Origin of the sequence: Pontibacter populi (assembly GCF_019336435.1) — a bacterium.
Classification (GTDB): Bacteria; Bacteroidota; Bacteroidia; order Cytophagales; family Hymenobacteraceae; genus Pontibacter; species Pontibacter humidus.
Genome location: NZ_JAHWXQ010000005.1, coordinates 115,343 through 173,013, shown reverse-complemented (window position 1 = coordinate 173,013; position 57,671 = coordinate 115,343). Strand labels below are relative to the sequence as shown.

Sequence of the window (57,671 nt, the reverse complement as noted above, 5' to 3'; positions counted from 1 at the left end):
TCTGTTAAAAACAAGCTACACCCACAGCCATAATATTCTTCTGGAATATAAGTGAATGTCTCCATTCTTAGTTTTTTACCTTGTAATGTTTTGGATTCATCCTTTTCCTTAATACCAGCAACTGACCTTTCTTTAGCAATTTCCATGGCACTAGAAGGTATAACTGATGTTGCTTCTTGAGTGGTATTTATTTCTATCTCTGAGCAGGAGAAAATAGTAAAGATTAAGACAAAGGGTATCGCACGCTTTATATACTTGATCTATCAATTTTCTATATAGTTTTACCTATTGGATATACGAAACGCTATTCAGCTTATCTGCACCGTATATGTAGAATAGATAGTAAAATCAGCACGAAACTTTCTGCCTACATCACTCACTTACTACATCGTATAACACCAATATAGTTTATTCTCCGGAATTCATAGCGGGAACTATAGGCATAAAAATAAAAAGGGTTACATCCGTCTGATGTAACCCTTTTTATAACTAACTGCGTGAGCAATTAGGTAATCTTCCAACCTTTTTATGATAATCCTTTTACGCCTCGTTTTACAGGAAGGTTATAGTTTGAAGAAAATTATCGGCAAATATTACCAGAACCCTATAAAACAAATAAGCCGACGTTTCAAGTCGGCTTATTCTAACAGTTAAATGAAGTTTTTAAGCTTCTAAAGCTGTATAGTTATGTATACGCCTGTAGCAGGCAAAGGTTATTAAGAATTAAAATCTTTTTCTACGGAAACCACCTCTGTCACCTCCACGGTCACGATCTCCGCCTCTTTCTCCACCAAAACGGCTTCCACCGCGGTCACCGCCTCTGTCACGGTCTCCACCACCAAAGCGGCTACCACCTCTGTCGCCTCCGCGGTCACGGTCTCCGCCACCACGTGGGCCACCAAAACGGCTGCCACCACGGTCGCCACGATCACGGTCTCTGTCACCACCGCCGAAACGGCTGCCACCTCTTCCGCCGCGATCTTCACGCTCACCGCCTTCTTTGCCGCCGCCTTTTTTATCAGACTTCTCAACAACCACCATGCGTCCGTCCACTTCAATACGGCCTACTTTCTCAAGTATATTGGCAGTATATTCTGAAGGCACTTCAACAAAGCTGAATTTGTCGTACAGGTCAATATCACCCACTTTAGCAGCAGGAATATCAGAGTTTGCAGCTAACAGGTCGATAAGGTCCTTTGGATGAACGCGGTCTTTTTTACCGATCGTAATGAACAGACGGTCGAAACCTTCCTTAGAGAAACCTAGTCCTTTTTCAGCTTCTTTACCAGCTTCCTTAACTTTAGCTTCTTTCAAAGTCATTTTAAGTAAGGCAGCTGCAATTTCAAGCGAAGTATAGTCTTCGGTTACAAGTTTCTCGATGTTTGCGATATGCTTGGTCAGGTTACCTTTCTCCAGTACTTCACGCACTTTATCCAGGAACATGCTGGTGCGCAGTTCGTTCACATCTTCAAAAGTAGGTACCTGCTGTAGCTGGATATTGGCTTTAGTATAGCGCATGATATCCTTCAGCTTATACATATCAGAACGGCCAGACACGAAAGAGAAAGCTTTACCTGATTTACCGGCACGACCTGTACGGCCAATACGGTGCACGTAAGCTTCTTCGTCCTGCGGAAGGTCGTAGTTAAATACGGCTTCCACGTTCTCTACATCCAGTCCACGGGCTGCTACGTCAGTAGCTACCAGTATCTCCAGCTGTGCGTTACGGAATTTACCCATCACGTTAGAACGCTGGTTCTGGTTAAGGTCACCGTGCAGGGCATCGGCTAAATAACCACGGCTCTGCAGACTTGTTACCAGTTCATCCACCATGCGCTTCGTATTACAGAAGATCACAACAGACTTCATGTTGAACATATCCAGCACGCGCGAAAGTACTTCCTGCTTCATGCTGTTACGCACCTCAAAGTAGATCTGGTCGATGTTAGTTACGGTAAGCTCTTTATGAACCACCTTAACGATCACCGGGTCCTGCTGGTAACGCTTGGTAAGGTCCATGATCGGCTTAGACATCGTAGCCGAGAAGAAGATCGTCTGGCGCTCTTCCGGCATTTTGCTCAATACAAACTCGATATCATCACGGAAGCCCATGTCCAGCATCTCATCTGCTTCATCCAAAATGATCTTACGGATCTTGTCAAGCTTTAAAGTACCGCGTTCTACGTGGTCCATTACACGACCCGGCGTACCAATCACAATCTGAACACCTTGCTTTAAAGCGCGCAGCTGACGGTCGTATGCCTGGCCACCGTAAATAGGAACGATGCTGATATTTGGCTTATACTTAATTAATTTCTGGATCTCGCCAGCTACCTGGATAGCCAGTTCGCGGGTTGGGCAAAGGATAAGCGCCTGCACACTGCGGTCGTTCTCATCAATGCTTTCTATAGTTGGAATACCAAAAGCGGCAGTTTTACCTGTACCCGTCTGTGCCTGACCGATAATGTCACGGCCTTCCATAATAACTGGTATTGCTTCTGTCTGGATTGGAGAGGCTTCTTCGAAGCCCATGTCTGCGATAGCACGCTGAACTTCCGGCGAAAGCGGAAGCTCGTCAAATCTGATTTTGTTCATCTAATTTTTTATTACTGAAAATAACTCTCTGGAGTAGCCTGTTTTTACCTATCCCTATGATACGTATCGAAAAACAAAAAATAAAGGTTATCCAATTGTGGCGTTGCCAGTTATACCAGTAAATCAGACTTATTCCAAATCGGCTGCAAAGGTACGAGGTTTTTACGTCAATTACTAATGTTCCCAAATACTGCCATAATATGTAATCTGGGATCAATATTAAAATATTAGTATAATTCTATACTTAAGGCTGTAACATTAGCTGGTTAAAGGGAGTATAACATGTAAATATTTAATTAAATTTTATTACTTTTTAAATTACTTGTGTACAACCTTTTTTATGACCACACGTTATTGTAGTCAATTCACCCATTTAAGGCATACGTTTACCAGTAATTTAAATATTTAAACATTTATTTTTAACCAAGTGCCGTAGTTTACAAAATCCGAAACCAAAAACTACTGACCCTTATGCCCGATTAAACTGTACCTAACCCCGGTACTCCCCTGCCCCATATTACCTACAAGCCTTATTGAACAGAAGCTAATGAGCATGTGTAGCAATACACCGCTTACTGAAAATCAATTAAACAAAACCTTAAACCCCCTAGTCCCTCACTTATGTTACATTTTACAAAAATTTCAACTCAAGGCAAAGACTTTAATCTAATTGCTTCTGGTGCGCTGGCTTTTAAAATTCACAACAAAATTCTGAAGGATGAAGCGTTTGTGCATGGCTCTTCCGTTAGCCGTAACATGTTGGTAGGCAGTGTGCCGGCCCGTAAGGCGACAACTGACAAGAAAAGCGTTTTCTTTGTTATTATCTCTGACCTGGATAAAGTAAATACCGAATCGTTGTGCCAGATGATCGCACAGGAACGCGCTAAAGGCAGTTATGCCGTTTGCCAGGTTATCCCGATGTATTATAACGAACCATCTTTTAAAGCACTTAAAATGCTGCGCCAGAACTTTGATGAAGTGCTGGAATTAAGCAAGTTTAACCTTGGTGGCAGCAAAGTATTAAATGGCCTGGAGCAGCAACACTGTATCATTTCTGATTACGTGATCTCGATGGCCCGCATTATGTTCCATGTATGTGCCAACAGCGCCATACCTGCAAAAACAGCAGAAGAACGTATTGAAGAACCTGCATTTGCATAAACTCTACATACTATAAACTGAAACAGGCTGCCTATCCCCTACAGGCAGCCTGTTTTTATTTTACACCTTTACTATCAGCAGCATAGCAATTTACTTCACTTACAAGCTTGCAAACACTGGCATGCGGGCGGGCAAAAGTGTATCTTTATACCTGGCTTTATCTCAACTGCAATGGCATCAGTTTTTAAAATATACTCTTCTTCTGCCGGGTCAGGCAAAACATACGCGCTTACCAAGGAATACCTGAAACTGGCCTTGCACCAGCCAAACCCCGACTACTATAGATCTATACTGGCCATTACCTTTACCAACGATGCGGCCGCCGAAATGAAGGAGCGTATTCTGGGAGCTTTACGTGGCTTTAACGACGATACTTTACCTGAGAAAGCAAAAGCCAAAAGCGAGAACCTGCTGGAAACTATAACCAGCGAACTACAGCAAGCCCACCCGGAACAACACCTTGATAAAGAAGAGATAAGAAGAAGAGCCGGTCTGGTTTTTACACAAGTACTTTACAACTATGCCGATTTCAGTGTAAGCACTATAGACAGCTTTGTAAACAAGATCGTTCAGGCTTTTGCGCGTGAGCTGAAAATACCGCACAATTTTGAAGTAGACCTGGATTCGAATACCCTGCTGAACACAGCTGTATCGCTGTTGCTGGACAAGGTAAAAAATGAAAAAGGCGACCTGCTGACCGAAACCCTGGAGCAGTTTATATTGGAAAAAGCAAGTGAAGGCCGCAGCTGGAGCATGCTGACCCAGGAACTGGCGGACTTTGCTAAAAACCTGCTGAATGAACAGGTGTACGAAGCCATTACCGACCTGCAGACGCTTACGCTGGAAGATTTCAGGGAAGTGCACCAGCAACTGCGCCAAACCAAACAACAGATAGAAGCCGCTATAGTTGAACCCGCCACACAGGCTGTAGCACTCATAGAGCAAGCAAACCTGGATGCTGCCGACCTGTCGTATGGCAAGAATGGCATTTACGGCTACTTCTACCGCTGGCTTAAAATCATAGACCTGAACTATAGTAACAGCAATGCCCGCAAAACCGTCGAGAACGATAGCTGGTACAGCGCATCTGCTAAAAAGAACAGCTTTATAGTTAGCCAGATCGATAGTGTAAAAGACCAGTTGTCCGAGTTATACCTGGAACTGGAGAACCGGAAAGAAGCGTATGCCGGCATGTATACCCTGCTTAATGCTATCGTGCCGCATCTGTATAAACTATCGGTACTGAACGAGCTGGAAAAATGCCTGCAGGAAATTAAGCTGGATAAAAATACGGTGCACATTTCGGAGTTCAACAAACGCATTATTGATATCGTGCTGAAGGAACCGGTGCCTTTTATCTATGAGCGCCTCGGCGAAAAGTATAACCACATCCTGATAGATGAGTTTCAGGATACCTCGGTGCTGCAATGGAACAACCTGTTGCCGCTGGTAGAAAATGCGCTTGCCTCGGGACACTTTAGCATGGTGGTGGGCGATGCCAAGCAGGCGATTTACCGCTGGCGTGGTGGCGAAATGGAACAGATTCTGCACCTCTATAAAAAGAATACCGCCCAACTCTACCAGAACCGCCGCAACGCCGATCTGATCAGGGAACGCTATCACACGCTGAATAACGATGTACTGCAACCCGACAACCTGAACCAGAACTATAGAAGCCGCGCCGAGATCATCCATTTCAACAACGACATTTTTACGTTTGCCAGCCAGGCACACCCTGAGTTTGGCATGTTCACGTCTATTTATGATGCTGATTTTATACAGGAAGTTCCGGACGCGAATAACACCGGCGGCCACGTGCAGGTGCTTTTCACTTACGAAGGCGACAGCAATACCAAATATGATTTTGACACCTGCACCCGCACCGAAGAACTATACCCTAAATACACTCACCCGGCAGAGATAAGCTACAACGAAAGCATGCTGAACATGGTGGTGCATCTGGTGGAAAATGCCGTGGCAGAAGGCTACGAACTGCGCGATATTGCCATACTCAGCCGCACCAACCAGAACAGCAAACGCATTGCCAATTTCCTGAAAGAGCGCCGCTACGACATTATTTCACAGGATTCGCTGTCGCTGCAGTTTGCCGAAGTGATAAACTTTATCATTGCTTTGTTTCGGGTGTTTAACCGGCCAAACGATGCACTTGCGAAATCAGAAGCGCTGTACCTTATAAGTATAGTTACGAAGAACCTGGTGCCTGATGTAAAGGTAACGCAGCGCATTGCAACTATAGCCAACACACCAGATCCGGCCGCTTTCTATGACTATATCAGAGAACTCGGTTTTGACCTGGACGAGCGCAATACCGGCAATCTGTCTATTTACGAGCTGACCGAAAGACTTATCCGTATTTTTAATTTGCTGGGCCATAACAACGAGTGCGAATACATTTTCCGCTTCCTGGACCTAGTGCTGGAGTATAGTTTAAAGAACAGCAACAACCTGAACAACTTCTTGGGTTATTGGGATGTGCAGAAGGAAAAACTGAGCATCAATACGCCTAAAAACCGGAACGCGGTAACTATAACCAGCATTCACAAATCCAAAGGCCTGGCCTACCCTATCGTTATCATCCCGTTTGCGGATTGGAGCACCGAACCGAAGCGTGGTTCGCTAATGTGGAGCCAGTTACCGGAGACTGTAAACTATACCGGAAAGCTACGCAGCGTGGCGGTAAACATCGGCTCTAAGCTGGAAAGCACGGAACTGGGCGATCAGTATAAAACAGAGATAGAGAAGACCTTTATCGAAAACCTGAACATGCTGTATGTGGCCCTCACCCGCCCCATAGAAAGGTTGTACCTGATAGGCAATGCAAAAGACCTGTTGGTGGAAGATAAAATGCCGAAAGCAGATGGCCAGGTAAAGAATATAAGCCATTTATTGTACCAGTATCTGAAGGAAAAAGAAGTCTGGGAGCCCGGCAAATTCTGCTACCAGCTGGCTAAAGGTAATGGGGCTAAAAATCAAAACTATAGTTCGCAAGAAGGTACCTTTGAACTAACCCACCTGGTAACAACCGACTGGGAACAGCGTCTGAAAATAAAACAGCACGCCAATAACGTCTTCGATTTTGAAACGCAACAGCGCCAGCGCCAGGTAAACCGTAAACTGCATTATGCCTTGTCGCGGATCACGTTTGCGCCGGAAGTAAACCAGGTGCTGCGGCAAATGGGCTACGAAGGCATCATCAGTGAGCGCGACAAACCTGAACTGCACCGCCTGTTAACTGAAATTGTGCAACACCCGAAAATGGCTTATTATTTTTCAAACAAAGTAGCCATAGAACAGGAAAAAGAAGTGCTGGATGCCCGCGCTTACCTGTATAAACCGGACAGGATCGTGTTTGATGGCGAAACCGTAGTGCTGATAGAATTTAAATCGCCGCCACCTGAGCCCGAACACCGCAACCGCCTGGACCATTATGCCGTGCGTTTCCGGCAGTTAGGTTACAAAAAAGTAAGATGTGTGCTCTATTATTTCGATACGCAGCAAGTACAGGAATGGCAATATGGTGATAAACCTGCTGCGCAGTTGGGGTTGGCATTTTAAACCCCATCCCAGCCTTCCCCTAAAAACAGGGGAAGGAGAATTAAATAGTTTATGGCGCGAGCCTCCACGCTCGTGTCGAACTATAGTTGGAACTTTGGCCCGGTGGGATTAAGAATTTGATTTTGCTGTTTCGGACATCCTTGTCCGAAACCAATTCTGCTGCGGACTTCCTAGTCCGCGTTACTTGCTACACGGGGATTAGGAAATCCCCGACAGAGTGCATTCGGACAAGGATGTCCGAATGAGCGTTTTAAAATAAAAGGGGGCCAGAGGCTCCGCAATAAAAGTCACGAGCGAAGACGCTCGCGCCATTAATAGTAGAACTTTAAAAGTAATAACTAAACTATAAACCAGTTCCCCTCCTGTTTTTAGGAGGGGGTTAGGGGGAGGTAACATGGAACAACGCATTACACTTATAACCTTAGGAGTTAAGAACCTGCAACGGTCACGTGATTTCTATATCAACACCTTTGGCTGGAAGCCCTTGGAAACCAGTAACGAGAGTATCCTTTTCTTTCAGCTGAACGGCATTCAACTGGCCCTTTTCCCACAGGAGTCTTTAGCTGATGATGCAGGCGTACCTGCCGACGGTAAAGGCTTCCGTGGCTTTTCGCTGGCGCACAATGTCCGCTCCGAAAAAGAAGTAGATGAGTTAGTTGCATCCCTGGAAGCAAAAGGTGTACGCGTTCTTAAGCAACCTGAAAAAGTATTCTGGGGTGGCTATAGTAGCTACATCGCCGACCCGGATGATAATTTATGGGAGATCGCCTACAACCCGTTTCTGCCGCTGGATGCCAGTGGCAACACTGAAAGCATCCATTAAGAGCTTCCCCATTCACTCATTCAATTATTCAGTTATTCAAAATTAAGCCAGTGCAGACTTTCCTGGAGCTAACCGCGAAATACATTTACGAGAAGTATAAAGAGAACATCAGCGAGCTATGCATCGTGCTGCCATCGCGCAGAGCGAGCTTTTTCTTTAAAAATGCGCTGGCACAGGCTGCTGTAGAGCCAATCTGGTCACCGGATGTGCTTTCGATGGAGGACTTTATCTGCAAAATGGCGAAGGTGGATGTAGTAGAGCCGATTAACCTGCAGCTCGAACTATACGACCTGATGCGCGAGCAGGACCCGACACTGGATTTCGACCAGTTTGTAACCTGGGCCGGTACCTTGCTCGACGACTTCAGCCGGATGGACCAGAATATGGTAGATACCGGGAAGCTGTTTGATTACCTGAGCGAAGCAAAGGCGCTGGAACGCTGGGAACCGCGTAACCTGGGCTGGACCATGTCGCAGGACATGCGCAAGTATTTTAGTTTGTGGGCGAACATCGAGAAAACATACCATAACCTGCAGCAGCATCTGCACAACAACAGGCAGGCCTATACCGGTATGGCCTACCGCAGGGTGGCAAACGAGATCGAAACTATAGTTCAGGAAAACACCTGCCACCAGTTCATCTTTATCGGCCTGAATGCGCTTACCAAATCGGAGGAGAAAATTATTAAAGCACTCCTTAAGCATAACAAGGCCGAAGTACTGTTCGACAGCGATGATTTTTACATGGAAGAAGGCACAGCCAACAGAGCGGGCAGCTTTCTGCGCAAATACAAAAATACCTGGAAACTACCTGAATGGCGTTGGCAACAGAACATGCTGCTGACCGATGCGAAAACTATAAATGTGATTGGGGTTGCCAACGCCAGTATGCAGGGCAAACTGGCCGGGCAGTTGTTACAGGAAATTCGCCAACAGGACAAACACGCACAGGTTGCTATCGTGCTGCCAGACGAAACGCTGCTGTTGCCGGTGCTGCATTCTATCCCGGATGATGTGCCCAACTATAACGTCACCATGGGTCTGAGCTTTAAGGGCACTCCCCTCTTTAACCTCGTGGATCTGCTGTTTGATGTGCATTTAACCGGCGTAAACCAGTTACAGGAAAGTGGCTATAAGGTTTACCAGTACCACCATTTGTCGGTCAGCAAACTGCTCACACACCCGTTCATACGTCGGTACGAACTATACCTGAACGAGCAAGCAGACCAGGCTCAGTTTCATGGGCTGATACAGCAGGTGTTGGATACTATAGTTGCAGAGAACAAGGTGCTGATCACGGCACAGGAATTGTTGGAACTGGGCCAGCATCACCCGCTGTTCGAAACGTTGTTCCGTACGTGGCGCGATTGCGACGATATTATAGTTGCCATGTACGACCTGATCGAGCTGCTGCGCCAGGTTTACACGCACGGCCACAACACCATCGAGACAGAGTACCTTTACACCTTCTACATCATCATCAAGCGCCTCGATACCATCTTCGATTGTCGTGAGCAGAAGATTTCGGTGCGTAGTTTCCGGAAGTTTTTATACGAACTGATAGGCCAGACACGATTACCGTTCAGCGGTGAACCTATTTCAGATGTGCAGATCATGGGTATGCTCGAGACCCGTGCGCTGGACTTTGAAAACCTGATCATCCTATCGGTAAACGAAAACGCCTTGCCGGCACCTAAGAAGCATAACTCGCTGATGCCGTACGATGTGCTGAAAGAGTTCGGCCTGCCTACGTATGCGGAGAATGAAGGCGCCATGGCTTACAATTTTTACCGATTGCTGCAGCGCGCCAAGCGGGTGAATCTACTCTATGTGTTACCTTCTGATACCTATGGTTCGGGTGAGAAAAGCCGCTTTATCCTGCAGCTCCAAAACGATTTGGCCCTGCGCAACCGCAATATTACGTTCCGTGACCTGACAGCTATAGTAGAGCAGACCGATACCAAGGAATACGACGAGGACATTGTTATACAGAAAGATGCTGCTACGCTGGAACAGATAAAGCGCGATCTGCAGCGCGGCCTCTACCCTTCCAGCCTGAACACTTATATTAATTGTTCCCTTAAATACTACTTCAGCAGGATTGCGAAAATGCAGGAAGCAGATGAAGTAGAAGAACAGGTGGATGCAGCGCAGTTTGGTACCGTAGTGCATCAGGTGCTGGAAGATTTCTTCAAGCCATTTGCCCTGAGCGGCCAGCCTATAGTTGCCGAAAGCATAGACCAGATGTTGCTCGAATTACCGGGTCAAACCAAACTTGCGTTTAACCAGGCTACCCGTAGCGCCAGTACCGAGCGCGGCCTGAATTACCTGTTGCTGAAAGTGGCCATAGAAGTACTGGAAAAGTATCTGAACAAGCTCAAACACTCCAGCGAACTACCACTTTATATCCTCCGTTTAGAAGATTCACTTACAGCGAAACTACAGGTGCAGCTGGACGATGAACTGCTGGAGGTAACCATAGCCGGTAAAGCCGACCGCATCGACATGACAGGCCACGAAATTCGCGTGATCGACTATAAGACCGGGAAAGTAGAACAGAACAAACTCCGTGTAAAAACCGATGACCTGCGAGCACCGTCATCCAAAACCAAGGATTTAGATAAGCCGCGCCAACTATGGCTGTACCAGTACATTCTGCAACGGCAGTTACGCGAAGCACCCCAAACTATAGTTAGTAACTTCTCGCAGGTTGATCCGGCGACTATAGTAGCCAAGTCAGGCATCATTTCGTTCCGGAATATAGATGAGAACGTGCTGTCGTCGGAGTTTAATTTTGTGGGAGAAGATGGTCAGCCGAAGGATTTTATAGTTGCTTCAGAAGAACTGCTGACCGGTATTATCAGAGACATGCTGAATCCGAACGAACCGATCCGCAAAACGCAGGACCCTGATATTTGCGAGTACTGTCCTTACAAAGGCATCTGTGCGAGGTAAGCAGAAAACCGATTTATTTCATAACATTAAACCTTTCCTATTACTTTTAACTATACATTCAACGATCATCAACTATAAAACCGGATTTGCACAAGCGAATTGAACAACTGGAACGTTTCGGGCTTACTCTGCAGATCATTAAAACGGCCCTGGCAGGATCGCTCTCTTGGTTTGTAGCTACTAATCTGCTACATGCCGAGTATCCTTATTTTGCTGCCATTGCAGCTATTCTTACCGTGCAGGTCACCGTGGCCGATTCTGTTGATAAAGCGACACAACGCATTATAGGTATTATTGGAGGCGTGCTGCTGAGCATGCTCATCGGTCATTGGTTTGAGGTTAATGCGATCTCTATCTTTATAGTTATCCTGCTGGGGATGGGCATTTCGAAAGCGCTCCGCATGAACCCGCAGATTATTTCGCAGGTAGCAATCAGTTCCTTGCTGGTACTGGCCTTCGGGCACTTTAACCAGGGCTACGCCTTCGACCGCATTACCGAAACTATTATCGGCTCCGCTATTGCCGTTATCATCAATGCTGTCATCGTCCCTCAAAATGCCATCCCAGATGTTGAAACCTGTATCGCAAATCTTGGCAACACGGCTGCTAAAACCCTGGTCAGCCTTACCGTGCTGCTTGACTATACAGCCACACACCGGAAAACAGGCCGCTGCGAAGTGAATGCCCTGAGAAAGGAATATCAGAAATGTCAGGATACCTTAAAACTTGCCGAGCAAAGCCTCAAATACAACTTCTTCCTTACCAATAAACGAACCAGGCTAAGCAGGCTGGCTGTAACAATTCGCAAACTGGACCATATTATAGTTCAAATCAGGGGCATAAGACGTGGACTGGATGATCTGCAGCACAGCAAACTTACGTGGCTGGAACAGGAATTTACACAGCAACTAACTTCGGCTATGGTGGCAACATCAGCCTGTATTGTATTGTATGCCAAGGTAAGTGTAAAAGCCACCGATACATCTCTTTTTCAACTATGGGACGCAATAGAAAGTGCCAGAAAAGAGCAGGCCAAATGCCTGGAAGCTTTGCAAACCATACCCACTCCTGAAATGCTGCGCGATGTAGGAAGTATATTAACTGACCTGAGCCGTATAGTTGCTGAAACAGAACGCCAAAGCAAAAAAGCAGTACCTCAGCCGGTAAAGTAAGCGTTTGTAAATTGATTGTAGCGGTACATAAATATAATGCCTGAAGCTAACCTACCCATTTACCAGATCAAAGATTTTAATGCCTCCAGCCAGCAGGAACGGTATTTTTATATGAAATCTTTTGCGCAGCATCTGCAGGAGCATGCTTTTATTCAGAAACCGCACAAACACGATTTCTACATGCTGTTATTTGTTACACAAGGTGCCGGCACTCACACCATCGATTTTGAAACGTATCCGGTAGAGCCGGGCTCCACTTTCTTTTTAACTCCGGGCCAGTTACATAGCTGGCAGCTTAGCCCGGAAACCGATGGCTTTATAGTTTTCTTTACCCCCTCTTTTTACCTTCTCGATTTTTCGCACCACAAGCTTTATAGTTTCCCATTTTTCCATGGATTGATGCATAAGCCAATGTTACAGCTCTCTGCTAAAGATTGGGCATCACTTAAAACTATACTTCACAGCATTGAAATAGAACTGGCAGCGCAACAACTATACGCCGATGCCATTATTCGTAATTACCTCGATATTCTGTTACTTCAGTTATCACGTCTGTACAAATCAGAAAAGCAGGAACAGCAGCTACCTGTCGGTATGCTGTCGCAGGTAGAAGTGTTGCAAAACCTGATCGAGGAAAACTATAAAGAACACAAGCCTGTCAGCTTTTACGCCGATAAATTACACACCACACCAAAACAGCTTAATGAATACAGTAAACGGGTGCTAGGCAAAACAATAACAGATCTCATTCACGACAGAGTTATACTGGAGGCCAAAAGATTGCTGGTACATTCTGATCTTACCATTTCGCAGGTGGCCACCGAGCTGGGTTATTTTGATAATGCGTACTTCTTCAGGTTCTTCAAAAAGAAGACGAACTATACACCAGAACAATTCCGAAAAGAGAATCTATAGCTTATAGCAAAATTGTACAGTATTTGGTCATTTATGTACAGTGGTTCTTAGCAAAGATCTGGGTAACTTTGTATGAAGTAAATTAATGAATGTTATGGCCTGGAAAGACTCATCTTTTTATAGTATACTGAATACGAAATGCCCGCGCTGCCATGAGGGAGATATGTTTCCGAAAGGCACGCTTTATAATGTGAGCAAGTTTGCTGAAATGAATGAAAAGTGCAGTTGCTGCGGGCAGTATTTTGAGCCGGAAACGGGTTACTACTATGGTGCCATGTTTGTAAGCTACGGTTTTAGCACAGCCATTTTCATCGGCGTCTGGATTCTGTTAAGCATGTTGGTCGAGGAAGTAACCCTACCAATGATGATCGTAGCTCTGATCGTTTCAGTAATAGCACTGCTGCCTATAAACTTCAGGCTGTCACGCAGCATCTGGATACATATCTTTATCCGGTATAAAGGTCCCTGTACATTAGAAAACAATAAGAGTTAATACAAAAAAGAGACACTATAGTATGTGTCTCTTTTTTTTGCCTGCTATCAGCCTAATAATTCTCGTGCCTGTGATAAAACGTGAAGCTGCGCTTGTCTATAGTTGCACCATTATTTAGGCTATACCTTATTAATACAAGTCAATGTTTAAACTATAACATCCTGTAAACGTTAATATTAAGGTGATTTTATCTTGAATTATTTGCACAACTTTAAACCATAAGCTATGAAAAGATTATTTACACTCCTGATATTTATCGTATCGTTTCATTTCGCCGCATCAGCACAGGATGAGCAAATAACCAGGCCGCAAACAACTGCGCCTGTAGCCGGCGATGCCGTTGCTAAAGGCAACTGGATAATTGGAGCCAGTATCGCAAACATTGGCCATAACTTTAAATCAGAAACCTTTACGTTGGATATTAACCCAAGAGCAGGCTATTTTATATCCGATAATGCAGCCATTGGAGCGCAGGTACAGCTAGGCTTTGTAGCCTATGATGGCGGCGAAGATTTCAGATATGGGTTAACACCGTTTGTTCGCTACTATTTCCCGGAAGGCGCAGCTCCGACACACCGTTGGTTTGGAGAAGCAGTTGTAGGTTTTGCCGGCAGCTCTTTTGAAGATAGTGAAGGGGATGCCATTTTTGATGCTGTATATGGGGTAAGTGCTGGCTATGCACATTTTGTGGCATCCAATGTAGCCCTCGAAGGAATGCTGAACCTGATCCGAAGTAATGCCAATATCGATGTAAGCAACGATTCATCTACCGGACTTTCTCTTAGCCTTGGCCTGCAGATATACCTGCCAGGCAGTGGCCGAACTTTCTAGTAGTAAGATTAAAACCCTGATCAAAGATCACCTGTAATCCATAGTTGCAGGTCATCTTTGTTTTTAGCCCTGCCTCAACTATAAAGTAGCTAATCACTACAATAATTTCTACCTTAGGTAGAGCAACATACATCTTTCATTTAGTGGATTACCCATGATATAATAGTTCGTTAGCCTGCAGGTATAGCCCGGGCCTGGATTGCCGGGTATAGTTTCGTAACTAAACACTCATGCAACAAGATCCCTCTCCAATTCAGCTTACATTCCTGGGTGGTGCCGGCACTGTTACCGGTTCTAAAATTCATCTAAAAACAGCAAAACACCAGGTCCTTATCGATTGCGGTTTGTTTCAGGGGTTAAAACAGCTGCGACTCTTAAACTGGCAAAAACCTGCCCTTAAACTGGAAGACCTGGATGCGATCATCCTGACCCACGGCCACCTGGACCATTGCGGCTACCTGCCCGTGCTTGTAAAAAGTGGCTACGACGGCCCCATTTATGCCACAGAGCCCACCCGCGATATAACACGCATCATTCTCAACGACAGTGCCCGCATACAAATGGAAGACGCCGAAGAAGCAAACCGTGGCGGCTATTCCATCCACCATCCGGCCAAACCGCTTTATAACTTAGATGATGTAGCCCGTACCATGCCCTTATTTGATACACACAACTATGGCGAGTGGGTGATCATAAACGAAGACTTTAAATTCCGTTTCCATAATAGTGGACACATACTGGGCTCAGCTATAGTGGAGCTGAAATGCCAGGGGCGCACCTTTGTATTTTCAGGAGATGTAGGCCAGCGCCAGCCGTTGTTAATGGACCCGCCGGCTAGGCTCCGTGAAGCGGATTACGTGATCATGGAATCGACCTACGGCGACAGGTTGCATAGTGACGTGTCTCCTTATGCCGAACTTGCAGAGATTGTAACACATACCTATGATAAAGGCGGTGTGCTGGTTATACCAAGTTTTGCGGTGGAACGTGCCCAGGAACTGCTTCTGCTGCTGAATACGCTTAAAGAAGATAAGAGCATCCCACCTATACCGGTCTACCTCGATACACCCATGGGCATAGATGTGTCGGACCTGTACCTGCATTACCACGAGTGGCACAACCTGACCCGCACCGAATGCGAAACCATGATGCGCAATGTTCACATTATCCGCAAATTTGAGCATACCCAGCATGTACTGGATACACACGGACCTAAAATTGTAATTGCAGGCAGTGGCATGGTAACCGGCGGTCGTGTGTTGTATTACCTGGAGCGCTTGCTCGGCGATGCAAAAAACACAGTACTGCTGGTTGGTTTTCAGGCGCCGGGCACACGGGGTAGTTTACTAATCGGCGGAGCTGATGAGATAAAGATACACGGTGCCTACTATAAGGTTCATGCTGAAGTAAGGCAGATAAGCTCCATGTCTGCACACGGCGACCGGGATGATTTGCTCTGGTGGTTGCAGAATATTAAACATACTCCGTTGCAGGTTTTCCTGAACCACGGCGAGGCACAGGCCAGCGAGGCACTGCGCATGCAAATAAGAGACAAATTAAAATTCCCGGTAACTATAGCTCAGATGGGCGAAACGTATTATCTGTAACGCCCTATTAATATTTTAAGATTGGAGGTTTAAAGCTGATCTTATAGTTTAACTATAGGTTTAAGAAAGTTACTTTACAAACAAACGCTTGTCAAACTCAAAGGGCTCTGTGCCCACTATAGTTACCTTCTGAAAATCCGGGTGACGAGGGTTTACAAGATAATTGTAGGTTCCCTGCACTGCTGCGGATGGCACTTTCAGCACAAGCTGTTCCTGGTCAACTATAAACTGGTCGCCAATAACCTGGGTGGCATTGCTATGCGGAAAAGATTTCCAGTCTTCGGGCAGTTTAGTTTCAGGGAATTCTTTTACCGTTACATCATCCGGTATCCGGATCTGGATAAGCTGGTAATCGAAAGGGACAATACCGAGCGGCATGTGTACGGCAACTTCCACAGTACATAGGGCAATAGAATCAGAAGTATACAGCATAGGTGTTCCCTTGCTGTTCCAGCGGCCACCTGCCAGCTCCGCCCCTCTCCCCGACAGGTCTTTGCTAAACCTGGCGCGGCTTAAGCGGTACACGATCATGCCAGTACGCCGTGTTCTATGCGCGTAAGTTCATCGCGCAGCATACCTATGCCAAAGGTGCTATCCAGTAGTTCTTTTGGCTTGATGCCACCTAAAGCAATATTCTTGGCTTCGAGCCAGGCATCAAAATTGGCCTGATCGCCAAACACTTCCACGCCTTTATTATAGACCAGCGTTATTTCCAGTATCTTTTCAGAATGAAGCGGGTCAAAGGTGCGTTTCTCTTTTTTGTATCGCTGAAAAGTACGCTCTGATAAATGCAGGTAATTAGACCACTCGCTTATGCTGAAAGGACTTTTATCAGCTATAGTTTGGAAAGATGCATACTTAATGCCTTCGCGCACCGTGCTGATGAGCATAAAAATATCCCGGTCATCGATCAGGCTATAGTTTAGGGTGTTCAGTACGTGTGCCATAATTTAGCTTTTGTCAAATATACGAAACTTGTCATAAATTAATCGACATTTGTCGCAAGTATTTTTACTGTACCAATTTACAGTAGTTATTATAGTTACAGACACCAGCCTGATTTGTTAAATCAACTATAAACTTCTATTTTTAATGCATTGAGTTTTAACCGGCTCACAACAATCAACCTAACCCGTTTATGAAGAGATTACTTTATACCATAGCTGCCTGCTTACTGGCCGCTAACCTTACCTTTGCCCAGGATGCTGCCACAGCGCCAAACCCAAAAGTGCTGCCGATGTTTGGCAAAGTAGCGAAGACTGAAGCACAGCAATTACAGGACGAAAAGTTTCTGAGCAGCTGCGACAAAAGTTTTACCACACGCACCGAGGCAAGTAACTTCTTTATGGAACGTGGATGGGAATACCTGAACGAAGGCCAGACCGACACGGCTATGTACCGCTTTAACCTGGCATGGCTCCTGAACCCGGATAACGGCGATGCGCACTGGGCTTTCGGGTTGGTAACTGTTGCCAAAGGAAATCCGCAGGAAGCAATAGGGTATTACGAAAAAGCACTTGCGCTTAAACCGAAAAACTCCCTGCTCCTCTCCGACCTGGCCACCTGCTATGTAACGCTGTATGAGCAGAAGCCTAAGAAAAAGACACTCAGTAAAGCAGTAAGTTATCTGGACCAATCCATAGCGGCAGACGCCCAAAATGCTTATGCCTACTTCACTATGTCTAAGGTAAAATACTTTAATAAGGACTATAACGGAGCCTGGACCTACCTGCATAAAGGCCGCGAACTGAACATGGCTGGCCTAGACTATAATTACCTGTTACAGCTGACCGAGAAATTAAAAGACCCACAAGGATTTTACAAAAGCGACGAAACTGCCGCTCAGCCGGAATAATCAAACTATAACTTCTTATATGAAAAGGCGCCTTGCAAGGGTGCCTTTTTTATTTTAAAAATCTGGGTAAATCACTTACCGGCCGTCTGTTACTATCTATAATTTACTATATTTGTTCAGTTACCTGTTTGTAATTTATAGTTCTGATTATATGAAAAAGAAAATTGTACGCGCTTCTGTTCTTGTGTTGGCTGCAACGATGTCTTTGTCGTCATGTGTGGTTTCTAAAAAGAAATATGACGACCTGATGGCCCGTAAAAATGCCCTGGAAGTAGACAAAGCCAGCCTGGAAGAACAGAAAAGTACCCTGGAAGAAGAGAAAGCATCCCTTGAAAACCAGAAAGCCCAACTGGAGCAGGAACGTGCTGACCTGGAAAAGCAGAAAGCAGAATACCAGGCTAGTTTGCAGCAAGCCCTGAAAGAAGGTAAAACCCTTGGCGAAAACCTGAACCTGAGCAAGTCGCAGATAGATAAGCTGAGTGCCGACCTGAAAGCCCGTGAGCAAAAACTGGCCGAACTGCAGCGCATACTCGATGAAAAAGAGAAAGCCGTTAAGAATCTTCGCGCCCGCGTAAGCAATGCCTTGCTTGGCTTTAACGACAAAGACCTTACTGTGCAGGTGCGCAACGGCAAAGTATATGTGTCGCTGGCAGAGCAGTTACTGTTCAACTCCGGCTCTACCAAAGTTGACCCGAAAGGTGTTGATGCCCTGAAAAAACTGGCGCAGGTACTAAAAGAACAACAGGATGTGAACGTGGTAGTGGAAGGCCACACCGATGATGTTCCGATTGCCAGAGGCACTGTAGGCATGCAGGACAACTGGGACCTGAGCGTACTTCGCGCTACTGAGATCACCCGTATTCTTACGCAATCCGGTGTTGCACCAGAGCGTGTTACGCCATCAGGTCGTTCGCTTTACGTACCATTAGAGAATACCAAAACGAAAGAGGCGCGTCAGAAAAACCGCCGTACCGAAATAATTCTTACTCCTAAGTTAGATGAGTTATTCCAGATCCTGGAGTCTGCCTGATAAAGTAAGAGTTTAAAACGTTATACAATAGCCAGCTTTCTAAAAAGCTGGCTATTGTGTTTTATAGTAACTATAGTTTTGGATGTGGATTGCCAGAGGATTGTGTTTAAAGATTGATATAATTAGATCAATTTGCAGAAGCAGTAAGACCTAGCAGTGTGCGTAGCTCCTGCTAGCGTCTGGGCTATGGTTCTATAGTTCTTCTTTTGTCATTTCGACGTCAGGAGAAATCTGGGTTCTATAGTTTGCTATGTTCCAACTAGAACCAAGCCTTTTCTTTCATCGCTTCCTTTAATCCTGAGAGCTCTACATACCTACTGTTCTATAGTTGACTTTGGTGCCCTCATGGCCGGGAGGCCCCGTCTTCGGGCATCGCGCGGTGTACATTTCCTTTACTCGTACCTCGCAATGCCTGACGGCACCAGAAATCTACAAGGCGCTCAACCCAAAGACTGTGAAGTTTCGCATAGTTTCCACTAATCTATAGTTTGAACCTGCTCGCTTCGAGACTTATCGTGGTAATACTTTCGTAGGGACAGGTAAACCTGTCCTGTTCGTGGCAAGTAACTATAGTTTAGAAATTAGTGATAGCAGAATTGTCTCCTTGAGGGACTGTACGGGTGTTAAAACAGCAACTATGAAGCGATAACTAGACTATAGTAGTAGCAGAAAAGCTCCCCGCCTTAGATAAGGAGGGGTTAGGGGTGGTTGGAGCACGCCAACCATAAAACTTTACCTCCTACTATAGCAAGAAGCTCAATCCTGAAAATCCATTAATCCTGTAAATCCTGATTCAGACAATTTCCATCCCTGCCAGGCTAGTTGAGTTAAAACCGCAACACCATGTAAAACCACAAGCTGAAAACTTGAGGTAGAATAGACCACAAATAAAACTATAGTTCCGCAGCAACTGGAACGGTTGCAACCGGGAGAAACCTATTAAAAACAGGAAGGCAAAGAAAATACAGCACAAAACCGACTGGTAAAGACAAGATCGCCCAGGCTGAGATACCCGCCAGATTCGCAACCCATAGTTTGCCCAACGCTTCTACCCAGTCAATTCGGAACATCTCTATCATCTCATCCAAAGACAAGCCCAACTCCGACATCCCGAACATAAATATGCCCAGCTTGATAAACGGAATAGCAAGCAGGATCTGCAAAGGCTGCATCAGGTAACTTACCAGTACCGTTGCAGCAATATTTAACCTGAAACGGGCAGCTATAGCTGTGCCAAGCACAGTGGTAATACCCAACGCCGGGATTATTCCGACAACAGAACCAACCGCAACCGTAGCAGCCAACTTACGTGGCGACATACCCTGCTTTAAAATGTTCAGGATCGGTTGAACTATTCTGCGTCTGAAAAAGTCTTTCACGGTGAAAAGCAGTGGCTGCCGGTTAAAATATGGTAACGGTTCAGGAAGGTGATTTAGTTTACGGCAGTTGCTCCTATTTGGTGCAGGATGCACATGGTCATCACAAAATTACTCTTTTATACCCAAAAACGCCTAAAGTAACCTGTATCAGAAGCAATTAAATCAGAAAATTATAGTTGGCATAACTTACAGTTCAGGGTCCGATACGAAAAGGTTAGTGGTACAACAATTATTTTAAACCGGAACTAAACCATTTGTACGAAGCTCTGTCTAAACCTCACAATAACCCCACAAAACTTATAAATGAAAAAGTTTTTACTCACGTTGGTATGTCTTTTTACCATCGTTGGAGCGTTTGCTCAAAGTGCATCTATTACCGGCTCAATTAAGAGCGCCCAGGACAAATCGGCGTTGCCCGGAGCCAGCGTGTTGCTGGTAAACAGTACAACAAATGCCACAGTGGCCTCTGTAACAGATGTGGAAGGAAATTTCCGCTTCGAGCGCGTAGCCACCGGCAACTATACTATAAAGGTTAACTACCTGGGCTTTAACCCATTCAGCAGAAATGTGAAGATGGAAGGCAAAGCGCTGAGCCTGGGTGCCTTAACTTTAGAAGAGGCCTCTACCGCCATTGGCGAAGTAGAAATTATTGGCCGTGCACCGCTTGGCGAACAGAAAGGCGATACCGCCCAGTTTAATGCCAAAGCTTTTAAAACCGCACCTGACGCCAGCGCCGAGGAACTGGTAACCAAAATGCCGGGCGTAACCATACAGGATGGCAAAATCCAGGCGCAGGGCGAAGAAGTAAAACAGGTAATGATCGATGGCAAGCGCTACACCGGTGAAGACGTGAGCTCTGCAGTGCGTAACATCTCTGCCGATATGATCGAGAGTGTGCAGGTTTTTGATGGCCAGAGCGACCGCGCTGCTTTCAGCGGTTTTGATGATGGTAACCGCGTGAAAACGCTGAACTTCACAACCAAAAAAGATCGTCGTCAGGGCTATATGGGTAAAATTTCGGCTGGTTACGGTACCGACGAACGCTATATGGTTGGCGCTGCAGTAAGCTACTATAATGGCCCAAGACGCATCACTATAACAGGTCTTACCAATAACATCAACATGTCTGATTTCTCGGTTGGTGAAACACCGGGTGGCGGCATGCGTGGCCGTAGAGTAAGATTTGGTGGCGGCGGCTCAAACGGCATCAGCAACACCAACATGTTCAGCATCAACTTTAACGATATGCTGGGCAAGAAGATTGAAGTGAGCGGTAACTATAACTACTCAAACGCAGATGTTAACAACAACCAGTACCGTTTCCGCGATTTCATTAACACCGACACTACCTACCTGGAAAACAGCATCGATAACGATATCGACGACAGTCACCGCTTTAACCTGCGCTTCCAGTATAACATCAACGAGAATAACCGCCTGTTGGTAACGCCTAGTATTTCTGTTCAGAATACAGATGCACTAAGCAACGTCAGTGCCTATACAGTTGATAACGCTGAAACTGCGTCTGCTGAGAACCTGACCGAGTCACTGACAAGAAACCAGAGTGAAAACAGCAACATCAACTTCCGTAACAACATCCTTTATTCGCACCGTTTCGGAGATTCAGGCCGTATTCTAACCACGAACTTTAGCACCAACTATAGCACAACCAACGGCGACACGTACCAACTGGAAGATACGGATAACCTGCAGGACCCAACGGAGAATGTGAACCGTAACCAGTTAATCAAACTCGACAGAGATAACTTATCCTGGGAAGGAAATGTGGACTACTCGCAGCGTCTGGGCGCGAACTCACGCCTGCAACTGGAGTATAACATCGGCAACCAAACCAACGACTCAGACCGCAGAACATACGACTTTGATGAGACGGCTGGCCGCTATAACAGTAATCCGAACGCACCATTAAGTAACACTTTCCAAAGCGATTACCTGTCTCAGACGTTTGGACCGAGCTACCAGTACCGTTCTGATAAATCAAGATTCCAAGCAAACATTCGTTACCAGATTGCCAGCCTGGAGAGTGATGTAGTGTATCCGGAAAGCTATCCTCTGAAGCGTAACTTTAACTCTATCCTTCCATCGGCAGAGTACGAGTACAAATTCTCTGAGTCCAGCAACATCAACTTCAATTTCAGATCAAACACCAACGCACCTTCTGTATCGGATCTGCAGGAAGTACTGGATATTTCGAGACCAACGCAGTTAAGAATCGGTAACTCGGCCCTTGACCAGGATTACCAGAACAGGATCAACATCCGTTACCGTAACTTTAACGCCGAGACAAACAGAGTGTTCTTTGTGGGTATGTTTGGTACCATTACGCAGAACTATGTAGCCAACAGCGTTTATACCAGAGATATTCCAGCTGAATTTATTGAAGGCTATAACCCACAGCCGGGTGCGCGCTTAAACCGCCCTGTAAACATGGATGGTTACTATAATGTGCGTTCGTTCATGAACTATGGTCAGCCGCTTAACTTTATCAGCTCCAACTTTAACGCATTTGGTATGGTAGGTTTTGAGCGCAGACCGGGTATGCTGGACGAAAAAGTAAACTATGCCAACACTACCAATTTAGGCGCAGGAATAAACATCAGCAGCAACATCAGTGAGAAAGTAGATTTCACGATCTCTACGAACTCCAACTATAACATTGTTAAAAACACATTGCTAACTCAGGATAACAATTACTTTACCCAGACCACTAACCTGCGTTACAACTGGATATTACTGAAAGGCCTGGTATACCGTACCGAACTGAACCACGTGTACAACTCCGGTTTATCGCAGGGTGTTGATCCAAGCTATATCCTTTGGAACATGAGCCTTGGTAAAAAGGTATTCAAGAACCAGCAGGGTGAGATCAGCTTTAGCGTGAACGACGTGCTTGGACAGAATGTAAGTGTACAGCGTAACGTAGCGACAGACTATATCGAGGATGTGCAGTCTACAGTATTGCAGCGCTTCTTTATGGTGACGTTTACTTATAACCTGAAAAAGTTTGCGAGCGGCTCAGCCCCTGAAGAAAACAACAACCGTGGTAACTGGGGCCCGGGACGCGGTCGCTAATTTCAAGTATTACAAGAGCTATTACATATAAAAAAGCCTGCTACATAGCAGGCTTTTTTTATGCCCTTATAGTTGGGATTTGATCAATTTCTATTGATGGTTGTTTAGTATGCTGAGCTAAAAGTTAACTATGGCAGATCGTTATAGTTTACCAGTTTCACGTCCGGCATTTTAGCGAATATCTCTTCCATGCCTTTGCGGTGCGATGAGCCTACTCCAAATATAACTTTGGTAGCTCCTTTCTCTTTTGCCTGGCGTATGATGTTCTCACAAATTCCTTCATTGCGCTTTTCCCATAAGTGCAGCATTTCCTGTATTTCAGCCTTCGGGTAGCCTGGCTCATCAAAGAATCTAGGGCCTCCCATAAAGTTTACCACTTCGTCCAGCTCGGCGTATAGTTCTGAGTTCAGGAAGTTATAGCTGGCGTAATCGATCCCTTTCATGCGCGCGTTGGCAGAGGCTGTATATAGTTTGATCGCTTTTGCCGCTAACCCAGCCGCAGAGCTAGTATCCGCTTTGGCAGCTTCGTTCATCTTTTTAATGGTAGCCTGTGCTTTTCTGGTGGCATCGTTCCAGGCAGCTTCGTACTTCTGGCAATCGGCAGCATAAATTCTGTCGTGCCCCAGTTCGTACACCAACGGGAAATAAATGCGCTGGTACTCGCTGTTCTTCCGGATCAGCCCAACTTTGCGTAGCGAGTCTACGCCACCAAACAACTTCTCGAAATAGACTTGCTCGCTTTTTTCAAATTTATCCTGCATTTGCTGCTCCAATACATAAAACTGGTACTCTGCATTGCCACGGTCGAGGTTCAGGTAAAGGCTGCGGGCAAGGTCCATTCTTGTTTTATGGAAAAAGGCAAACTTGTTAAGTGCCTGGTACGATTTGGCTGTATTCACTTTTTTGCCTGCCCCTTTCGGATCGCGCGCCTGCAGGTATTCTATTTTCCTGTTGATCGACTTAGAGGATAAATGTCCGGCTGCCATGGCTGCTTTCATATCTTCGGAAGACAAATATTCCCCGAAAACCATGTCGGGCTTATAGTTCTTCAGCTTGTCGATAACAGGACGATAAACATCATCGGAGCCACCATTACCATGCGCTGAGCCAACTATAACGATCTCGATCTGCTGCGCTTGTGTGCTGAATGCTATGCAAAAGCAGAAGGCTGCAACTATAAAAAGTGTGCTTAGCAAGCTGTTTCGTGTAAAAGTAGTTGTCATAAGGAGTAGTGGTTTAGGTGCTGTTGATTATGTATCAAAAGTGCCTTTTATATTTTAGCTTGAGAATAAAATTATACCAAACACCGGAAATATTATCCGAATCAGAACTATAGTATCAAGTAATTGATATTGCTCATTGGGTAGCACCATATGCTATAGTTGGCGCAACAAACTATAGTCAGATCATAAATGGTAAAGCATATGAAAAGAGCGTGTGTGAAGAGAAAAACGCAAGAGAAACTGTAAAGCAAAAGTGCCGGAATAGAAGCTTATGAATAGCTATCATTCCGGCACTTCAGATCATAAGTTTATAGTTTGAGACTATAGCCGTCCCTCCTCTTCGGCTGTTCCTGTTTTGCGGCTACGGGCTGCTTTTACTTTAGAGCTACCAAACTTATAGTTGAACGACAAATTAAGTCTGCGGCTCTCCCACTGGTTTTGCCAGTACATATCCACGTTGTTATACTTCAGCGTGGCTTTAGAACGGCTGCTGTCAAAGATATCACTCAGTTTCAAGCTTATAGTTGCCTTCTCGTTCCAGATGGTTTTCTTCACACCCAGATCGAACTGGTAATTAGCCAGCGTATTGTACAAACCTTGTATAGATGGGGAGCTATAGTATCCTGAGAACTGCAGTTTGAAAGCTTTCGGCAGACTGAAATGCTGCTCCATGCTGGCCGACCAGGCAAATTGTTCCTGGTTGTAAGCATTGCCATTTACCGGTGTATTAATTCTGTCGAAAGAGCCGGACAATTGCAGATCGGAATTCCACCAGTTGGTTACCGGAAAACTGCCTCCGCTGCTTAGGCTCAGGTTTGTAGCCTGACTCAGGTTTTCGGGTCTACTGATGCTCACTTTCGTCTCGTCGTTCTGCTCGATCACACTGGTCACAAAGTTGTTCGACTGCAGGTAGCTGATGCTCAGTAGCTGGAAGTTTTTGTACGTATAGCTGGCCTGCAGCGAGTTGGAATAAGATGGCTCCAGAAATGGATTACCTTCCAGGGCAGTATAGGGGTCTGAGAAAAAGGTGAAAGGGTTCAGGCTACTGTACGACGGACGGCTGATGCGGCGACTGTAGGATGCTGAAAAACGGTTCTCATCATTCGCACTGTAGCTCACAAAAAAGCTTGGGAAAAACTGCACGTAATCCTGGTCCACCACTTTGGCGGTCAGCGAGTATCCGTCTGCTGTCGTGCGCTCTGCCCTGATGCCGGCCTTCATGCTCAGTTTCTCGCTGAACTTTCTGCTCAGGCTCAGGTAAGCTGCCTGTATGGTTTCGTTGTACACAAAACTGTTGGTGCGCTTCTCGTCATTTACCCAGCCCTGCTCCTGCTGCTCTTCAAACTTAATGTTGCTGTCGTTGCCAACCCAGCTGGCCTTTATTCCTGCTTCTGCTTTGTAGCCTTCCCCGAACGTATGCACATAATCCGTTTTTAACGATCTGATAATAGCATCTGCTCCTGTATAGCTGCGCAGTTGTGTTGGCGCCTCTGTAGCCTCGCCTGTTACATTGTAAAAAGTGTTGGTAAAGTTTTCATCGGCATCCCTGCTATAGCGCACATAATCGGCATCGAAACTCAGCGAGCGGCCTGCACTGATGTCAAACTTATAGTTCAGGTTAAGGCTATAGTTGTCCGAGCCGGACTTTTTGGGGTTGTGCATATCCAGGCTACCAAAGGCTTTTCCCTGCGTGTCATAGTTCACAGAGTTGCTGGTGGTCAGCGTATTTTCCGGTGAACTATAGCCTTTCGCCATAATGCCTACCGTATGCTTTTTGTTGATGAAATAATCGGCGCCTGCTGCCAGGTTAAAGGTTTTGGTGATCGGGTGCCAGTAATTTACCTGTCTGTACAGGCTGTCGTTTATGTTGCGCTCAAGGGTGAGGCGGTTAAAAGAGTTATAGTGGCCGGTACTGAAGTGTGTGAAAAGGCTCACCTTTCCCGTGTTATAGTTTAGGTTCAGGCCGCCGTTCACTTTCTCGTATCTGCCATATCCCAGACCAATATTGGATGTTCCGTTCATCCCCAACGTCTCATCTCTTTTTAGCTGTATGTTGATGATACCAGCCGTACCTGCTGCATCGAAAGAGGCAGGCGGGTTTGCTATCAGCTCCACTTTGCTTACAGCCGTAGCTGGCAATGATTTCAGGTAACTCTGCAGTTCGCTGCCACTCATGTAAGTCATTTTGCCATTGATCATCACATTTACATTGCTGCTTCCTCTGAATATGATGTTGTCGTCCTTATCCAGTCGCACGCCGGGTGCCTTCTTCAGTACTTCCAGCGAGTTATCGCCTGCGGTATTCAGTTGCTCCACATTTAGCACCAGGCGGTCTGCGAGCTGTTCCAGCGCAGGCTTTTGACCTTTTACAACCACTTCCTGCAGCGCATTGGCTTTCTCCAGCATCGGTATAGCTGGAACCTGAATTACCTGCTGCTTCAATTCAAACGCTGCACTATGAGCAGGTGCAAATCCAACCATCAGCGCTTTCACAGCATACATGCCCGGCTTCACATTCCCAAAACTATACGCTCCTGCCTCGTCGGTCATGTTGGTGCCGGCAGCAGTAGAATCGGGCAGTTGCAGTAACACCACGGTACTATAGGCCTGCGGTTCCTGTGTGGCCGCGTTCGTTACGATCCCTTTTATAGTTGACTGTGCCTGGATAGTTAATGCGATAAAGTTTAATCCGATAAACAAAAGTGAGAAGCAAAGGCGTGCGGTAAAGTTGTTCATGGTTCAGAGGTTTAGCGTTAATGTTGCACCAAAGATGCAGCACGCCCGGCGCCTCAGAAATTAAACTATCCCAACAACACAAAACATTATCCAAAGCCTGAATAGCAGCTCAAATAAGGGTTCGGATAACGAACACTGTGCTCCGGACTATAAACCTGGCGGTTGGGATAAAAGAAGTGTAAAATGTTCCTGTTTATATATAGCTTTAGAACATGAATCCGCAATATAAAAGAATGGGGTGGCACCTGCTGGGCTGGTCGATCCTGATCGGTTACGCACTGTCGGGGTACTTTATTTACGAATGGGACTATAGAGTGCTCCTGCTCACGCTATCACAGATCTTCCTGTACATGGTACAGTTCTATGTCTGTTACCTGCTGCTGTTTCCACTCTGGTTGCGCTACCGCCACTGGCTGGTGCTGGCCCCGGGCATTATAGGTGTGATGGTGCTTTATATATGTCTGCGCTATTTGGTAGAGGAAGTGTTGTTCGATATCTTTTTCGGGTTTAGCAACTATAGCGATGGCACTGCTTTCAGCTATTTCTTATTCGATAATATCTATTGGTCGCTACCGGGCATTTTTATGGGCGGCGTGGTATGGGCGTTTGAGTCTACACTGCAGAAAGAACGTGAAAACCGTAGTCTGCGCCAGGAGAAAACACAGGCCGAGCTGGCCTTCCTGAAGTCACAGGTAAACCCGCACTTTTTATACAACACACTCAACTATATTTACTCGCTGGCCTACCCGGTTTCCGATAAACTGGGCAATGCGATCATCAAACTCTCGGACTTGATGCGCTACATGCTGCACGAGAGCCAGGACGGCAAAATAGAGCTGCAGAAAGAGATCGATTACCTCCAGAACTATATCGACATCTATCGTCTCCGGTTTGATGAGAAGTTTTTTGTGAACTTTGAAATTCAGGGCCATGTAAACGGGCAGCGCGTGCCCTCGCTGGTGCTGATTCCTTTTGTAGAAAATGCCCTAAAACACGGGGTGGTAGATGACCCCGCCTCGCCGGTAACTATCTGTTTAAATGTGCAGGACCAGCAATTATACTTCGAGGTAAGTAACCGCATCAATCACCATCAAAAAGACCAGACCACAGGTGTAGGCTTACCAAACATCCGCCGCCGCCTGGAGCTGCTCTACCCCAACCAATACTCCCTGCAAATTGAAGAAGATGCACACCACTATACAACAAAAATGAAGCTACAGCAGATCTGATGTAATGTGCATCAAGCTATAATTTCTTTCAGATGTTTTTTAGCTGTGTATTACCAGTAAACTTTAGTTGCTTAAATGCAGTCGGAGGTTTGAAACATTATATGAGAATTACGGCAAAACCCTTATCTTTTAACGCTTAAACTCTCTAACTCCTAAACTCACAAACTTAATATGATTCGCTGCATAGCTGTTGACGACGAAGCCTACGCTACCAATATCATTGCTGATTACATAAGCAAGGTGCCTTTCCTGGAACTGGCCGGCAATACAACCAGCCCGATAGAGGCCATTAACTGGGTGCAGGATGGCAAAGCGGACCTGGTTTTCCTGGATATACAGATGCCCGAGCTCACTGGAATACAGTTTCTAAAGATCTGCGGCAGCAAATGCAAGGTGATCCTGACCACAGCGTACCCGGAGTTTGCCCTGGAAGGCTATGAGCATGATGTTGTGGATTACCTGCTCAAACCGATTCCCTTCGACCGTTTCCTGAAAGCGGTAACCAAAGCGAAAAGTATTATTCAACAGGAGTCTGTAGCAATACCTGCTGCCCCGGAGCTTATAGTTCAGCCCGGCGCTCCGGCACCCGACTATATGTTTGTGAAGGGTGAGAGCAAAAACAAATTCCTGAAAGTAGCCTACAACGACATTCTATATGTAGAGGGGCTAAAGAACTATATTTCGATGTACCTGCCGGGCCAGCGTCTGGTAACGTATCAGTCCCTTACTGAACTGAACGGACAACTGCCGCAGCCACCTTTTTACCGCGTGCACCGCTCCTACATCATTTCTATCGATAAAGTGAGTATGGTGGATGGTAACACCGTTTATATTGGCGACAAAGCCATCCCGATTGGAGAAACCTATCGCGACAGTTTCCTGAACATGATCCGGGAAAAGAACAACGTATAGTTTAACGCGCCGGGCTCAGCACTTTTCTTCGTGCCGGTACACTATACAGGATCAATCCACCCATGATCAGGAGCATACCGATGTTGCCGTAAAGATTCGGCCAGGCAATACCAAGTAGCAGTACCTCTCCTACGACGGTAGACAGAATCTCCACGGACTGCGTTGCTTCCACGGCGGCCAGCGCTGCACTATCGGAGCGCACCATATCGGTAGCTTTAAAGAACAGCACGCAGCCAATTACACCCGAACAGATGGCAATGACAACTATAGCAAGCAGCTGTTGATCCCCTGGCAGGCCGGCCTCTGTATATCCATAACCCATCAGCAACAGCAATGCCGGCAAACCTCCGATTGCTGTACCCGCAACCCGCTGCATGGCGGTAATCTGGTAATCGTGGTCTTCAATGAACAGCATTAGTTTACGATTAGCCAGTGGCCAGATAATAGCGGCCAGCAACACAAGCACGATACAGCTTATTAACTGGGCATCTGTGTATGTTCCGTTCCGCTGGCTCCACTGCATGAGCGCAATCCCCACCAGAATCAGAATAGAAAGCAAAAGACCCCGTACCGGAATCTTAGCACGGCTGTCTTTATACAAAAACGGGGACAACAAAATGCCGGCAACAATAGTGAATTGAAATACACCGGCAATGAGCCAGCCCGGGCCGAATTCTGCAGCCGCCGTGAGCAGTACATATACAAATCCGAACCATATACTTCCCCAGAACAACCACACGGCGGGTTGCTTTTTCAGGATGAGCAGCAAAGGCTTAAGCTGTTGTTTTACCTGTAGTATAACCAGCAGGATGAGGAGCATAAAGATAGTCCGAAGCGAAACCGTCCAGGCCCAGTGGCCATTGCCTGCCGATATAAAGCTGTTCATGACGTAGGTGGAGCAAAAGAAAACAGATGCCAACAACCCAATCCCAATCGCTTTTATTTTCTGATTCGCCTGCATAACGATACATTTTATACCTTACAAAGGTACAGCAGTGACAAGGCAATGTCACGGCACATTAAACTTCAGCTATGGTACTTTTGGAACCACTCGCCCTGAACTGGAGCGGCGTAGTGCCTGTCATGCGCCGGAAGAAGCGTACAAAATAGGAATCGTCTTCGAAGCCCAGCTGGTAGGCAACCTCTTTAACTGACAGGCTGCTGAAGTAAAGTAAACGCTTGCTTTCGAGCAGCAAACGGGCATTCTGCATATCGGCCACGGTGGTGTGCAGGTATTGGCGGCACAGGCTGTTGAGGTGTTTGGGCGTGATGTCGAGGGCTTCGGCGTAAAAAGAAACCGGTTTGTGTTGCTGAAAGTGCTCCTCAATCAGGCTGCTGAGCCTGAACAGGCGTTCGCTGTGGCGGGCGGGCGTTAATTGCGCGATCTGAACATGGCACTCGCGGAGCAGGTAATTGAGCAAAATAAACAAGTAACGCGAAAGGATTGCCTGGCTTGGCTCCGGCTGCCGCAATTCCAACGAGATAAGCGCAGTAAGTTGCAGAAAGATCTGCTGCAGTTCCGGTTTCAGGTCGAGATACGGATGTTGATACACAGCCCCGAACAGCACCAGCGCATCATGGGCCGTAATACCTGTCGTTTGCAGGAAAGCTTCCGAAAAGAAGACCAGCACGCCCCGCTCCTGCCGCGATTGCCGCTGATGTGCCTGCTCCGGCCCGATCAGAAACAGCCTGCCTTCCGTCATTTCGTAACGCCGGAAGTCGATCAGGTTATCGCCTCCTTTGGTTTCCTGCACCAGGATCAACTGGTACGCATCGTGGCGATGTGGCACACTGGATAAGTCGCTAACGAATGCTTCAAGCGGCATCACAGCAATGTGGCCTTTAAGAAGCAGGTCCTGGGTGGGCAACGTATCCGGTGTCTGGAATTTCATCGATTGATTATTTATGCCTCAAATTAAAGGGAAATGCTGCAGTTTATAGTCAGTCCATCCAAAAATTAACGGCAACTACAGCAGCAATTCAACTATAAAAACGCAACAACTATAGGTACTTTATCATAAAACTATAGTTGCTGGTACAGGCTGGTATAGTTGGCGAATAGCTAAAACGCCGGCTGGTTTGTACCTTTGTAAATTATATGCATACTATGGCTACCACATTTCAGGATCTTAAGCTCCTCCCCGTTCTTTTAACAAATCTGCAGGAACTCAACTATACAACGCCTACCCCTGTGCAGGCAGGTGCCATTCCGTTGCTGCTGCAAGGCCAGGATGTGGCAGCGCAGGCCGAAACAGGTAGCGGAAAAACAGCAGCTTTTGGTTTGCCCATAATCCAGCAGGTAAACCCGGAGCAGCAACAGATACAGGCCCTGATTCTGGTACCAACGCGCGAACTTGCACTGCAGGTACGCCAGGAGTTAAAGCAATACGCTAAAAATATCCCTAATTTAAAGATCAGCGCTTTTTACGGTGGGCATTCATTTTCGCAGGAACGCGCTTCACTGGCACATCCTCCCCAAATTGCTGTGGCCACCCCGGGCCGCTTAACAGATCACCTTTTCAGAAAAACGCTTGACTTAAGCACTGTAAAACAACTGGTGTTGGACGAAGCTGATAAGTTGCTGGAGATGGGTTTTGAAGAGGAGATCGACCAGATCATGGAGGCCCTACCGGCAAAACGACAGGCTATTCTATTTTCGGCAACTATGCCACAGGATGTGCAGGACCTGATCAAAGAATCTCTTAAAAATCCGCAGTTTATAAAAGCCTCGGCCAATGCGATTCCTGACCAGCTGAAACTGATCGGTGTAAAAGCAGAGCAACCGCAGAAACAGGATGTTGTCGTAAACCTTTTGAAAACTATTGACTCAGGTGGCACGGTGGTGTTCTGTAATACCCGCGCCGCGGCCGATGAACTTGCGCATGCCCTAAAAGCGGAAGGCATAGCTGCGCGTCCTTTGCATGGTGGTATGGAGCAGCCTGACCGTGATAAAATGATGACGCTTTTCAGAAATGGAACCACGCAGGTGCTGGTTGCCACTGACCTTGCCGCCCGTGGTTTAGACATTGCCCTGCTGGAAACTATAGTTCATTATGAGCTTCCGGATGACCTGGCAGCTTACCAGCACCGCAGCGGCAGAACCGGCCGTGCCGGCAAAAAAGGAACAGTTTATACCCTTGCCACCCCGCGTGATGAACGTAAGCTTCGCGATTGGGATATGGTGCGTATGGACTCATGGCTTAAAGCAGATGAACTTTTGAAAAAAGCTCCTGGCCAGCAAACAGCGCAGGTAGCTGCATTTACTACGATAACTATAAACGCCGGCCGTAAAGACAAGATCAGTCCGCGCGATATTGTTGGCGCCTTGATAGCTGAAACCGGAATGGCCTCAGACAAGATTGGTAAAATAGAAGTGCAGGACCGCAGCAGCTTTGTAGCCGTACCTAGCGCAGAAGCTCAAGCTATAGTTGAAAAGCTGAACAACGGTAAAATTAAAGGCCGCAAATTCAGGGTACATGTCGTGAAGTAGGCCCGAAGGGTTAACGTTGCTACGTATGACGTTGAGCCGGAACATATACCATAAAACAGCTACGGCTATACCTTTCATACCAGGTATAGCCGTAGCTGTTTTAGCCTTAAATATAATATCTCTATTGCCCTGCCCTGTTGCGCATCCTTCTTCTGAGTTCCTGCATTACTTTCCTGTTTAACTGCGCTTCAGATTTATATAGTTTCATCACCTGCTGGGGTGTCAGTACGGATTTAAACTCAGTATAATACTTTCTGCGGATTGTGCTCACTTTAATCGCATTATCCAGGTGAGCAGTAATCAGTTTATCTGCTTCTTCGGTACTAAGACTGTCCGGGTTGGAGCGCAACATTTTTCCTTGCCCGGGGAAATGCAGCTGACTTTTCTCGGCCTCATAGCGTTTAAAAATTGGTGTCAGTTCTTTCATTTTGGCATCGCTCAGTGCCAGGGCATCCTTAATTTCCAAAAGCTTGGCCTGCGATATCCTTTCCTGCAGTTTCGGGTTTCTGGTCTGATCCTGGGCCTGCGCCGTCAGAATCAGTAGACTGCATATTCCTGCTAGTATAATTTTAATTAAACTGTTCATTATTCAAAAGTCTGTTCGTATACATTTAGGTCTGTCTCGGCTACTGCAGCCAGCAACATCAGCTCATCATCAGATATATTTGCCAAAACATCATCCAGTGATTCCGGCTTATCTGCCTTGGCAAGTTGTTCCGGTTTTTGGTTGGCCTGTGTTGCTGTTTTTGTAGTTTCGGCAGTAACCTGGTTCTTTGCTTTTTCTGTTTTCTGAGGTACAACCGTTGCAGACGTTGGCTCATTTGTCTCTGTTTTAGCAGCTATTTCGGAAGGGGTCACTTTTTCAGCTGGCTTATCAAGAACTGCTACTTGATCCTTCTGCTCGGTTCGGTTCATATAAAATACATACCCAAACCCGAGCAACAGTACCAGGCTGGCTGCCACAGAAATTGCCGGCCAGTTAAACCATGTTGTTTCCTTTTTTATAGTATTCCTGCGTTCTGCCTCCGCAAGCGTACTTTCCGTGATCTTATCAAAAAAATCTTCAGGCACCTTATAAGGCATCCGTTTTCGTACTTTATCAAAATCGAAGTTATCTTCCATTATCCGTTTGTCATAAATTCTTTGATCTTACTGCTGGCATAGTGGTAGTTGGTCTTAAGGGTAGCTACCGAACTGTCCAGTACCTGGCTTATTTCCTCATAACTCAGGTCGTCGTAATAGCGCAGGTTAAAAACCAGTTGCTGTTTTTCGGACAACCGCAGGATCGCCTCCTGAAACTTTACTAATATCTTATCGCCATCCTCTGAGGCCGTATCATGCAGGGTATTAACCAGCTTTTCGCTCAGTTCATCAAATGATGTCAGGAACTGTTTTTTCGTTCTAAATAGCCTGATGCATTCGTTGGTAGCGACGCGGTAAAGCCAGGTATACAACTTGCTCTCGCCGCTAAACGTGTGCAGCTTATTATACACATTGATAAACGTTTCCTGTAAAATGTCCTGTGCATCTTCGTGCGAAACTACCAGTCGCCGGATATGCCAGTAAATTCTCTGGTTGTATTTGTTCATTAACAAGGTAAAGGCTTTGCTCTTTGTACTTTGCTCACGAAACATCGACAAAATCTCTTCGTCTGTCGTATCTGCCATGCAATCCGGTTGCTAAAAGTTCTCATATCTGTCTTTTAGAAGCATAAAAGACAGAAAGGTTAAATATATAAATCAGAAAGCTTATATTATTCATCCAGGCAAAACATAACTACTTGCTTTTAAGGACATTATTCTGAATATCAGAAAAAAATAATATTTGCAATTTAACTTTTAAGGATTTGCTACTTCTTAGAGGCAGGTACAATTCTCAACCAAAACCTGTTAACCACATGAAAAACTTTAGACTAACCTTTGCGGCGCTCGCCTGTGCTGCTTTTATTACCTTAACCGGCTGCCAGAAAGAAGATGTTACTCCAGCTGAGGAGATGACTTTGTCGGAAGCTGATAAAAGCCTTCAGATCACTGAAGTTGAGGATATTGCTAATCCAGTGATTAGTACTGCTACCGAAACTATAGCCTTTAGCACTACCAATCCTGAAACACGACAAGACTCAAGCAGATTACTATACATTTTGCGCCAACTAAACCTCAGCAAAAGGCAGGTAACCGCTGTGAAAGGTTTTATAGCACAACACGAGGAATGCGTACTGCAACATCGCCTTAAGGTACAGCAATACCATGAGGAACTTTTAAAGAGAGCCAACACTATCCGGGAAGAGTACATACAAGAATACAAAGCAGGAACGATCACGAAACAGGAATTGGAAGCACGTTTATTAACGCTTCGCACCAGGCTGAGAGAAGAAATACAAAAGCATCATGACAAGCAGGTACAGGTAGAAATGATGCGCAGATGCCGTGCCGCACTATTTGCTAAAATTGAGTCTATACTTGGGCAGGAGCAACTTGCCAAATGGACCCAGTGGAAAAGCAATCGTTGAAATAGAGTAGGTGCTTTCACTTTCCTATAAATGATCTTAATGCCGGAGCTCTGAAGCATATTTTAAAAAGTAGCTTCAGAGCTCTTTTGTATCAACTAAAATTAAACCTTAAATCCAAGGGTAACTATAGTTAGCGGGAGTATGCCTATAGTTTGAAACTCACTGGTTATTAGTCAGTCTATAGTTTACCCCTTCTGTTTAGCTAATTTCCTTAGCAAAACTATAGCGTCGAATGCTAAAAAAGTTTACCTTTACCTCTTATGGAAATAGTAGTAGGTATAGCCGCATTTTTGGGAGGACTTATAGTTGCCTACCTGGCACTAAAGGGTAAGGTTGGTGCTCTGCAGCAAACTATAAACCAGTCAGCGGTGGCGCAGGGAGTATTGGAAGGGCATGCAAAGATAAAAGCGGAAGAAGCTGAACAATTGAAAGCGCAGTTACGCCAAACGCAGACCGAGATACTGGACCTGACCAACGCCCTTACCAAAGCCGAAACCGACTACGAGTACCTGGAAAAACGCCTGCAGGAACAAAACAAAGAACTGGAACAACTTCGCGAAAAATTCCTACAGCAATTCCAGAGCATCTCCAACCAGGTACTGATGAACAATGCCGAGCACTTCAAAAAAGCTTCAGCCGAAAACCTGGAGCAAATTCTTTCCCCACTGAAGGAGCGCATAAAAGAGTTTGAAGCAAAGGTTGATTCTACCTACGAGAAATCACTGAAAGAGAGCGTATCGTTAAAAGAACAAATCACGCAACTGGCATCCCTAAATCAGCAGATGAGCCAGGATGCACTGAACTTGACCAAAGCTCTGAAAGGCGAAAGCAAAACACAAGGTAACTGGGGTGAATACCTTCTCGAAAGCTTACTTGAAAAATCAGGTTTGCGCAAAGGCGTGCACTACGAGCGCGAAGAGGTACGGCAGAACGACGAGAGCAAAGTCTATCGCCCGGATGTTATCATCCGTCTGCCCGACAACAAGCACCTGGTTATTGACTCCAAACTATCACTGGTAGCTTACGAAGCTTACTGCAGCTGCGAAGACGACACGCAGATGGAAGCTTACTTACGTAGCCACATCAATTCCATCCGCACGCACTTCCGCGACCTGAGCGGGAAAAACTACCACCGTCTAAGTGGCATCAACTCACCGGATTTCGTGATGATGTATATCCCGATTGAGCCGGCCTTTAACCTGGCATTGCAACACGACCACGTTCTGTTTACTGATGCCTTTGATAAGAATATTGTGCTGGTAACAACATCTACCCTGTTGGCAACACTGCGCACAGTAGCCGGTGTTTGGCGCCAGGAAGACCAGAAGCGCAACGTGATCCGGATTGCTGAAGAAAGTGGCCGACTGTATGATAAGTTTGTAGGTTTTGTAGAAGATCTTCGCCTGATCGGCAGGCACATGGAAAGCAGCCAGAGTGCTTACAACGCTGCCATGAACAAATTAACAGAAGGCAAAGGCAACCTGATACGTAAGGTAGAGCAGTTAAAGGAACTGGGTGCCAAAACCAGCAAAACTATAGACGAAAGTCTTTTACTCGAAGCGCAGGTAACGGAGGAGGAATCAGAAGTAAATTTATAGTTTAGCTTACCGTAGCAAAAAACAACTAACTATAAAACAATGAAAAACCTGATACCTGTCCTGCTTATAGTTATGGGCACAATGGCTGGCTGCACCGAGCAGAGAAAGAGCGATACTGAGACATCACAGCCATTTACATCTGTTCCAACAGATACCACTACTACCACTGATGACGAAGCTGTAAAAGTGATGCAGGCCATGTTCGATGCCTTTAACCGCCACGACCTGGAAGCCATGCAGGCCCTTTACGCTGACAGTGCCGTATTCATGTCGCCGGAGATGCCGGAACGTGTAGTTGGAGCGCATCATGTAAAAACCATTTATGGTCCGCTGTTTGAGATGGCCCCGAACGTGAAGAACGAGGTATTGCACTACATCCATAACGGCGACGAAGTGGCTGTAGAATTTGTATCAACCGGTACAGTAGAAAACATCAGCCCCGATGATCCGATTGATATGAAAGGCCGCAAGTTTGAACTCCGGATATTTGCCCGACTGAAAGTTAAGGATGGTAAAATAGTAGAAGATATTTCTTACTTCGACCAGATGGCTTTTCTACAGCAACTTGGGCTTACAGAATAACTATAAAACCACAGCTATACCAGGTTGTGGTTTTGTTTTATAGTTGCGTAACTATAGTTATTGCTTCTGCGCTACTAACGTAGTAACTTAGTAAGATAACCACGAACTAAACTGATGAAAAAAATTATTCTCACCGGCTTAACGGCAGCTATACTATTCTCCTGCTCCAGCCAGAAAACAGAAACAACAGAAAACACCGCTACTACCGAGGCAACCTCTGTTAAAGAGCAGGCACAGGCTTTCCTGGATGATTACACGAAAACCTTTCAAGGCCTGTATACCAAATCGGCAGAGGCAGAATGGGCATCCAATACCAGAATTGTGGAAGGCGACTCTACCAATGCTGTGGCCACTCGCCGGGCAAACGAGGCCTTTGCAGCATTTACCGGTAGCGTAGAAAACATTGAGCAGGCCCGTAAGTACCTGGAGCAGAAAGACCAGCTCACCCCGATACAGGTGAAGCAGTTTGAAGCTATACTTTATGCCGGCGCTAACAACCCGCAAACCGTACCAGACGTGGTTAAAGCACGCATCAAAGCAGAAACCGAACAGACGGAAAAACTATACGGTTACGATTACCGCCTTTCAGGTAAATCAGTTACCACCAACGACATCGACAATATCCTGAAAACAGAGAACGATGTAAAGAAACGCCTGGCTGCCTGGAACGCGAGCAAGGAAGTCGGCCCCGGCCTAAAACCCGGATTGCTGAAGCTGCGTGACCTGCGCAACAAAACGGTACAAAGCCTGGGCTACGACGATTACTTTACCTACCAGGCCTCAGACTATGGCATGACGCGTGAGGAGATGATGGATATGATGGCGCAGATCAACAAAGACCTGATGCCACTTTACCGCGAACTGCACACTTACGCCCGCTATGAACTGGCTAAAAAATACGGCGTAAAACAGGTACCTGATTACCTGCCGGCACACTGGCTGCCAAACCGCTGGGGCCAGGACTGGAGCCCGATGGTAGAAGTTAAAGGCATTGACCTGGATGGTGCCCTTAAATCGAAAGGCGACAAGTGGCTGGTGGAGCAAGCGGAGCGATTCTACGTGAGCCTCGGATTTGATAAACTACCGGAATCTTTCTACACCAAATCAAGCCTGTACCCTCTGCCACCAAATGCAGGTTACAAAAAGAACAACCACGCATCGGCCTGGCATATGGATCTGGATAAAGATGTACGTTGCCTGATGAGCGTGGAGCCAAATGCAGAGTGGTATGAGACGACGCACCACGAGTTGGGTCACATATACTACTACATCAGCTACACTAACCCTGATGTGCCGGTGCTGCTACGCAGTGGTGCCAACCGTGCTTATCACGAAGCGATCGGTAGCTTAATGGGACTAGCTGCTATGCAGAAACCATTCCTGGCAGAGTTGCAGCTAATAGATAAAAATACGCAGACCGACGAAGTACAGACCCTGCTGAAAGAAGCGCTGAGTTATGTAACTTTTATTCCGTTTGCAGCTGGTGTAATGAGCGAGTGGGAGCACGATTTCTATGCTAAAAACCTGCCTGCTGACCAACTGAACAAGCGCTGGTGGGAACTAGCTAAAAAGTACCAGGGCATGGTGCCGCCAACTGAACGCGGCGAAAACTACCTCGATCCTGCTACTAAAACGCACATTAACGACGATGCCGCGCAGTACTATGACTATGCCTTGTCTTATGTGATCCTGTTCCAGCTGCATGACCATATTGCCAAAAACATCCTGAAGCAGGACCCGCATGCCACCAACTACTATGGCAACAAAGAAGTAGGCAAGTTCCTGTATGATATCATGTACCCGGGCGCCTCAGTTGACTGGAGAAAAATGCTGAAGGAAAAAACCGGCGAAGAATTAAGTGCCAAGGCAATGGTAGCCTATTTCCAGCCACTGATAGAATACCTGAAGCAGCAGAACAAGGGCCGAAAGTACACTATATAATTATAAATGATGAATTTATAGTTCGGCAACTATAGAAAAGCCCCGGCAGAATATTCTGTCGGGGCTTTTTATTGGGTGTAGGTTTATGAAGCAAACTATAGGTTAACTATAGCGCCATTTCCAGTGGCTTCTGCTGCTTACTTCCTTGCTGATACGTGCTCAGGAACAGGGCCAGCTTGTCCATCGTCTGGCTTAGTTCTTCTGCACCTGGCAGATATACCACCCTGAAGTGATCTGGCTTCTGCCAGTTAAAACCGCTACCATGTACCAGCAACACCTGCTGTGCTTCCAGGAAGTCAAGTACAAACTGCATATCGCTCTGAATGTTGAATTTCTTCACATCGATTTTCGGGAAGAGGTAGAATGCACCTTTTGGTTTCACGCAGGTAATACCCGGAATAGCTGATAATTTCTCATAGCAGATAGCGCGCTGCTGGCCTAATCTGCCGGTTGGCAATACCATGCTATCTACCGTTGTCGGACCTTCCAGTGCCACCTGTAAGGCAAACTGTGCCGGTACGTTACTGCACACGCGCAGGCTTGCCAGCAGGTTTAATCCCTCCAGGTAGCTGGTAGCTTTGTGCTTGGCGCCGCTTACCATTATCCAGCCTGCTCTGTAACCGGCTGCCAGGTAATTTTTCGAAAGACCACTAAGCGTTACAAATACTACCTTATCAGAAAGCGTTGCCGTAGAAGTAAACTCTGTTCCATCGTACAGGATCTTATCGTAGATCTCGTCAGAGAAAATAACAAGGTTATGCTCTTCCGCCACTTGTACCAGTTCCTGCAGTAACTCTTTAGAGTAAATTGCACCGGTCGGGTTATTCGGGTTGATGATTACGATGGCTTTTGTACGGCTGTTTATCTTGCTTCTGATGTCGGCAACATCCGGGAACCACTCTGATTCTTCGTCGCAAAGGTAATGCACCGCCTTGCCACCTGCAAAACGCACCGATGCTGTCCAGAGCGGGTAATCAGGTGAAGGTACCAACACTTCGTCTCCGTCGTTCAGGAGCGTCTGCACCGACTGCATAATAAGCTCGCTCAGGCCATTGCCCAGGAATATATCATCTACATGAATGTTGGCAATGCCTTTCTTCTCGTAATAGCGCTTAACAGCTTCACGGGAGCTTAACAATCCCTTATGATCGGAATAGCCCTGTGCCAGGTGCATGTTATCTATAATGTACTGTACCATGGCCGGCGGAGCTTCAAACCCAAAAGGTGCCGGGTTACCGATGTTCAGTTTTGTAATGTAATGTCCCTGCTGTTCCAGTTCCTTCGCTTTTTCGTATACCGGTCCACGCAAGTCGTAAGACACATTGTTCAGACGATCACTTTTAAGTATCATTTTGCTGTAAATTTTAAGCTAAGATATCAAACCTTCCCATCCTTTGCTAAAATAAAAGCGGCTGTACGAGTTAATCGTACAGCCGCTCATAAAATCCTTACAGATATTATAATTAAAGTTGATTTTATCAATAATTAGCCTCCACAGCCGGAACATCTACGAGTATGAACGATGCTTTAGAAGTCGCGTGAAAGGTAATAACCTCCTGTTCTTCCAGCCTGACCTGGTCGTTTTTTTCCAACTCAACGCCGTTCACTATTAAGTTTCCTTCCAGCACATAGATCAGGCTCTTCCTGATCTTAAAGGTTTGAAAAAGCATATCTTTGCCCTGGCTGAAATTACCGTAAAAGATTGTAGAATTGGAGTTAATGAAAACCACATCTTCCATGACCTTCTGCCCGGTAACCAGAGGCACAAGTTCATCTTTGGTATCCAGAAAGTCGATCTTCATTTGCTCGTAGGATGGCGCAATGCCCCGCTTATTCGGCAGAAACCATAGTTGCAGTAAATGCACTTCTGCCTCCGACTTATTAGCTTCAGAATGTGTGATACCAGTGCCTGCTGTCATGCGCTGTACTTCGCCGGCATGGATAACCAGATCATTGCCCAGACTGTCAGTGTGCGTAATTTCTCCGTCCAGCACTATAGTTACAATCTCCATTTCGGTATGCGGATGCGTCGGGAAACCAGAATCAGGACTTACGTAGTCCTCGTTAAATACCCGTAGCGGACCAAACTGTACATTAGCAGGATCATAGTAATCTGCGAAAGAGAAAAGGTAATTTGAGCGGAGCCATTCTCCTGTTCTTGCTTCGTGCCGCTCTGCAGCGCTTATCTGTTTTATCATCGTGCTTCTAAAAGTATAGGTTTGGCATACAACACACTAAATCATACATACTGTTAGCCTTTACGCATATTTACAGTTACTTGTTAAAAATGAACATTCTTACAGATATTGGAAACAGCCGGGCACAAAAAATCCTGCGCAGTTGCCCACACAGGATTTCTATAGTTTCATTACTTTAAAATTAGTTAGTCTACCTTCTTCAGCTTCTGCATTTCTTTCTGCAGATCCAGCACGATAGACGAAAGTTTATCAAGCGACAGATCAGCGATCGGGAAAGTGGAGCTAATGTAAGACCTTGCCTCCCAGATTTCCAGTATATCTTCTACATGCAGTTCGTAAGGCGAGTAAACCGGGTTGTCGGAGTGCAGGCGTAATACAGCAGTATCCTGAAGCTTATTATAGATACGTTTGAAAACAACACCTTCTTTCTGGCTAACTATAATGCAAGGCGTGCCATCTTTTATAGTTTTCCAATCCTCTACAAAGCGGCCAACTATAACCGTACCTGAAGTAATTGGCAGCATAGAATCACCGCTGATCTCAAATGCACGGAACGTACCGCTGTTGCCAAGCATAGGAAGCCTGAAACGAGGAAGCTCTTCGATAAATTCGGGGTCTGCGTAGCCATTCAGGTAACCGGCACTTGCCTTGAGAGGCACCAGTTCAATATTTTCTTTATCATTGCCATCAACAGTAATGGCAAGCACACGCAGTTTACCTTCTCCGGATTTTTGGATACCGCCTTTACCAGCATTATTTGACAGGTCCAGGGTTATCAACTCATCAAGAGAGATAGAGAACAGGTTCGCAATATTTACAAGCGTGCTTAGCTTGGGTTCTGCCCTTCCCTCTTCATAAGCACCCACTAACGAACGCTTTATATCAAGCTTTTCAGCAAGCTGCGCCTGGGTATAACCAGCATTTTTACGAAGGAATCTTAAGTTTGATGTTACCATATCTCAACTGTGCCAATGTTGTTAGCCTAAAATCTGCCCTGTTTAGCTTTCAGAACAAATCACAAGTAAAAGTAAGTAAATTAGTTTAATAATGCTAACATATTTAGCAATTATTTATTCTGTACTTTTTTAAGTATGGTTATTTAAATAATTGTTGGCCTGTTATAAAGAACTTTCTATTAATATTTAAAATTGTTAAAATAGTTATATTAATTCTTTATAATATCTGTAACCATAATTTTGATTTAAGTACAATTGCTACTTACCTTTAAAAATCAATATAAAGCAATACAACATTCTGTTTATCAAACTATAGTAGTTATAATAGTTTATATGCTGGCTTATTTAGCTAATATATAAATATTGAATTATCACTATAACTACATATTAACCAGTGTTATATACGATATATTGAAGACAATAAAATACCAACCTAGGGATTGAGAATAACAGCTTTAAAAAATCGCTTGTTTTTGAACTATATAAAGAAGAAGCCAGTTACGTATCAAACCTAAAAAAGTTACAATATAGATTTCAACTTTTAGCCAAACTTTTCAAGATGAATCAAACGTTTAAGAAAGCCTTATCTATGGCGGTTCTGGTGTCGGCTGTTACGCTAACAAGCTGCCAGAAAGATGAACTGATGGAAGAACAGTTCGAACAAAACAGTTCAACGTTTAGTGCAGTACATGGCCAGCCAATTGAAGGCCAATACATTGTGGTTATGAAGACTCCCGGAAACGGACTAAGCACCACACGTTCAAATGATTTGTCTACCAGCGAACGCCAGACCTTCAGAACTACACGTCAACGTATACTGGATAACCTTAAGATTGATGCTTCTGCTGTTAAAGAAAAGTTTGATGGTACCGTAAATGGGTTCGCAGCCCAACTTACGGATGAGCAGTTAGAAAAAGTTAAAAGCAATCCTGAAGTAGCGTATATTGAGCAGGACAGAGTAATATCGCTTGGTAAGCCAACCTGGGTAGCAGCTGCTAAAACAAAGAAATCAACAGACACATCGGGTACTAATAAAGGTGGAAAAAAGAAAACCACTACAGAACCTGAACCAACTCCAACCCCAACTCCTACTGAGCCGGTACCAACGGAACCAGCCCCGACAGAACCAGCTCCCACTGAGCCTGCACCAACAGAGCCGGCCCCAACTCCTACTCCTGAGCCAACTCCGGTAGTTACAGAACCAGCTCCAAGCACAGAAACTTACAAGACTATAGTTCCTGCAGCAGGCGAGCTTGTGCCCTGGAATGTTGCACGTGTAGGTTATGGCGATGGCACTGGCAAAACTGCCTGGGTTATTGACTCTGGTATTGATACAGATCATCCTGATCTTAAGATAGACCTAAGCAGAAGTGCATCATTTATTTATGGTAATACTTCGGTGGAGGATGGCTATGGCCACGGAACTATAGTTGCCGGTATTATTGCAGCCCAAAATAATGGTTTAGGCATGATCGGTGTTGCTTCCGGCGCTACTGTGGTTGCCTTACGCGTATTCGACGATGCAGGCCAGGGAACGATGTCTCGTGCAATCTCTGCTGTAAACCATGTGATTAGTGTTGCTTCTCCGGGTGATGTAGTTAACATGAGCCTTGGTGGCGGAATTTCTTCAACACTTGATAATGCAGTAAAGACTGCTGCCGCAAAAGGAATAATGTTTGCTATCGCAGCAGGTAACAGCGCTGTAGATTGCATCAGCAACTCACCAGCTCGCGTAGATGCAGTTAACGTGTACACAGTTTCAGCAATGGACCGCTACGACCGCTTCGGTTCGTTCTCTAACTACGGTGCGCCGGTAGATTTCACAGCTCCGGGTGTAAGTGTTACCAGCACATCGAATAACGGTGGCATGACAACTACAGCATCAGGTACATCGTTCTCAGCGCCACACGTAGCAGGTATTCTGTTACTGCAAGGCAAAGTAAACACAAACGGCATCGTAACCGGCGACAAAGACTCAACTCCGGATGCTATTGCAGTTTTATAAATCTGTATAAATTAAGGTTAAACAAGAAAGCCGGCTCACTTGAGCCGGCTTTCTTGTTTTTATAGTTGCAGTTAAACTATACAGTTACTTTAAACAAGGTAATAGACAACCGTATTTTATGATACTCATACTGCTCTCCCAGCGCCTCGTACAAGTCTTTTAATTTAGCGTCCGGCCCGAGTTTAGCAATTGCTTTACTTATTTCCTGATACTCCTTCTTACTTACAAATTTATACAGGTCAACTTCATAGCCTTGCTCATAGAGCGTGGCCAGATGCGAGTAGATTGTTACTGGGTTTAGGTTCCGCTGGCGTGCTATTTGTTCCGGGTTGTTACCAGTTTTGTATGCTTCGTAAGTAACCAGATGAGTGGCGCCTTTTACTTTGTTGCCTTTCTCCTGCTCATCGGTCATAAAGTTGATGATCTCATTTACGAAATCATACCCATAGCGCTCGTACTTTAGAGCCCCAACACCAGAAATGGATAACATAGAAATACGGTTCGTAGGCCTTTCTGCGGCCATTTCCTGTAAGGTGGCATCGGTAAATATAACGTATGGTGGTACGCCAAATTCATCAGCCATTTTCTTACGCAGCGCTCTTAGCCGCTCGAATAAGGCATCCTGAATAACTTCTTTCTTTGGTCTGGCTTTTCTTGTCTCCTCTACAGGCTGCTTTACATCATCAAATTTAACAAGCTGCACTTTACGGCCTTCAAATAAAACCTGGCGGCTTTGCTCTGTCAGTTTTAAGGTATAGTTCTGATCGTAAGCCAGGTCAATTAATCCGGCATTCAGCATCTGGTGCAAATAACGTTGCCAGTCCAGTGTTCCGACTTCGCGCCCGGCACCATAGGTTTTAATTCTGTCGTAGCCACCTTCTATTACCTGTGCATTCCGGGAGCCACGCAGTACATCAATCAGCAATCCCATATTTACCTGCTCCTGGGTGCGGGCAATAGCGGATAGCGCTTTCTGAACCAGTAAAGTACCATCAAACGAAACAGGTGGGTTACGACAGATGTCGCAGTTCCCACAATCTTTTTTCATGGTCTCGCCGAAGTACTGCAGCAGGATACGGCGACGGCAAATGGTGGCTTCGGCGTATTGCTGCATCCGGTCCAGTTTTACCAACTGCAGTTCGGTCTGCTTCTCATTCCCTTCCATCAGCATGCTGCGCATACTCATTACATCGGCATAACTATAGAAAAGCAGTGCATCAGACTTGGCTCCGTCACGACCAGCACGGCCAATCTCCTGGTAATAGCCTTCTATGTTTTTAGGCAGGTTATAGTGTATCACCCACCGCACATTTGATTTATCAATTCCCATCCCGAAAGCCACCGTCGCGCACACGATCTGCACATCGTCTTTCAGGAAGTTTTCCTGGGCTTTGGCACGTTGCTGCGCATTCATACCGGCATGGTAACACGTAGCTTTAAAGCCGTTCTTTTTAAGTTTATCAGCTATCGCCTCTGTGCCTTTGCGGCTGAGACAGTAAATAATACCCGGCTGCCCATGATGCCTTTCCAGAAATTCTGTGATCTTATTGAAACGGTCGCGGCCCGGCTTTACCATCAGGTTAATATTAGGCCTGTCGAAAGACGCTATAAAAACCTCCGGATCGCGCAGGCAAAGCTGTTCCTGTATATCTTTTTGCGTAAGCCTGTCTGCTGTGGCGGTTAGTGCCACCATTGGGGTTTGCGGAAACTGCTGCTTCAGTACCTTTAGCTGCGTATACTCCGGCCTGAAATCGTGGCCCCAGGCTGAAATACAGTGTGCTTCATCAACAGCAAAAAGAGAAATCTGAAGCCTTCTTAGGAAAGACGTAAAACCGGACGAGAGCAGCTTTTCAGGAGATACATAAAGCAACTTCAGTTCACCGGAAAGGCAGGCATTTTCTACCTGGTATTGCTGGTCTGCAGTAAGTGAGCTGTTCAGGAAAGCAGCTTTAATACCGTTCTCTAACAGCGCTTCTACCTGATCTTTCATCAGAGCAATAAGCGGAGAGATAACCACGCATAAACCCGGCATTACTACGGCAGGCACCTGGTAGCAAACAGATTTACCACCGCCCGTTGGCATCAGTACTACTACATCTTCTTTATTCAGAATGCGGGCAATTATCTGCTCCTGCATCGGCCTGAAGTTGTCGTAACCAAAATACAATTTTAACGCCTCACGCGCTTCCCTGATCTCCGTCATATATTCATTTCAGCAACAAACTATAGTTGCCGCCTGCTTACTCCTTACCCAAAGATAAGACTATTTTAAGCAACTGAACAGCCCGGAGCATCGCTAAGTTTCATAACTAACTATAGTTGAGAGCGTAGGCTATTGAAAAGAAACCTAAAAATAAAACTATGAAATCTGAGAGAACAAACAACCTGGAACATGTGCTCATTAAGTGTATTACAGCCTGCGAAACCTGCGCTACCATGTGCCTGCAGGAGGATGATGTAAAAATGATGGTCCGCTGTATTATGCTGGACCGCGACTGTGCTGACATCTGTACGCTGACAGCCCGATTTGTAGCCCGAAACTCTGACCATGCCAAACATGTGATGAAGGAGTGTATAGAGATTTGCCGTGCCTGCGCAGAAGAATGCGGCAAACATGACCATGAACATTGCCAGAAATGCGCTGAAGCCTGCCGCGAATGTGCGGATGCCTGCTCCCAGTGGATGAACGGCTAAAATATAAATTAAAAAGCGGGGCCGGTAATGATACCGGCCCCGCTTTTTTGTGGACTATAAACTATACTAGAAGATCATATCCAGGATAGCGTTAATAACGGATAGCACAAGGCTGAATATCAATGCCCACAGGAATCCATCAACTGTAAAGCCGGCTATCAGGTAATCTGCGAGCAAAATGATCAGCGCATTTATTACCAGCAGGAAAAGGCCTAGCGTCAGTATAGTTACCGGTATCGTTAAGATAACAAGTATCGGTCTGACTACAGCATTAAGCAACGCCAACACTAAAGCCAGTATAAGCGCCGTCACAAATGTATCGATGTGAACGCCTGGCAAAATATACGAAGCGAGCACCACCGCAACACCTGTAATTAAAAGTTTAATAATGAATCCCATAGTTATAGCTTTAGAAGTATATAGTAAAGGCATATTATTAAACGTATTACGCAGCCGGCACTTTAAAGATTAAAACTCAGCTTTAAGTTTTCCCTGCGAAGCGGCCATCCAGTTACAGATCTTGTAAAGCAGGCGTGCACCTACGTTACCATTCCATTCTGTATCACCCGGAGCTACTTCGTTCAGGTCGCAGCCTATTATCTCACGTCCGGATTTAACCAGTTGCTTGATCAGGTAAACGGCTTCTTCAAACTCCAGTCCACCCGGAACCGGCGTACCCGTTCCCGGACACAGCTTCGGATCAAGGGCATCGATATCAAAGCTCAGGTACACTTTCTGAGGCAGCTGCGCGATGATCTTTTTACACTCTTTTTTCCAGCTGTCGCCGGCATACATATTTTCTTTCAGCACGGCATCATAGAAAATAGTAATGCGGCCATTTGATTGCTCTGCCATTTCGGCTTCTGCCTGGCAAAGATCGCGGATACCAACCTGCACCAGTTTTTTAACCTGAGGTACCTGCAGCGCATTGTACATAATGGATGCATGGGAATACTTAAAGCCTTCGTAAGCTACGCGTAGATCGGCATGAGCATCCAGCTGCAGGATTCCAAATTCCTCATGTCTTTCAGCCAGGGCGTGTATCATACCAAGCGGTGTACTATGGTCTCCGCCAAGCACGCAAACAGCTTTACCCTGATCCAGATAACCAAGTGCTTTCTGCTTTAGCCACTGCAGCAATTCTTCGCCTTTCGCAGTTATCTCAGCCGGCACATTTTCCAGTTCAGTAGCATCCACCTCTGGTTGACCTTCTTCCAGCCAGGTAATGTATCTCTCCGCTTTCTCGCGCAGTTCATTACTTATACTATGCCACTCTTCTGAGATTTCCTCCATGGCAATACCAGCTTTCCAGGCGTCTTTTAAGGCTGGCTCAAAAAGGTCTATCTGCGGCGAGGCATCCAGAATAGCCTGCGGGCCATCGGCAGTACCGGCACTATACGATACTGTCACTTCCCAGGGAACAGGAATCACGACAACTTCGGCTTCATCTACAGTAAAGGGCAGACCGAAAAGTCCTGCATTTATATCTCCTACTCCATTCGGGTCGAAGCTGGCAATTTTTTCTGCTTTGCTTTTAAGCGGTTGGTTCTGCTGAGTACTCATTTGTTACCTGACCTGGTTTAGCGTTTAAAAGTTCTTTTACAAAGTTAGGAAGCGCAAAGGCAGCCTTATGAATGTCTTCGTTATAGTATTTCAGCCCCTGCTCAACAGAGAAAGCGGCAGCAGCATTAACATCAAACTGAAGCGGATGTGCATCGCCTTTAGAGCAATAAGAGAAGCTCCAGGTACCTGTAGGATATGTCGGGATAGCTGCCAGGTAACAATGTACTTTCTCCTTACCGAATATCTGCTTGTACGTATCGTAAATCTCAACAAACACACCGCTGTTAAAGCGCGGCGATTCGCTCTGCGTGATCATGATGCCATCTTTGGTAAGACAACGGTACACTTCATGGTAAAATTCAGCCGTAAACAAGCCTTCACCTGGGCCAACCGGGTCAGCAGAGTCAACTATAATTAAATCGTAGCGCTCGTTTTCACATTCCTTAATGTATTTGATCCCGTCTTCAACCAACAGGTTTAGTCTTGGGTTATCAAAAGCTACAGCTGTTTCAGGTAAGTGTAATTTGCAGGCTTCTATCACCAGTTCGTCAATCTCTACAAGTGTAACCTCTTCCAGTTGCCCGTAGCGTAGCAGTTCGCGAACCGTACCGCCATCACCACCGCCAATTACTAATGCTCTTTTTGCCTTCGGATGGCTGAACATCGGTACGTGCGTGATCATTTCATGGTACACATATTCGTCTTTCTGCGTGCACATCACCATACCATCCAGGGTAAGCAGGTTGCCATAAGCAAAAGTCTCGAAAATTTCTACACGCTGGTACGGAGAGTCTTTTTTGTATAGTTGGTTTCCGGAGTGCTTCAGCGACAAGGCAATGTTCTCATCGCGTTCGGTAAACCAAACATCGCGGGTTATAGTACCAATCTTTTCTTCTGGCTTTGCAGACACATCACGCAACGACTCCAGGTTGAAGTCCATGCGCTTTAGCAGGTCTAGCTGGCCACGACGGCACTCCATAGCAGAACCATGGCTAGCCTTAAATGCATCTTTCAGATAGTTATAAGATACCCATGGGTCTACAGAATCGCCACAGGTGAAAAGGTCTACAGCTGCATAGCCATATTCCGGCCACGTATGAATTGCCAGGTGACTTTCCTGAATCACGACCACACCAGAAACTCCGTATGGCGAGAAGTGGTGAAATGTACTGTTAATTACGGTGGCTCCGGCTGTTTCGGCTGCAGCTACCATGCTGTTCTCGATATGAACTACGTCGTTCATCAGTTCAGGAGAACAGTTGTAAAATTCTACCAGGATATGTCTTCCTAATGCGTTCATTAATTGCGTGTAAGAGTTGTAAAAAGTATTGAACCGGCAAAAAAACGAAAACTATGGCTATAATCAAAAGTACAGCAAATAGCATATCGTATACATCGCTGGCATACAATAAGTTATCACTAGTAATAGCAGCAAATAAAATTAATGGAGGTGGCCGCCCGGTTTATAGTTTGAGCAAGACAAGGCCTATGGAGAGGTAAACTACTCTGTACGAACTGCCAGAACCGTACTCAAGGGAGGAGTTTCAGAGGGCACCGGCAACCAAACTATAGCCCAACTATACACCTATAGTTCGCGCAACTATAGCAATAGATGGTTTAAAGCTTTTTAAAATGTACGTGTGAAAAGTGTCCTGTAGTAATCTGGTATATAAATTCAGGTTATAGTTGTGTTTTACTGTCCATATCAAATGTACGGATGATTTCCAGTATTTTCAGGAATGTGCCTGTATCGAAGAACAACAACAGCGGTAACTCTACGCTTTTAAAGTTATGCGTAAACTTCGTAATTACAGTAAAGACCAATGGTTGAAACAAAGGGTGCTGTACCAGTATATCTTTTAACGAATCGGCTATATGGCTCTTTGGTGCTTTTGGCGGAGAACCATAGATGTTAGACTTCAGAATATTGGCTAGCTGAGTTACCAGCGCTCCGGTAATGATGTTACTTATTTCCAGCAGTAGCGACTCCTGCATGGCGTTCACTTCATTCTTCTGAATCTCGACCATGCTAAGGCAAACCTCTGATAAACGCTTAATATGATCATCAGAGAACAGCATCAGCGTTGCGCCGTTAAAGTCGCCTTTAATATCAGACTGAATAATAAAATGCGTGCTCTCATACCTGGACACCAGGTTAAGAAGATCTTTTACCTCTATCAACTGGATATCAGGCACTTTAAGTAACACCTTGTCTTTAGCGATGGCAGCAAAAGAATCTGCTGCACGTGCCAGCCCTATATTAAGGATTTCCTTAATTATATCTCGCTCCAGCTCTGTTACGTGAGGTTCTGTTATGTTCGTCATACTACTAATTGGTTTGCTCGCCTGCCAGTACTTGTCTTCTGCTGATGAAATAGCGCGTTACCGCCGGTACATCCAACACCAGGCAAACTTTTCCAGAACCGAGTAATGTCACACCACCGTACAGATCGACAGCATCCAGTGGTTTGCTCAGCGGCTTCACCACAATATCCTGTTGCCTGTATAGTTTGTCTACAATTAATCCCAGTTTTCTGTTGTTGTAAGATACGATTATAATATTCTGTACCAGACCCTTCAGCCTGGTCTTATCACCAAGGTTAATTTCCTGTTCTTTTACATTCAGGAGTTCATGAAGGTAAACAACCGTTATCGTTTCACCGAAAATATCAGCAACCATAACGCCTCCTACCTCATGCAAATCATCCGTGTCCAGTGCCACTACCTGTTCGGTATGTATCAGTGGAATGGCATAAAATATCTCATCCACTTCAAATAGCAAGGCACCTTTTACGGCAATAGATGTTGGCAGTTGCAAAATGAAAGAAGTGCCTTTCCCCTTCTCCGATTCAATTCTGATCCTGCCACCGATAGAATCTACTGCATTCTTTACGACATCCAGACCAACGCCACGACCCGAGAACTCTGTTACCTCTTTTGCCAGTGAAAAACCAGGCTCGAAAAGGTAAGACAGTGCTTCAGTATCGGAAAGGTGCTCAACTGCGCCGGCAGGCAGCAACTGCCGCTCAACTATAGCTTTACGCACTTGGTTCAGGTCAATGCCTTTTCCATCGTCAGATAGCTGTATCAGCACGTTTTCACGGTCATTACGGGCAATCAGCGATAAGTTGCCATTCTGCGACTTATTTTTCTTAAGGCGGTTTTCCGGTTTCTCAATACCATGGGTAATGGCATTGCGCACCAGGTGCAGCAACGAGTCTGTAATGATCTGAAGAATGTTTCTGTCAATCTGTATATCATGACCTGACATGGTAAGATCAACACTCTTCTTTTCAGCAGTTGCGATATCGCGTACTATACGGGGAAATTTATTAAAGAGCGAACCGATACTTACCAGGCGCGCATCCATAATACTATACTGCAGGTCTTCGGTTATGCGGTTCAGGTGCGAGCTTACGCTCTTCAGCTCATCATTTCCAAGCTCACGGCTTATCGACACGATACGATCGCGGTCTATAACAAGCTCACCGACAAGGTTTAGCAAATGGTCCAGCTTTTTGATCTGGATATAAACCAGCTCAGACAGCGAAAGATTTTTAGAAGTATTATAGCGCTGAACTTTAGCCAGCTCTATTGTGCTATCTGATAAATTATCAACTATAATATCAAGATTTCGAAGCAGGACAGGGTCAGGTTCTCCATAACTTTCATTATCAATGTTATGAATCAGTTCGCCCAGTAAGTCTATTCCTTCAAAAAGAACAGTTACAACTTCATCGCTAAAGCTTAGCTCTTTGTTCCGGATAAGACTGAACGCCGTTTCAAGCTTATGCGATACATCTGAGATCTTCAGGTACCCGATCGCCTTGGCATTCGCTTTCAGGTTATGCAGAAAACGGAATATCTCCGCCAGGATCTGATCGTCCTGCGGTCGTTTTTCCAGATCGCTGATATGCCTGTTCAGAGCATCAAAATACTCCAGCGCTTCTGCAATAAATATTTCCTTATATTCCTGTTCTCTCGATTTCATAAAGTGTCGTCGGCTACGCCAACGGTGTTTATACCGGCCACATAACTGTTAATGAAATGTGGTATTTCAGACAAAGGCAGCACATGGTGCGATATACCGCTGTCAATTACTGACTTGGCCATTCCGAATATAGCGGAAGAAGCTTCGTCCTGGGCTACAACCATACCGCCCCTTTTATGTATAGTTGTGGCGCCTATAGTTCCATCTTTCCCCATTCCGGTTAAAATGATACCAAGCACCTGTTGTATGTTGCTGTTCGCTACCGATTGCATCAGCAGGTCTACAGAAGGCCGATCGTACGAATTTGCTAGCTCATCTGTAAAGCTAATTTTATAGTTCTTCGTATTCCCGATAATCGGCTGAATGACCATATTGCGCCCGCCTGGCGCAACAATAACTTTATTTGGTTTTAAAAGCATTCCCTGCCTGCCTTCAGTTACCGTAAGTTTGGTATGCCCCTGCAGGCGTTCTGTAAGCGACTTTGTAAAACCTGCCGGCAAATGCACAGCAACCAGTATAGTTGCAAGCAGATCATCGGACAATTCTTTCACAATATGCTCTATGGCCTGCGTACCGCCGGTAGATGCCCCGATAACTATAATCTTTTCCACCAAAGGTTTTACCACGCGCGGTTTCGCCTTTTCGGTTTCAACCTGCTGTGTCAGGTGGTCCAGCATCTGCTGCACATCCCAGTTTATAGTATCTTTTACTGCTTTTACCTTATGTATCAGCTCCGGAGCTATTGTCCTGAAATCCGGATACTTTTTATGTTCCGGCTTCAATACAATCGCAAAAACGCCAAGCGCTGTCGTTTCCTGTATCAGTTCAAGCGTCAGTTGCTCACGTTTCACCATCAGAATGATGGGTGTGGGCGCTTCACTGAAAATGCGCTTAAAGGTGAATAGCCGGTTGTTCTTAGGCAGATCGTAATTAACAAGAATCACATGTGGTTCCTGTTTTTTAAGACACTTCAGCAGTTCATCGCCGTCAGCAGCAAGCCCTGACACACAAATCTCCTCCTCTTCACTCAGAATTGATTCCAACACCAGCCGAGTATGACTTGATTGGTCTGCAATCAAAACCTTGATCCCCTTTGCAGGCTTAAGCATATAAAAATGGGTACTAATTCAGAATAAAGAAACTCTACTTATTCTTCCTTCAATGCCTGGCTTACTACTTCCAGTACTTTCTCCTCAGAGAATGGCTTCACGATGTATGATAAAGCACCATACTCCAGCGCCTCGTTCACAATTACTTCCTGGCCTACAGCACTCACAATGATAACTTTCATGTCAGGCTGCTCTGCTTTAATACCTTTCAGTACGTCCAGCCCGGTATTATCCGGCAGGATCACGTCAAGTGTAATAAGGTCCGGCTTTGTTTCCCTGGATAGTTCCAGCGCTGTTTGCCCGTTAGGAGCTTCGCCTACTATCTCGTAGCCGGCGTCAGTCAGCATGTTCTTTAACATGGTGCGCATGTAGAAAGAATCATCTACAATCAGTATTCTTTTCATAATCTGTGAAGTTGCTTCTTAGTAGTTCTTAGTTTGATAACTGCTTTATCTCATCTCCGGATAGTATTTTGTACATATCCAGCACTATGATCAGCCGGTTATCTACTTTTGCTATACCCTCAATATAGTTTTCCTGTACAGCGATGTCCTGTAAAAAGGACGGTGTTTTATCCATTTTAGAAACGGTAAGATTCAGCGACTGCGGTACTTCTTTTACTACTACCCCAATGCTATATTCTCTAGCCTCGATAACCAGTGTATAAGAAGAATTGTTTGTAGAAGTTGATGTATCCGGCCGAATACCGAAGCGCTCTTCGAGGTCCATAATAGCTATAATATCTCCACGGATGTTGGCAACACCTTTCACAAAGTCGGGTGTGCGTGGCATACGGGTTATAGTTGGCGTTACAGTTACCTCTTTTACCTGCTCAATTTTTATCCCATAGAACTCAGCTCCAAGTTTAAAAACAATCAGGTGCAGCAGCGGCTCGTTCGTTTTAACTTTTGCTGACTCCTCTTTACCGTTTCCGGAAACAGCTGATACCTCCTCAGGCGCTTCAGACGTTTCCGGGGTTCTACCTTTCTTAGTCGGCATAATTTATTAGTTGTTGCTCATTCTGTTGCTTCTGCCTGTTGCCTGTGTTCTGGCCGGTGTACGTTTCATAGAACCGTTACCTACAGGTATAGAAGCTAAACGAGATGGCTTGCTATGGTTAAAGATGATGTTACCATCAATAAGTTTGAAGGCAGAGATACTGATCTGCAGGTCAGCCGCAATGTCGTTCAGGTTCTGAGAAGATGAAGTCAGTTCCTGCATCGAAGTTGAAAGCTGCTTGGCTGTGCTCGCTACCTGCTGCGTACCAGATGCTGTCTGCTCCGCAATGGCAACCACTTCCTCCACATACTTCACAACGTCTCCGATCGATGACTTCTGAACTTCAGTTGCTGTTAAGATATCCTGTGCTGTACGAAGCGTTTCACCACTGGATGCTGCAATGTTCTTAAAGGCGCTTGATGCTTCGAACGTTGCATTCTTTCCTTTCAATACGCGGCCTTCCATGGTCGAGATCGCAGTTGCTGCTGAGGCTGTATCTTTCTTCACGTCCTCTACCAGTGTAGCAATCTCACTTGCAGATTTACGCGAACCTTCGGCCAGTTTTCTGATCTCTTCAGCTACCACCGCAAAACCACGGCCTGCTTCACCAGCTCTGGCCGCCTCAATGGCAGCGTTAAGTGCAAGCAAGTTAGTCTGAGCGGCAATGTCGGTGATTACACCAAGTGACTTCGATATTTCCTGAGAGCGAGTGCTCAATACTTCAATTGTTTTAGCAGTTAGTGCCGCAGAGCTGGAGATCTCTTCCATGTTCTTTACCACTTCCGCTACTGTTTTCAAACCGATCTGAGAGCTTTCCTCACCAAGTAATGCTGTCTTGTTCACTACTTCAGCACGGTTAGCAGTCTCTTTGGTACCTTTCATGATCTCTTCGATCAGTTTAAAGGCCTGGTCTGTTTTTAACGCCTGGTTCTGAGCACCTTCCGCCATCTGCTGCATTGCCAAAGCCACATCTAGTGTAACCTTGTTCATATCCAGCCCTTTGATAGCCATTTCTTCAGAAGAAGTACCTACTACAAGGGAAGAATCATTGATTTCTCCAAGTAGCGCATTCAGGTTATCTACTGCAAGGTTCAGTGCATTTGCCATATCCAGGATATCACCGGCAGTTTGAATCTCAGCTTTCTGGGTAAGATCACCCTCAGAGATTGCACGTACTACACGGGATACTTCCAGTACCGGCGTAACGATAGATTCTAACAGATCGTTAAGGGTATCTACCAGTTCTTTCCAGCTACCGCCTACACCTTTTAGTGTAGCACGCTCTGTAAGTTTACCTTCCACACCCGCAACTCTGGCCACACGAGATACCTCACCAGCCAGTCTGTTCAGGTCAATCACCATGGTGTTGATCGTTTCAGCAAGTTCTGCTACTTCACCACGTGCTTCCAGGCTTAGTTTCTGAGTAAGGTCACCTTTCGATACCGCTGTTACTACTTTTACAATGCCACGTACCTGTGTTGTAAGGTTCGATGCCATTGTGTTTACGTTATCGGTAAGCTCCTTCCAGGTACCACCTACGTTCGGCACTACTGCCTGACCGCCCAGTTTACCTTCAGTACCCACTTCAAGCGCTACACGAGTTACCTCACCGGCAAATATGTTCAGGGAGTCTACCATCTGGTTGATGTTCTCTTTTAGCAAGAGCATCTCTCCTTTTACATCCACTGTAATTTTCTGGGTAAGGTCACCTTTCGCAACTGCTGTAGATACGTTTGCAATGTCACGCACCTGCAGGGTCAGGTTGGCTGCCATGGAGTTCACATGGTCTGTCAGGTCTTTCCAAACACCAGCCACATTCGGAACTATAGCTTGTCCGCCCAGTTTACCCTCTGTACCCACTTCACGTGCCACACGGGTTACCTCGTCAGCAAAGATGTTTAGTGAGTCCACCATCTGGTTCATGTTACCTTTCAGGTCAGCAAGTTCGCCTTTTACATTTACCGTGATCTTCTGGCTCAGGTCACCTTTTGCTACCGCGGTCGCCACATTTGCGATGTCACGCACCTGGCTGGTAAGGTTGCTGGCCATGTAGTTTACGTTGTCGGTCAGGTCTTTCCAAACACCACCAACGTTCGGTACATTTGCCTGGCCACCCAGTATACCTTCGGTACCTACCTCACGTGCCACACGCGATACTTCCGCGCCAAACACATTCAGTCGGTCCACCATTTCATTCAATATATCCTTCAGGTCGCCCAGTTCACCTTTCACATCCACAGATACTTTCTGCGTTAAGTCGCCCTTCGCAACCGCGGTTGCTACGTTAGCGATATCGCGTACCTGCAGTGTTAAGTTAGAGGCCATCAGGTTTACATTTTCAGTAAGTTCCTTCCAGGTTCCTTCTACTTTCGGCACATTTGCCTGACCACCTAATTTACCTTCTGTACCTACCTCGCGGGCAACACGGGTTACCTCACCAGCGAAGATATTC

At 45.8% G+C, this 57,671-nt stretch carries 46 protein-coding genes (2 of these 46 running past the window's edge); 21 read left to right on the top strand and 25 right to left on the bottom strand.

Annotated elements, in window-relative coordinates; all coding sequences use genetic code 11:
* Both KYK27_RS16100 and KYK27_RS16095 read right to left on the bottom strand, forming a co-directional pair.
* Nucleotides 1–146, bottom strand: the beginning of a protein-coding gene (locus KYK27_RS16100; RefSeq protein WP_199111336.1) for a hypothetical protein. 271 nt of this gene lie to the left of the window's left edge; only the first 146 of its 417 coding nucleotides appear in the window; it begins with the start codon at nt 144–146; the stop codon falls past the left edge of the window.
* Between the two features lie 577 nt (nt 147–723).
* A complete protein-coding gene (locus KYK27_RS16095) occupies nt 724–2,595 on the bottom strand; it encodes a DEAD/DEAH box helicase (protein ID WP_199111335.1) in 1,872 nt (623 codons plus the stop codon).
* A gap of 621 nt (nt 2,596–3,216) precedes the next feature.
* Here KYK27_RS16095 and KYK27_RS16090 point away from each other — a divergent pair.
* The 9 genes from KYK27_RS16090 to KYK27_RS16050 all read left to right on the top strand — a co-directional run bounded on the left by KYK27_RS16090 (nt 3,217) and on the right by KYK27_RS16050 (nt 16,127).
* Nucleotides 3,217–3,756, top strand: a complete 540-nt coding sequence (locus tag KYK27_RS16090; protein WP_199111334.1) for a hypothetical protein — start codon at nt 3,217–3,219, stop codon at nt 3,754–3,756.
* A gap of 171 nt (nt 3,757–3,927) precedes the next feature.
* Nucleotides 3,928–7,332, top strand: a complete 3,405-nt coding sequence (locus KYK27_RS16085; RefSeq protein ID WP_199111333.1) for a UvrD-helicase domain-containing protein — start codon at nt 3,928–3,930, stop codon at nt 7,330–7,332.
* Between the two features lie 394 nt (nt 7,333–7,726).
* Complete coding sequence (locus tag KYK27_RS16080) at nt 7,727–8,155, top strand: VOC family protein (protein WP_199111332.1); 429 nt, start codon at nt 7,727–7,729, stop codon at nt 8,153–8,155.
* A gap of 50 nt (nt 8,156–8,205) precedes the next feature.
* Nucleotides 8,206–11,109, top strand: a complete 2,904-nt coding sequence (locus tag KYK27_RS16075; RefSeq protein WP_199111331.1) for a PD-(D/E)XK nuclease family protein — start codon at nt 8,206–8,208, stop codon at nt 11,107–11,109.
* An 86-nt stretch (nt 11,110–11,195) separates the two neighbouring features.
* Nucleotides 11,196–12,281, top strand: coding sequence for an FUSC family protein (locus tag KYK27_RS16070; RefSeq protein WP_199111330.1), 1,086 nt, complete (start codon nt 11,196–11,198; stop codon nt 12,279–12,281).
* Between the two features lie 36 nt (nt 12,282–12,317).
* Nucleotides 12,318–13,196: a helix-turn-helix domain-containing protein gene (locus KYK27_RS16065; protein WP_199111329.1), complete on the top strand. Its 879-nt coding sequence runs from the start codon at nt 12,318–12,320 to the stop codon at nt 13,194–13,196.
* Nucleotides 13,197–13,290: 94 nt separating this feature from the next.
* Entirely contained in the window at nt 13,291–13,689 is a 399-nt protein-coding gene (locus KYK27_RS16060; protein ID WP_199111328.1) for a DUF983 domain-containing protein, read from the top strand.
* 225 nt (nt 13,690–13,914) lie between these two features.
* Complete coding sequence (locus KYK27_RS16055) at nt 13,915–14,520, top strand: hypothetical protein (RefSeq protein WP_199111327.1); 606 nt, start codon at nt 13,915–13,917, stop codon at nt 14,518–14,520.
* A 230-nt stretch (nt 14,521–14,750) separates the two neighbouring features.
* Complete coding sequence (locus tag KYK27_RS16050; protein WP_199111326.1) at nt 14,751–16,127, top strand: MBL fold metallo-hydrolase RNA specificity domain-containing protein; 1,377 nt, start codon at nt 14,751–14,753, stop codon at nt 16,125–16,127.
* Nucleotides 16,128–16,196: 69 nt separating this feature from the next.
* On the opposite strand, the gene KYK27_RS16045 is transcribed toward KYK27_RS16050, so the two are convergent.
* Both KYK27_RS16045 and KYK27_RS16040 read right to left on the bottom strand, forming a co-directional pair.
* Nucleotides 16,197–16,658: an RES family NAD+ phosphorylase gene (locus KYK27_RS16045; protein ID WP_199111325.1), complete on the bottom strand. Its 462-nt coding sequence runs from the start codon at nt 16,656–16,658 to the stop codon at nt 16,197–16,199.
* Nucleotides 16,655–17,074 (bottom strand): antitoxin Xre/MbcA/ParS toxin-binding domain-containing protein, encoded by a 420-nt coding sequence (locus tag KYK27_RS16040; protein WP_199111324.1) that lies wholly within the window; start codon nt 17,072–17,074, stop codon nt 16,655–16,657. Before KYK27_RS16040 ends, KYK27_RS16045 begins: the two co-directional genes overlap by 4 nt.
* A gap of 191 nt (nt 17,075–17,265) precedes the next feature.
* On the opposite strand from KYK27_RS16040, the gene KYK27_RS16035 reads away from it, so the two are divergent.
* On the top strand, nt 17,266–17,982 hold the full coding sequence (locus tag KYK27_RS16035; RefSeq protein ID WP_199111323.1) for a tetratricopeptide repeat protein: 717 nt from the start codon (nt 17,266–17,268) through the stop codon (nt 17,980–17,982).
* Nucleotides 17,983–18,133: 151 nt separating this feature from the next.
* A complete protein-coding gene (locus KYK27_RS16030) occupies nt 18,134–19,012 on the top strand; it encodes a flagellar motor protein MotB (protein ID WP_199111322.1) in 879 nt (292 codons plus the stop codon).
* Nucleotides 19,013–19,905: 893 nt separating this feature from the next.
* On the opposite strand, the gene KYK27_RS16025 is transcribed toward KYK27_RS16030, so the two are convergent.
* Nucleotides 19,906–20,391 carry a DUF2062 domain-containing protein gene (locus KYK27_RS16025; RefSeq protein ID WP_317195947.1) on the bottom strand — a complete coding sequence of 162 codons (486 nt, stop codon included), beginning with the start codon at nt 20,389–20,391 and terminating at the stop codon, nt 19,906–19,908.
* Nucleotides 20,392–20,694: 303 nt separating this feature from the next.
* Between KYK27_RS16025 and KYK27_RS16020 the strand changes: the two genes are divergently transcribed.
* The gene (locus KYK27_RS16020) at nt 20,695–23,484 is read left to right on the top strand and encodes a TonB-dependent receptor (RefSeq protein ID WP_199111321.1); all 2,790 of its coding nucleotides are present in this window, start codon (nt 20,695–20,697) and stop codon (nt 23,482–23,484) included.
* A 128-nt stretch (nt 23,485–23,612) separates the two neighbouring features.
* On the opposite strand, the gene KYK27_RS16015 is transcribed toward KYK27_RS16020, so the two are convergent.
* Nucleotides 23,613–24,707 carry a DUF5694 domain-containing protein gene (locus KYK27_RS16015; RefSeq protein ID WP_199111320.1) on the bottom strand — a complete coding sequence of 365 codons (1,095 nt, stop codon included), beginning with the start codon at nt 24,705–24,707 and terminating at the stop codon, nt 23,613–23,615.
* 321 nt (nt 24,708–25,028) lie between these two features.
* Nucleotides 25,029–27,443, bottom strand: coding sequence for a TonB-dependent receptor (locus KYK27_RS16010; protein WP_199111319.1), 2,415 nt, complete (start codon nt 27,441–27,443; stop codon nt 25,029–25,031).
* A 212-nt stretch (nt 27,444–27,655) separates the two neighbouring features.
* Here KYK27_RS16010 and KYK27_RS16005 point away from each other — a divergent pair, with 212 nt between their 5' ends.
* Nucleotides 27,656–28,672 carry a sensor histidine kinase gene (locus KYK27_RS16005; RefSeq protein WP_199111318.1) on the top strand — a complete coding sequence of 339 codons (1,017 nt, stop codon included), beginning with the start codon at nt 27,656–27,658 and terminating at the stop codon, nt 28,670–28,672.
* Between the two features lie 171 nt (nt 28,673–28,843).
* Nucleotides 28,844–29,584 (top strand): LytR/AlgR family response regulator transcription factor, encoded by a 741-nt coding sequence (locus tag KYK27_RS16000; RefSeq protein WP_199111317.1) that lies wholly within the window; start codon nt 28,844–28,846, stop codon nt 29,582–29,584.
* A 1-nt stretch (nt 29,585) separates the two neighbouring features.
* Here the strand turns inward: KYK27_RS16000 and KYK27_RS15995 are convergent, their stop codons facing one another.
* Together KYK27_RS15995 and KYK27_RS15990 are read right to left on the bottom strand one after the other, a co-directional pair.
* Complete coding sequence (locus tag KYK27_RS15995) at nt 29,586–30,545, bottom strand: multidrug resistance efflux transporter family protein (protein WP_199111316.1); 960 nt, start codon at nt 30,543–30,545, stop codon at nt 29,586–29,588.
* A 58-nt stretch (nt 30,546–30,603) separates the two neighbouring features.
* Nucleotides 30,604–31,476 (bottom strand): AraC family transcriptional regulator, encoded by an 873-nt coding sequence (locus tag KYK27_RS15990; protein ID WP_199111315.1) that lies wholly within the window; start codon nt 31,474–31,476, stop codon nt 30,604–30,606.
* A gap of 215 nt (nt 31,477–31,691) precedes the next feature.
* Here KYK27_RS15990 and KYK27_RS15985 point away from each other — a divergent pair, with 215 nt between their 5' ends.
* A complete protein-coding gene (locus KYK27_RS15985; RefSeq protein WP_199111314.1) occupies nt 31,692–33,074 on the top strand; it encodes a DEAD/DEAH box helicase in 1,383 nt (460 codons plus the stop codon).
* A 121-nt stretch (nt 33,075–33,195) separates the two neighbouring features.
* On the opposite strand, the gene KYK27_RS15980 is transcribed toward KYK27_RS15985, so the two are convergent.
* Genes KYK27_RS15980 through KYK27_RS15970 form a run of 3 tightly spaced genes read right to left on the bottom strand, consistent with a single transcriptional unit; the run spans nt 33,196 to nt 34,741 of the window.
* Nucleotides 33,196–33,660, bottom strand: a complete 465-nt coding sequence (locus KYK27_RS15980; protein ID WP_199111313.1) for a hypothetical protein — start codon at nt 33,658–33,660, stop codon at nt 33,196–33,198.
* Entirely contained in the window at nt 33,660–34,196 is a 537-nt protein-coding gene (locus tag KYK27_RS15975; RefSeq protein WP_199111312.1) for a hypothetical protein, read from the bottom strand. Before KYK27_RS15975 ends, KYK27_RS15980 begins: the two co-directional genes overlap by 1 nt.
* On the bottom strand, nt 34,196–34,741 hold the full coding sequence (locus KYK27_RS15970; protein ID WP_199111311.1) for an RNA polymerase sigma factor: 546 nt from the start codon (nt 34,739–34,741) through the stop codon (nt 34,196–34,198). Before KYK27_RS15970 ends, KYK27_RS15975 begins: the two co-directional genes overlap by 1 nt.
* A 230-nt stretch (nt 34,742–34,971) precedes the next feature.
* On the opposite strand from KYK27_RS15970, the gene KYK27_RS15965 reads away from it, so the two are divergent.
* The 4 genes from KYK27_RS15965 to KYK27_RS15950 all read left to right on the top strand — a co-directional run bounded on the left by KYK27_RS15965 (nt 34,972) and on the right by KYK27_RS15950 (nt 39,704).
* Nucleotides 34,972–35,583: a hypothetical protein gene (locus tag KYK27_RS15965; RefSeq protein WP_199111310.1), complete on the top strand. Its 612-nt coding sequence runs from the start codon at nt 34,972–34,974 to the stop codon at nt 35,581–35,583.
* Between the two features lie 260 nt (nt 35,584–35,843).
* The gene (gene rmuC, locus KYK27_RS15960; RefSeq protein ID WP_199111309.1) at nt 35,844–37,181 is read left to right on the top strand and encodes a DNA recombination protein RmuC; all 1,338 of its coding nucleotides are present in this window, start codon (nt 35,844–35,846) and stop codon (nt 37,179–37,181) included.
* A gap of 39 nt (nt 37,182–37,220) precedes the next feature.
* A complete protein-coding gene (locus tag KYK27_RS15955) occupies nt 37,221–37,763 on the top strand; it encodes a nuclear transport factor 2 family protein (RefSeq protein WP_199111308.1) in 543 nt (180 codons plus the stop codon).
* A 114-nt stretch (nt 37,764–37,877) separates the two neighbouring features.
* Nucleotides 37,878–39,704, top strand: a complete 1,827-nt coding sequence (locus KYK27_RS15950) for a M2 family metallopeptidase (protein WP_199111307.1) — start codon at nt 37,878–37,880, stop codon at nt 39,702–39,704.
* A 106-nt stretch (nt 39,705–39,810) separates the two neighbouring features.
* Here the strand turns inward: KYK27_RS15950 and KYK27_RS15945 are convergent, their stop codons facing one another.
* The 3 genes from KYK27_RS15945 to KYK27_RS15935 form a co-directional block, all read right to left on the bottom strand.
* The gene (locus tag KYK27_RS15945; protein ID WP_199111306.1) at nt 39,811–41,055 is read right to left on the bottom strand and encodes a pyridoxal phosphate-dependent aminotransferase; all 1,245 of its coding nucleotides are present in this window, start codon (nt 41,053–41,055) and stop codon (nt 39,811–39,813) included.
* A 127-nt stretch (nt 41,056–41,182) separates the two neighbouring features.
* A complete protein-coding gene (locus KYK27_RS15940; protein WP_199111305.1) occupies nt 41,183–41,902 on the bottom strand; it encodes a pirin family protein in 720 nt (239 codons plus the stop codon).
* Nucleotides 41,903–42,087: 185 nt separating this feature from the next.
* Entirely contained in the window at nt 42,088–42,858 is a 771-nt protein-coding gene (locus KYK27_RS15935) for an XRE family transcriptional regulator (RefSeq protein WP_199111304.1), read from the bottom strand.
* A 559-nt stretch (nt 42,859–43,417) separates the two neighbouring features.
* Between KYK27_RS15935 and KYK27_RS15930 the strand changes: the two genes are divergently transcribed.
* On the top strand, nt 43,418–44,863 hold the full coding sequence (locus KYK27_RS15930) for a S8 family serine peptidase (RefSeq protein ID WP_233150482.1): 1,446 nt from the start codon (nt 43,418–43,420) through the stop codon (nt 44,861–44,863).
* Between the two features lie 76 nt (nt 44,864–44,939).
* Here KYK27_RS15930 and recQ read toward each other — a convergent pair whose 3' ends face one another.
* Nucleotides 44,940–47,066, bottom strand: coding sequence for a DNA helicase RecQ (recQ, locus tag KYK27_RS15925; RefSeq protein ID WP_199111303.1), 2,127 nt, complete (start codon nt 47,064–47,066; stop codon nt 44,940–44,942).
* Nucleotides 47,067–47,224: 158 nt separating this feature from the next.
* Here recQ and KYK27_RS15920 point away from each other — a divergent pair, with 158 nt between their 5' ends.
* Nucleotides 47,225–47,557 carry a four-helix bundle copper-binding protein gene (locus KYK27_RS15920; RefSeq protein WP_199111302.1) on the top strand — a complete coding sequence of 111 codons (333 nt, stop codon included), beginning with the start codon at nt 47,225–47,227 and terminating at the stop codon, nt 47,555–47,557.
* 66 nt (nt 47,558–47,623) lie between these two features.
* Here KYK27_RS15920 and KYK27_RS15915 read toward each other — a convergent pair whose 3' ends face one another.
* The 9 genes from KYK27_RS15915 to KYK27_RS15875 form a co-directional block, all read right to left on the bottom strand.
* On the bottom strand, nt 47,624–47,956 hold the full coding sequence (locus tag KYK27_RS15915; RefSeq protein WP_199111301.1) for a phage holin family protein: 333 nt from the start codon (nt 47,954–47,956) through the stop codon (nt 47,624–47,626).
* A 69-nt stretch (nt 47,957–48,025) separates the two neighbouring features.
* Nucleotides 48,026–49,120: an agmatinase family protein gene (locus KYK27_RS15910; RefSeq protein WP_199111300.1), complete on the bottom strand. Its 1,095-nt coding sequence runs from the start codon at nt 49,118–49,120 to the stop codon at nt 48,026–48,028.
* Nucleotides 49,092–50,420 carry a polyamine aminopropyltransferase gene (gene speE / locus KYK27_RS15905; RefSeq protein WP_199111299.1) on the bottom strand — a complete coding sequence of 443 codons (1,329 nt, stop codon included), beginning with the start codon at nt 50,418–50,420 and terminating at the stop codon, nt 49,092–49,094. The genes KYK27_RS15910 and speE overlap by 29 nt, the downstream gene beginning before the upstream one ends.
* A 380-nt stretch (nt 50,421–50,800) precedes the next feature.
* The gene (locus KYK27_RS15900; RefSeq protein WP_233150481.1) at nt 50,801–51,445 is read right to left on the bottom strand and encodes a chemotaxis protein CheC; all 645 of its coding nucleotides are present in this window, start codon (nt 51,443–51,445) and stop codon (nt 50,801–50,803) included.
* 4 nt (nt 51,446–51,449) lie between these two features.
* Nucleotides 51,450–53,111 (bottom strand): chemotaxis protein CheA, encoded by a 1,662-nt coding sequence (locus tag KYK27_RS15895; protein WP_199111298.1) that lies wholly within the window; start codon nt 53,109–53,111, stop codon nt 51,450–51,452.
* On the bottom strand, nt 53,108–54,220 hold the full coding sequence (locus KYK27_RS15890; protein WP_199111297.1) for a chemotaxis protein CheB: 1,113 nt from the start codon (nt 54,218–54,220) through the stop codon (nt 53,108–53,110). The genes KYK27_RS15895 and KYK27_RS15890 overlap by 4 nt, the downstream gene beginning before the upstream one ends.
* Nucleotides 54,221–54,258: 38 nt before the next feature.
* The gene (locus tag KYK27_RS15885) at nt 54,259–54,624 is read right to left on the bottom strand and encodes a response regulator (protein WP_162426531.1); all 366 of its coding nucleotides are present in this window, start codon (nt 54,622–54,624) and stop codon (nt 54,259–54,261) included.
* A 28-nt stretch (nt 54,625–54,652) separates the two neighbouring features.
* Complete coding sequence (locus KYK27_RS15880) at nt 54,653–55,219, bottom strand: chemotaxis protein CheW (RefSeq protein WP_199111296.1); 567 nt, start codon at nt 55,217–55,219, stop codon at nt 54,653–54,655.
* A 6-nt stretch (nt 55,220–55,225) separates the two neighbouring features.
* Nucleotides 55,226–57,671, bottom strand: the 3' portion of a protein-coding gene (locus KYK27_RS15875) for a HAMP domain-containing protein (RefSeq protein WP_246594269.1). Its footprint extends 1,217 nt past the window's final position; only the last 2,446 of its 3,663 coding nucleotides appear in the window; its start codon lies off the right edge, out of view; the stop codon is at nt 55,226–55,228.

Coding starts and splice junctions, on each gene's coding strand:
- speE (WP_199111299.1), bottom strand. CDS start 50,420: ATGAACGCATTAGGAAGACATATCCTGGTAGAATTTTACAACTGTTCT.
- KYK27_RS15935 (WP_199111304.1), bottom strand. CDS start 42,858: ATGGTAACATCAAACTTAAGATTCCTTCGTAAAAATGCTGGTTATACC.
- KYK27_RS15945 (WP_199111306.1), bottom strand. CDS start 41,055: ATGATACTTAAAAGTGATCGTCTGAACAATGTGTCTTACGACTTGCGT.
- KYK27_RS15950 (WP_199111307.1), top strand. CDS start 37,878: ATGAAAAAAATTATTCTCACCGGCTTAACGGCAGCTATACTATTCTCC.
- KYK27_RS15920 (WP_199111302.1), top strand. CDS start 47,225: ATGAAATCTGAGAGAACAAACAACCTGGAACATGTGCTCATTAAGTGT.
- KYK27_RS16005 (WP_199111318.1), top strand. CDS start 27,656: ATGAATCCGCAATATAAAAGAATGGGGTGGCACCTGCTGGGCTGGTCG.
- KYK27_RS16035 (WP_199111323.1), top strand. CDS start 17,266: ATGAAGAGATTACTTTATACCATAGCTGCCTGCTTACTGGCCGCTAAC.
- KYK27_RS15880 (WP_199111296.1), bottom strand. CDS start 55,219: ATGCCGACTAAGAAAGGTAGAACCCCGGAAACGTCTGAAGCGCCTGAG.
- KYK27_RS16055 (WP_199111327.1), top strand. CDS start 13,915: ATGAAAAGATTATTTACACTCCTGATATTTATCGTATCGTTTCATTTC.
- KYK27_RS16060 (WP_199111328.1), top strand. CDS start 13,291: ATGGCCTGGAAAGACTCATCTTTTTATAGTATACTGAATACGAAATGC.
- KYK27_RS15970 (WP_199111311.1), bottom strand. CDS start 34,741: ATGGCAGATACGACAGACGAAGAGATTTTGTCGATGTTTCGTGAGCAA.
- KYK27_RS16040 (WP_199111324.1), bottom strand. CDS start 17,074: ATGGCACACGTACTGAACACCCTAAACTATAGCCTGATCGATGACCGG.
- KYK27_RS15940 (WP_199111305.1), bottom strand. CDS start 41,902: ATGATAAAACAGATAAGCGCTGCAGAGCGGCACGAAGCAAGAACAGGA.
- recQ (WP_199111303.1), bottom strand. CDS start 47,066: ATGACGGAGATCAGGGAAGCGCGTGAGGCGTTAAAATTGTATTTTGGT.
- KYK27_RS15955 (WP_199111308.1), top strand. CDS start 37,221: ATGAAAAACCTGATACCTGTCCTGCTTATAGTTATGGGCACAATGGCT.
- KYK27_RS16090 (WP_199111334.1), top strand. CDS start 3,217: ATGTTACATTTTACAAAAATTTCAACTCAAGGCAAAGACTTTAATCTA.
- KYK27_RS15980 (WP_199111313.1), bottom strand. CDS start 33,660: ATGAACAGTTTAATTAAAATTATACTAGCAGGAATATGCAGTCTACTG.
- KYK27_RS16065 (WP_199111329.1), top strand. CDS start 12,318: ATGCCTGAAGCTAACCTACCCATTTACCAGATCAAAGATTTTAATGCC.
- KYK27_RS15965 (WP_199111310.1), top strand. CDS start 34,972: ATGAAAAACTTTAGACTAACCTTTGCGGCGCTCGCCTGTGCTGCTTTT.
- KYK27_RS16050 (WP_199111326.1), top strand. CDS start 14,751: ATGCAACAAGATCCCTCTCCAATTCAGCTTACATTCCTGGGTGGTGCC.
- KYK27_RS16095 (WP_199111335.1), bottom strand. CDS start 2,595: ATGAACAAAATCAGATTTGACGAGCTTCCGCTTTCGCCGGAAGTTCAG.
- KYK27_RS15985 (WP_199111314.1), top strand. CDS start 31,692: ATGGCTACCACATTTCAGGATCTTAAGCTCCTCCCCGTTCTTTTAACA.
- KYK27_RS16020 (WP_199111321.1), top strand. CDS start 20,695: ATGAAAAAGTTTTTACTCACGTTGGTATGTCTTTTTACCATCGTTGGA.
- KYK27_RS16010 (WP_199111319.1), bottom strand. CDS start 27,443: ATGAACAACTTTACCGCACGCCTTTGCTTCTCACTTTTGTTTATCGGA.
- KYK27_RS15975 (WP_199111312.1), bottom strand. CDS start 34,196: ATGGAAGATAACTTCGATTTTGATAAAGTACGAAAACGGATGCCTTAT.
- KYK27_RS15910 (WP_199111300.1), bottom strand. CDS start 49,120: ATGAGTACTCAGCAGAACCAACCGCTTAAAAGCAAAGCAGAAAAAATT.
- KYK27_RS15900 (WP_233150481.1), bottom strand. CDS start 51,445: ATGACGAACATAACAGAACCTCACGTAACAGAGCTGGAGCGAGATATA.
- KYK27_RS15915 (WP_199111301.1), bottom strand. CDS start 47,956: ATGGGATTCATTATTAAACTTTTAATTACAGGTGTTGCGGTGGTGCTC.
- KYK27_RS16045 (WP_199111325.1), bottom strand. CDS start 16,658: ATGATCGTGTACCGCTTAAGCCGCGCCAGGTTTAGCAAAGACCTGTCG.
- KYK27_RS15990 (WP_199111315.1), bottom strand. CDS start 31,476: ATGAAATTCCAGACACCGGATACGTTGCCCACCCAGGACCTGCTTCTT.
- KYK27_RS16085 (WP_199111333.1), top strand. CDS start 3,928: ATGGCATCAGTTTTTAAAATATACTCTTCTTCTGCCGGGTCAGGCAAA.
- KYK27_RS16000 (WP_199111317.1), top strand. CDS start 28,844: ATGATTCGCTGCATAGCTGTTGACGACGAAGCCTACGCTACCAATATC.
- KYK27_RS15995 (WP_199111316.1), bottom strand. CDS start 30,545: ATGCAGGCGAATCAGAAAATAAAAGCGATTGGGATTGGGTTGTTGGCA.
- KYK27_RS15930 (WP_233150482.1), top strand. CDS start 43,418: ATGAATCAAACGTTTAAGAAAGCCTTATCTATGGCGGTTCTGGTGTCG.
- KYK27_RS16015 (WP_199111320.1), bottom strand. CDS start 24,707: ATGACAACTACTTTTACACGAAACAGCTTGCTAAGCACACTTTTTATA.
- KYK27_RS15890 (WP_199111297.1), bottom strand. CDS start 54,220: ATGCTTAAGCCTGCAAAGGGGATCAAGGTTTTGATTGCAGACCAATCA.
- KYK27_RS15895 (WP_199111298.1), bottom strand. CDS start 53,111: ATGAAATCGAGAGAACAGGAATATAAGGAAATATTTATTGCAGAAGCG.
- KYK27_RS15885 (WP_162426531.1), bottom strand. CDS start 54,624: ATGAAAAGAATACTGATTGTAGATGATTCTTTCTACATGCGCACCATG.
- rmuC (WP_199111309.1), top strand. CDS start 35,844: ATGGAAATAGTAGTAGGTATAGCCGCATTTTTGGGAGGACTTATAGTT.
- KYK27_RS16030 (WP_199111322.1), top strand. CDS start 18,134: ATGAAAAAGAAAATTGTACGCGCTTCTGTTCTTGTGTTGGCTGCAACG.
- KYK27_RS16080 (WP_199111332.1), top strand. CDS start 7,727: ATGGAACAACGCATTACACTTATAACCTTAGGAGTTAAGAACCTGCAA.